The sequence below is a fragment of the Streptomyces sp. NPDC048361 genome (assembly GCF_040651795.1).
Taxonomy (GTDB): Bacteria; Actinomycetota; Actinomycetes; order Streptomycetales; family Streptomycetaceae; genus Streptomyces.
Map to the genome: position 1 here is coordinate 170,943 of NZ_JBEZKW010000003.1, position 42,034 is coordinate 212,976.

A 42,034-nucleotide genomic window follows, 5' to 3' on the forward strand; every position below is an offset into this window, starting at 1 on the left:
GGTCAACATCCACCTCACGGCGACCGAGTTCGAACTGCTCCGCTTCCTCATGCGCAACCCGCGCCGGGTGCTCAGCAAGGCGCAGATCCTCGACCGCGTGTGGTCCTACGACTTCGGCGGCCAGGCCAACGTGGTCGAGCTCTACATCTCCTACCTGCGGCGGAAGATCGACGCCGGACGCTCGCCGATGATCCACACGCGGCGCGGTGCGGGGTATCTGATCAAGCCCGGGGAGTAGGGGCGAGGTGGGGAGGTTCCGGCGGCCCTGGTCGCTGCGCACCCGGCTCGTCGTGTCGGCGGTGATGCTGCTCGCGGTGGTGGGCGCCGTCATCGGCACCGTGACCGTGCTCGCGATGGGCGCCAACCTTCAGAACCAGCTGGACGCCCAGTTGAAGGGCGCGCTCGTACCCGGACGGATGGGCGGCCACGACGCGCCCGGCCCCGGCTCTTCGTCCGGTTCCGGCTCCCGGGCCGGCTCCGGCTCCCCGTCCGGATCGGCCACCGCCCCCACCAGCACCACCCCCACCGGCCGTATCGACTTCGTCGTCTCCCGGCCGGGCCAGCCGCTGCACTCCGTGGCGGCGGGGCCCGGCACCGACGGGCGGATCACCGGCGCGCAGGCCGTCCGTCCCGAGCGTCAGGGCGAGGCCCGCAGCGCCGCGCTCTCGGCCGCCCAGACCGGGGCCCTGTCCGGCGTGCCCAGGGACGGCCGGGTGCACTCCGTCTCGGTGCCCGGGCTCGGCGACTACCGGGCGGTGTGGGACGGCGACGGCAACTTCGTCATCGGCTTCCCCACCGACGCGGTGGACTCCACCGTGCGCACCCTGATCATCGTCGTGATTTGTGTGACCGCCGCGGGCCTGGCCGCCGCCGCGATCGCCGGCACCGCCATCGTCGGAGTGGCCCTGCGCCCGCTGCGGCGGGTCGCCTCGACCGCCACCCGGGTCTCCGAACTGCCCCTGCACAGCGGCGAGGTGACGCTGTACGAGCGCGTGCCGGGCCCCGAGGCCGACGCGCGGACCGAGGTCGGACAGGTGGGCGCCGCACTCAACCGCATGCTCGACCACGTGCACGAGGCGCTCAGCGCGCGGCAGGAGAGCGAGACGCGGGTACGGCAGTTCGTCGCCGACGCCAGCCACGAACTGAGGACCCCGCTCGCCTCCATCCGCGGCTACGCAGAGCTGACCCGGCGCGGCCGCGAGGACATCGGGCCCGACACCCGGCACTCGCTCGGCCGCATCGAGTCGGAGGCGGCCCGCATGACAGGCCTCGTCGAGGATCTGCTGCTGCTCGCCCGCCTCGATGCCGGACGCCCGCTCTCGTACGAGAGCACCGATCTGTCCTCGCTCGTCGTGGACGTCGTCGACGACGCGCACGCCGCCGGCCAGGACCACGCCTGGCTGCTCGAACTGCCCGCCGAGCCCGTCGCGGTGCGCGGCGACCACGAGCGGCTCCAGCAGGTGTTCGTCAATCTGCTCGCCAACGCGCGTACGCACACCCCGCCCGGCACCACGGTGACCGCCCGGGTCGAGCCGCGCGGGTCCTGGGTCCTCGTCGAGATCGAGGACACCGGACCCGGCATCCCGGCCGAGCTGCTCCCGCATGTCTTCGAACGGTTCGCACGCGGTGACGCGTCCCGCTCCCGCAACGCGGGCTCCACCGGGCTCGGGCTCGCCATCGTGCAGGCCGTCGTCGCGGCGCACGGCGGCCGGGTGAGCGTGCGCAGCACCCCCGGCAGGACGGTGTTCGCCGTCCTCCTGCCGGCCGTCGACTCCGCCACGGCCGTTGCGGCGGGTGCGGGGGGTGCGGCACGGGGTACGCCAGGGGGCGGCGCCCCCTCGACTGCGCCGCCGGCTACGACGGTGGGCATCCCCTCGACTGCGCCGCCGGCTACGACGGCGCGCATCCCCTCAACGGCGCCGCCGGCTACGACGGCGGGCGCCCCCGTGACCGCGCCGCCGGCTCCCGCGGTCACCGCCACGGCGGCTCACAGGCCCGGCACAGCCTGACCACACAGGTGTGACAGCGGGGCTCGCGAGGGTCGTCGTATGCGAACCGACCCTTCTGCCACCACGAGCGCCACGACCGCGCCGCATGCGGTGAGCCCGGCGCATCCGATGGCTCTTCCGGCCCGCCGTCACCTGCCCGTACGGCCGGCCGGGGTCCCCGTCCTCGACGTGACGGTCCCCGTCTTCAACGAGGAGCAGGACCTGGAGCGTTGCGTGCGGAGGCTGCACGCGCACCTCGCGGACACCTTCCCGTACGGCTTCCGGATCACGGTCGCCGACAACGCGAGTACCGACTCGACTCCCCTGATAGCAGCGAGACTTGAGCGCGAGATTCCCGAGGTGCGGGCCTTCCGACTTGAGGAGAAGGGGCGTGGACGGGCGCTGCGCACGGTGTGGTCGGCGTCCGACGCACCGGTGCTCGCCTATATGGACGTGGACCTCTCGACCGACCTCAACGCGCTGCTTCCGCTGGTCGCACCGCTCATCTCCGGCCACTCGGACCTGGCCATCGGCTCCCGGCTCGCCCGCTCCTCACGCGTGGTGCGCGGCGCCAAGCGGGAGTTCATCTCGCGTACGTACAACCTGATCCTGCGCGGCTCGCTCTCGGCGCGGTTCTCGGACGCCCAGTGCGGGTTCAAGGCGATCCGGCGCGATGTCGCCCAGCGGCTGCTGCCGATGGTCGAGGACACCGGCTGGTTCTTCGACACCGAGATGCTGGTCCTCGCCGAACGGGCCGGGCTGCGGATCCACGAGGTGCCGGTGGACTGGGTCGACGACCCCGCGAGCACCGTGCACATCGTCAGCACCGCCAGGGACGACCTGCTGGGTGTGTGGCGGGTGGGGCGGGCGCTCGCGGTGGGGGCGCTGCCGCTCGACCGGCTCTCCCGGCCGTTCGGCGACGACCCCCGGGACCGCCGGCTCCCCGGGGTGCCCGGCGGCCTCGCCCGCCAGCTCGTCGGGTTCTGCGCGGTGGGCGCGCTCTCCACCCTCCTCTACCTCGTCCTGTACGCACTCTCCCGCACGGAGGCCGGACCCCAACTAGCCAACGCGGCGGCCCTGTTGGTGTCGACGGTCGCCAACACCGCGGCCAACCGGCGGCTCACCTTCGGCGTGCGCGGCCGGGACCGCGCCGTACGCCACCAGGCGCAGGGCCTCGCGGTGTTCGCCATCGGGCTCGCGCTGACCAGCGGTTCGCTCGCGGCCCTCGGCGCCGCCCACGCCGACACCACGCACTCCACCGAGGTGGCCGTCCTGGTGGCGGCGAACCTCGCGGCGACCGTCCTGCGCTTCCTGCTCTTCCGCGCCTGGGTCTTCCCCGACCGCGCGGGGGCCCGCGCCGATGGGACCCCGCGGCCGGGCGCGGACCCGGCCCCCGCCCACCGCACCCAGCCGCCCGGCGCGGACTCGGCCGCAGCCCCCGCCGATCGCACCCAGCCGCCGCCCGAAGCCGACCCGGCCGCGGCCCACGCCGACCGCACCCCGTTCCACCCCGCCGAACCGAAGGGCGACGCACGATGACCACCCTCACCCCCCAGGCCGATCCGGGCGCGGGGGCCGCGCGTGCCGGGCAGCGCCGGTCCGCGCCGGCCCGGCTGTGGCGCGGCCGGCCCGAGGACCCCGCCTGGGCCCGGCCCGCGCTGTGTGCGCTGCTCGCCGTCGCCTTCGGCGCCTACCTGTGGAACCTGAGCGCCTCCGGATACGCCAACTCCTTCTACTCCGCGGCCGTTCAGGCGGGCAGCCAGAGCTGGAAGGCGTTCTTCTTCGGCTCGCTCGACGCCGCCAACGCGATCACCGTGGACAAGCCCCCGGCCGCGCTGTGGCCGATGGCCCTGTCCGTACGCCTCTTCGGCCTCGGCTCCTGGCAGATCCTGCTGCCCGAGGTCCTGATGGGGGTGGGCACGGTCGCCGTCCTGTACGCGGCGGTGCGGCGCCGGTTCAGCCCGGCCGCAGGGCTGATCGCGGGGGCGGTACTCGCCGTGACCCCGGTCGCGGCGCTGATGTTCCGCTTCAACAACCCCGACGCGCTGCTCGCGCTCCTGATGACGGTCACCGTGTACTGCGTGCTGCGCGCCCTGGAGGACGCCCGGACCAAGTGGCTGGTGTGGGCCGGGGTCGCGATCGGTCTCGCGTTCCTGACCAAAACCCTCCAGGCCTTCCTGATCCTGCCGCCCCTGGCCCTGCTGTACGCGGTATGTGCGCCCACGTCCGTACGCCGTCGACTCGGCCAACTCGCCCTCACCACAGGTGTGTTGCTGGTGTCGGGCGGCTGGTGGGTGGCGGCCGTGGAGCTGTGGCCCAAGTCGTCCCGCCCGTACATCGGCGGCTCACAGCACAACTCGTTTCTTGAACTCACCTTCGGCTACAACGGCCTCGGCCGCCTCAGCGGCGACGAGACGGGCAGCGTCGGCGGCGGAGGCGCCCGGCCCGGCGGGATGACCGCCGGTATGGAACTCCCGGCGGGCTTCCGCCGGGGCGGCGCCGGAGGCGGTGGCGGCGGCTGGGGCGCGACCGGCATCGGCCGCATGGTCAACTCGGAGATCGGCGCCCAGATCTCCTGGCTGCTCCCCGCGGCCCTGCTCCTGCTGGTCGCGGGGCTCGTCGTCACCTGGAGGGCCAAGCGCACCGACACCGCGCGGGCCGCGTTCCTCGCCTGGGGCGGGGCGCTCCTGATGACCGCCGCGATCTTCAGCTTCATGGCGGGGATCTTCCACCAGTACTACACGGTGGCCCTCGCCCCCTACATCGCGGCGCTCGTCGGCATGGGGGTGACCGTGCTGTGGGAGGAACGGTCGCGGATCTGGGCGGCGCTCGCGCTCGCGGTGACGGTCGCGGTCACGGTCGTCTGGTCGTACGTGCTGCTCGCGCGCACCCCGGAGTACGTGCCCTGGCTGCGCTGGGCGGTGCTGGTGGGCGGCCTCGCCGCGGCGCTCGGCCTCGCGCTCGCGGGCCGGCTCAACCGAAGGCTGGCGCTCGGGGTCGCGGCGGCCGGCCTCGTGACCTCCCTCGCGGGTCCCGCCGCGTACACGCTGAGCACGCTCGCCACCGGGCACACCGGCTCGATCGTCACGGCGGGCCCCGCGGGGGCGAGCATGGGCGGTGGCCCCGGGGGCCCTGGGGGCCTCGGGGGAGGTGGTGGACGCGGCGGCATGCGGTTCGGCGGCGGCCCAGGCCAGGGGGCGGGCCCCGGCGGACAGGGCAGGCCGGCCGGCACCACGGGGCAGCCACCCATTGCGCCCACTGCGCCCACCACGCCCGGTCTGACCGGCCAGACCGGCAGAGGTGGCCTGACCGGCCAAGGGGAAGGCGGTATGGGCGGCGGCGCCATGGGCGGCCTGCTCGACGGCGCCAAGGTGAGCACGCAGGCCCAGGCACTCCTGAAGAAGAACGCCGACCGGTACACCTGGGCCGCCGCCGCGATCGGCTCCCAGAACGCGGCGAGCTACCAACTCGCCACCCGGAAGCCGGTGATGGCGATCGGCGGCTTCAACGGCAGCGACCCGTCGCCGACCCTGGCCCAGTTCAAGGCGTACGTGGCCAACGGGAAGATCCACTACTTCATCGCGAGTGGCGGCGGCATGATGGGCGGCGGCGGAGGGGGCGGTAGCCAGGCCAGTGGCAGTTCCATCAGCAGCTGGGTGGAGAAGTCGTTCAAGAAGGTGACGGTCGGCACCGCCACCTTCTACGACCTGACCTCACCGGTGAGCTGAGCCGAGCTGAGCTGAGCCGCGGGACCGAGCCGAGCCCCTGAGCCGAGCGGGGTGCCGATCGGGGTGCCGGCCGGGGTGCGCTGACGGCGGGTCTCACCTGCGGATCAGCAGATCCGCTACGACGGGGCGGTGGTCCGAGGCGAGTGTCTCGGCCACCGCCGCGCCGCGTACCGACACCGTGCCCCTCTGGACCGCCACGTAGTCGATGCGGCGGTTCGGCACATCGGCGGGAAAGCTGTCGGCGCCCGGCTCCGCGTCCGTCAACTCCCGCCACAGCGGCGCGAGTTCGAGAGCGGACGGTACGGCGTTGAAGTCGCCGAGCAGGATGGTGCGGGCGCCCCGGTCGGCGTTCATGATGCGGCGGGTGTCGGCGACCTGCGCCACTCGCACCGCGGGGTCACCCCGGTAGTCGAGGTGGGTGACGTACACGTGGACCGGCACGCCCCGCACCCTGAGCCGCACCTCGCCGAAGCCGGGCGCGAGGGCGGGGACCGGGTTCGGCACCTGCGTGGAGAGCCGCGTGATCTTGTGGTTCTCGGCGCCGAGGATCGCGTACCGGGAGAGCACCGCCACGCCGAACTCCCGTCGCGGGCCGCCGGGTTGGGCGGGGCCCAGGCTGTATATCGGCGCGAACGAGACCTGCATGCCGAGCCGCGCCGCCAGCTCCGCCGCCACGTCCCGGTCCTGGCTGCGCGCGCCCCAGTGCACGTCGACCTCTTCGAGCCCGATCAAGTCGGCGTGCAGCGCGCGCACCGCCGCGGCCTGGCGGTCCAGGTCGAAGACGTCGTCCATGCCGGCGCCCGCGTGGATGTTGTACGTCGCCACGCGCAGCGGCACCGGGCGCCGCCCGGCCCCCGGGTCGGCCTGCGCCGCCGGGGCGAGCGTGAGCCCCAACAAACTTGTTGCGAGGGCCAGTTGGGTCGTACGACCGTGGAGCTTGGTCAACCTCGCCATGGTGAGCCTCGCCATGGTCAACCTCGCCATGAAAGTCCCCTTCGCCAAGAAAGTCCCCTTCACGCGGTGTCTTTCCGCGCCGCTCACCGTAATGGACTTTACGGTGTAGAAGAACAGCCTTACGGTGTAGAGCAGAACCATCGACATACGCCGTACAGGAAAATCAGGGGGCACCGTGACAGCGACGACAGCCGAGCCATCCACCACACCCACCGGGCAGCACCCGCAGCGCTGGCTCATCCTCGGCGTCATCTGCCTGGCCCAGCTCACCGTCCTGCTCGACAACACCGTCCTCAACGTCGCCATCCCCTCCCTCACGACCTCGCTCGGCGCGGCCACCGCCGACATCCAGTGGATGATCAACGCGTACTCGCTGGTCCAGTCGGGGCTGCTGCTCACCGCGGGCAGCGCGGCCGACCGCTACGGACGCAAGAAGATGCTCGCAGCGGGGCTCGCGCTCTTCGGTATCGGCTCGCTGGCCGCCGGCCTCGCGCAGAACGCGGGGCAGCTGATCGCGGCCCGCGCGGGCATGGGCATCGGCGGGGCGCTGCTCATGACCACCACGCTCGCCGTCGTCGTGCAGGTCTTCGACGCCGAGTCCCGGGTGAGGGCCATCGGTATCTGGGCGACGATCAGCTCGCTCGGCTTCGCCGCGGGCCCGCTCATCGGCGGCGTCGTGCTCGACCACTTCTGGTGGGGCGCGATCTTCCTGGTCAACATCCCGGTCGCGGTCCTCGGCCTGGTCGCCGTGGTCACCCTCGTACCGGAGTCGAAGAACCCCTTGGGTGACCGGCCGGACCTGCTCGGGGCGCTGCTTTCCACGGTCGGTATGACCGGGGTGGTCTACGCGATCATCTCCGGGCCGGGCCACGGCTGGTTCTCCGTCCAGGTGCTGGTCTCGGCGGGCGTCGGCGTGGTCTTCCTCGCGGCGTTCGCGCGCTGGGAGCTGACCGTCGAGCATCCGATGCTGGACATGCACTTCTTCCGCAACCAGAGGTTCGTCGGCGCGGTCGCCGGGTCGATCCTGGTCGCCTTCGGCATGGGCGGCTCGCTCTTCCTGCTCACGCAGCACCTCCAATTCGTCCTCGGATACGGGCCGTTGGAGGCGGGGCTGCGCACGGCGCCGCTCGCGGTCAGCGTCATCGTGCTCAACATGACGGGCGTCGGCGCCAAACTGGTGGCGAAGGCCGGCACCCCGCGGGCCATCGCGATCGGCATGAGCGCCACCGCGGCCGGGCTCGCCGCGATCGCGCTGCTCGGCGGGCACAGCTACGGCGGCACGCTGCTCGGCCTCGTCGTGATGGGCACGGGCATCGCGCTGTCCATGCCGGCCATGGCCAACGCGATCATGAGCGCGATCCCGCCGGAGAAGGCGGGCGTGGGCGCGGGAGTGAACGGCACGCTGGGCGAGTTCGGCAACGGGCTCGGCGTCGCGGTCCTCGGCGCCGTCCTCAACGCGCGGTTCGCCGCGCTGGTCCCGGTCGCGGCGGCCTCGCTGCCCGCGGCCCTCGCGGCGGCACCCGACACCGCCGAGCGGGGCCGGATCGCCGACGCGTTCGCCTCGGGCCTTGAGACGAGTCAGCTGGTCGGCGCGGGCGCGGTGCTCGCGGGCGGGCTGCTCGCGGCGGTCCTGCTCCACCGGGCAGAACGATCCGCGCCCGCGCCCGCGCCCGCCGGGGCGGCTCCCGCGGCATAGCATCGTCGGGGGTGGGAGCCCCGAATTCCGGACATGACCCCAGGGACGCGACCCGACGGGCCGGCGGAATCAAGGACCGAGGAGGGCAGCGATGGTGTCGGCGGCGGACCGTACGAAGGACGCGGCGCGTACCAGCGTGTGGCTCGGGGGCAAGGCGGCCCCGCGGGGGCGGCGTGCGGAGCCGGGCGAGGGCGGGCCTGCGCTCGACCGGGACCGGATCACCGCCGAGGCCGTACGGCTGCTCGACGCCGAGGGCGCCGTGAAGTTCTCCATGCGGCGCCTCGCTACGGAGCTCGGGGTCACCGCGATGTCCCTGTACTGGTACGTCGACAACAAGGACGACCTCCTCGAACTCGCCCTCGACGCGGTGTTCGCGGAGATCCAACTGCCCGACATGGAGGACGAGTCGGCGGACTGGCGCGATCAGCTCCGCACGGTCGTGGTGGGCTACCGCGCCGTCTTCGTCCGCCATCCCTGGGCGTCGGGGCTGATCGGCCGCTACCTCAACATCGGCCCGCACTCGATGGCGTTCTCACGCACGGCCCAGCACATCCTGTCCCGCACGGGGCTGCCCGCGCACGGGCAGATGGGCGGGCTCGCGGCGGTGTTCCAGTTCGTGTACGGGTTCGGCACGATCGAGGGCACGTTCGTACGGCGGTGTGCGGATGCGGGGCTTACGCAGGACGAGTTCTTCGCGGAGGCGATGGGGGCGTTGGCCTCTCAGCCGGAGTACCGGGACCAGTTCGCGGATGCGGCGTCGCTCATGGCTGCGCGGGGTGGGGAGACGGTGCAGGACATGCGGCAGCGCGACTTCGACTTCGCGCTGTCGATCCTGATAGCGGGCATCGAGGCGCTGAGCACCCCATAACCCCCCGGGGCTCCGCCCCGGACCCCGTTTCGCGCCTTAAGGGCGCTCGTCCTCAAACGCCGGACGGGCCGGCTGTGCCGGTGCCGCCCGGCACCGGCACAGCCAGGGGCGCGGGGAACTGCGCGGGACGTGCCCATGGTCCGCAGACGCAAGCGGGGTTGCCCGGCGGCCCGGGGTCACGCCGTGGGGAGGGTGGCGCCCTGGACCGTTTGGATGTCCAGTTCGACCCGCAGCGTCGTGCCGATCGCCGAGATCCCCGCCTGCACCACCTGGTTGTAGTTCATCGCGAAGTCCTCCCGCCGCAGCTCCGCCGTCGCCCGGTACGCCGCCCGCACCCCGCCCCACGGGTCGGGACCCGTACCGAGGTACGACAGGTCGAGGTCGACCTCGCGGACCACTCCGTGCAGCGAGAGCTCACCCCGTACCGTCCAGCGGTCCGGCCCGGCCGGGGCCAGGTCCGTGCTGCGGTAGGTGATCTGCGGGAAGCGCTCGACGTCCAGGAAGTCCGCGGACTTCAAATGGCCGTCCCGCATCGCGTTGCCCGTGTCGATGGACGCCGCCCCGATGACCGCCTCGACCCGCGACTTCTCCAGGTCCTCCGCGATCTCGATGCGTCCGCCGAACTCCCCGAACCGCCCGTGCACGCTGGAGATCCCGAGGTGCTGGGCGACCGCGCCGACCGACGAATGTGCCGGGTCGATCGTCCAGGGCCCCGGCGGCGGCAGCTCCACGCCGCCCTGCCGGGCCAGTACCACCGTGCCGACCGCGGCCCGCCCGCTCGCCGTGACCAGCGCCGTGGAGGCGGCCGGCGCGTAACCGACGGCCGTCACGATCACCGTGTACGGGCCGGGCGTGAGGGCCACGTCCGCCGACACCGAACCGTCCTCCGCCGCGCCGACGCGCAGCACCTGCGCGCCCGTCATGTCGGTCATCGTCACCACGGCGTGCGAGATCGCCCAGCCGTCGCGCGTGCGTACCTGTGCCCGCAGTCCCATCCCGTTTTCTCTCCTCAAGTGCAACTCACGTGCAAAAGGCCATGTGTGAAAGGCCGGGCCCCGGGGGCGGGACGGCCGGCCGTCCCCTGCCCGCCGCCCCTTCCCCGGGGCCCATTTCCACGCCGGGCGCGCTCCCGCCTCCGCTCGAAGCGGGGCCGCGCCCGGGGGTCTGTGAACTACTCGTCCGGACCGTTCGGCCCGAACTACTCGCCGGGGTGGGCGAGTTCGATGTCGTGGCCGTCGACACCGCGGCCGGCCACGGTCAGCGAGCCGGCCACCGGCGGGTAGCCGGTCGCGATGACCGTGTACTCGCCGGAGTTCAGGTCGGCGAAGGCGTACGCGCCGTCGTCGCCCGTCGTCGCGCCGGCGACCACGTTGCCCGCCGCGTCGAGCAGGGTGACCCGGGCGTCGGCCAGCGGACGCCGGTCGGCGCCGCCGCGTACCGTGCCCTGGACCAGCGCGCCGGCCTGGAGCGCGGCCTCGATGCGGGTCACACCGTGCCCGGAGATCTCCACCGGCAGCGCCAGCGGGCGGAAGCCGTCCGCGTTGACCGCCACGGTGACCTGGCCGGGAACGAGCTCGCCGAAGGTGAAGTCACCCGTCGTACCGGACTTCCCGGTGGCGAGCAGGTCGCCCCGCACATCGGTCACGATCACCATCGCGCCCTCGACGGGCGCCCCGGTCTCCGCCGCCTTCACCGCGCCGACCAGGCCGCTGGTGCCGGACAGGAGGATGTCGTACGCGAGCGCATCTGCGCCCACGACGATGGTGGAGGCCTGCGGCTGGAAGCCGTCGGCCGCGGCGATCAGGACGTAACTGCCGGCGCCCGGAGCCGCGAGCAGGTATCCGCCGTCGGGGCCCGCCACCGCGCGGCCCAACTGGCTGCCGCCGAGCGAGATCAGCGTGACGGCGGCGGAGGCGACGGGCGCCCCCTCGGCGCCGCGGACCGTGCCGCGCACCGGGGTGCCGTCGAGGACGGGAGCGGTGAGGGTGTCGGCCACCGGGGCCTGGACCGCCGCCTGGGGGGAAACCTGGGCAGGGGCCTGGGCGGGCGCCGCAGCGACGGCGGGCGCCTCCTGCGACTGCGGCTCGGCGCCGCCCACCGCACGGGTACGCAACGGGATCTCCTTGATGAACAGCGTGATCAGGAACGCGAGCAGCGCGCACGGCGCCGCGTACAGGAACACATCGCCGACACCGTGTCCGTACGCGCTCTCGATGACGGTACGGATCGGCGCGGGCAGCGTCGCCAGGTCCGGGATGGCCCCGGAGCCGCCGCTGCCGCTCTTGGCCGCCGCGGCGCCCTGCGGGCCGAGCGCGGTGAGGCCGTCGGTGACGTAGTGGGTGACCCGGTTGGCCATGACCGCGCCGAGCGCCGAAACGCCGACCGCACCACCGAGGGAGCGGAAGAAGACGACGACGGAGGAGGCCGAGCCGAGGTCGGCGGGGGAGACCTGGTTCTGCGTGCACAGGACCAGGTTCTGCATCATCATGCCGATGCCGAGGCCCATGAGCGCCATGTAGATGGCGAGGTGCCAGTACGGCGTGTCGTAGCGCATCGTGCCGAGCAGACCGAGGCCCGCCGTCACCAGCACACCGCCGCTGACCAGCCACGCCTTCCACTTGCCCGTCTTGGTGATCACCTGTCCCGAGACGGTGGACGCGATGAAGAGTCCGCCGATCATCGGGATCGTCATGACACCGGACATCGTCGGCGTCTTGCCGCGCGCCAACTGGAAGTACTGCGAGAAGAAGACCGTGCCCGCGAACATCGCGACACCCACGAAGAGCGAGGCGAGCGAGGCGAGGGTGATGGTGCGGTTGCGGAAGAGGCGCAGCGGGATGATCGGCTCGCTGGCCTTCGACTCGACGAGCACGAACAGCGCTCCGAGCACGATCGAGCCGCCGACCATCGCGTACGTCTGTCCCGAGATCCAGTCGTACTTGTTGCCCGCGAAGGTCACCCAGACCAGGAGCAGCGAGACCGCGGCGCTGATCAGGACGGCGCCGGTCCAGTCGACCTTGACGTCCCGCTTCACTACGGGGAGCTTCAGGGTCTTCTGGAGCACGATGAGCGCGATGACCGCGAACGGCACGCCGACGTAGAAGCACCAGCGCCAGCCGAGCCAGCTGGTGTCGGTGATCAGACCGCCGAGCAGCGGTCCGCCGACCGTCGCGACCGCGAACGTGGCTCCGAGGTAGCCGCTGTAACGGCCGCGCTCACGCGGCGAGATCATGGCGGCCATGATGATCTGGGCGAGCGCGGAGAGACCGCCGACGCCGATGCCCTGGAACACGCGGCAGGCGATGAGCATGCCCGAGCTCTGGGACAGACCGGCCACGATCGAGCCGGACACGTAAATGACCAGGGCTATCTGGACCAGCAGCTTCTTGCTGAACAGGTCCGAGAGCTTGCCCCACAGCGGGGTGGTCGCGGTCATCGCGAGCAGCGAGGCCGTCACGACCCAGGTGTACGCGGACTGGCCGCCGCCCAGGTCGCTGATGATGTGCGGCAGCGCGTTGGAGACGATCGTCGAGGACAGGATCGCGACGAACATGCCGAGGAGCAGTCCGGACAGCGCCTCCATGATCTGCCGGTGAGTCATCGGCGCGCCACTCTCGGAGGGCGCGTGCCCTCCGTGCTTGGCGTGGCCGCCCCGCACACCGGCTGGTGTGGTCGTAGCCATGAAATTCCTTGTCTTGTACGTCTGTTGGCGGGTGTACGGGTCTGTCGCCGAGCTCGTCGCCCGGCGGCACCGGGTGTTGCTAAGCGGGGGTACGGGTCGGTGGGCGGGTCTCGGGAACCCGGGTGTGGGGTGCCCTGCAGTCCCCGAAGGATTCGCGCAGACGGGCCAGCATCGCGTTGAGCTGCCCGACCTCGTCGTCGGTCCAGTCGCCCAGGGTGTGCGCGAACATCTCCGTGGTGCGCAGCCCGAGATCGTCGACCATGGCCCGGCCCGCGGGGGTGAGCCGCAGGATGCGCGAGCGCTTGTCGGCGGGGTCGGCGGACCGTTCGATCCAGCCTCGCTGGGCGACGTGCGCCACGTGACGACTCGTCACCGACATGTCCACCGCGAGGAGTTCGGCGAGCCTGCTGATCCGGATCTCGCCGTGGCGCTCCAGGAGGGTCAGCACGGCGGCCGAGCCGGCGGGGCACTCGGACGGCAGAATCCGCGCGAGCCCGCGCTTGACGGCGCCGATCGCACTGAGCTGTCGCCCCAGCTCCTCATAGAGGCTCTGCGCGGCCATGGACACCTCCCGAAATCTTGTTGCTTCGGGCAACCATAAGATTGTTGGTTGCCGAAGGCAAACTAAATGACGGGGTTGGCGGCAAAGGAAAAGCAAAGCATTCGCAAGTGAAAACCCAAGGTGCAGGTCGGGGGCTTGCGGAGGCGGGTGTGGGGTGATCGGGGAGAGAGGGTGAGGGGGTGGTGACGGGGGTGGTGAGGGGGTGGTGACGGGGGTGGTGAGGGGGGTGGTGACGGGGGTGTGGGCGCGCGCGCCGCGAGGCCGCCGGAGCCGCCCCGCGGGCGCGTTCGCGCGGGGGCGGGGGTTGGGCCCGACCCTCAACTTCGCTAGGGTCCTGCCCCATGGCACACAACCCCCACGCACCCCAGGGTCCCGAGGGCAACTACGACCCCGCGGGCTCCACGCAGATGTTCCGCGCCTTCGTCGACGAGGGCGCGCCCCAGAGCCGCCAGCCGGCCACCCCGGCGGCGCCGCCCGCGGGCCCGCGGGTCGGTCTCATCGTCGGCGTGGTGGCCGTGATCGTGATCCTCGCGGCGGTGGGGTGGCTGGCGCTGGGCTGACGCCACGGCATCGCATCCGCGGGCGACCGGTTCCCGTGAACCCCGCCGAGCACACGCGGGCCTCCGCGCCCCTTGACTGCCCGGTGCCGACCGGCAGGCACATCTTCAGCCCGTCGTGGAGGTCCACCCGGGGCGCGGGCTACTGCCAAGTGGCCGTTATCGAGCGGGTTTCCACTCGCATCCCGAGCGGCACGCGCCACGCCTCCACACACACCCCGTACGTCCGCGACACCACCGCCCCCGCCGCGATCGGGGCCGGCAGCGCCTGGCGGGAAGTGATGGTCGCCCAGTCCACCCCGAGCAGCCCGATGATGTGCGTCGCGAACACGGCACTGCCCGATGTCACCGCCGTACCCCCGGTGTTGTGGAACCGGACCGTGACGTTCTCGCACCACCGGTGATCCCCCGCCGAGCGGCTCGGCGCCCCCACGCTGAGTACCGCGGGCCCTGCGGGCGGTGTGGGCGGCGCGGGCCTGCCCGGGGTGGAGGGCGTACCGGGTGGGGTGCTGGGCGCGCCTCCTGGCGCATGGCCGGTGGATGGTGAACCGCCGGGAGAAGAGGGGGCGTTACCGCGATTCTCCGCGGGGATGCCCTCTCCTGGCCCCGCCGTGTCGGACGGCGTACCGGATGAGCCGGTCGTGCCGGAGGTGTCGGGCGTACCGGAGGGGCCGTATGCGCCCGGTGCGCTCGGTCCGCTCGATGGGGCGGACGGAGCGGACCGACCCGCCGTACCCGGAACATCGGACATACCCGATGCCGGACGCGTACCCGAGCCCGCATCCCCCGCTCCGTCCAGCGGAACGAGCGCCACCTTTCCGCTGGGAGGCACCGCGTGGCCAGGGCCCGAGGGGCCGGTGCCGGCCGCGCCCACCGCCACGTACCCCGTTCCGGAGCCGCCGCCCGTGCACGCCGCAAGCGTGCCGCCCAGGCCCAGGCCCAGGCCCAGTACCACCGTCGCCGAGACGCCGATCAGCACAGCACGTCGTCGCATCGCGCCAGTGTGGCTGACGATGCGTCAATTAACTAGAGCGCGCGCCCCTGGTTGAGAGGCGCGCGAGATGCGTCGGCCGGATACGCGAGGTGAGTCGGTCGGAGACGCGAGGCGGGTCAGTCGGATACGCGAGGCGGGTCAGTCGGAGATCAGGCCCTCGCGGAGCTGGGCGAGCGTGCGCGTCAGGAGGCGTGAGACGTGCATCTGCGAGATGCCGACCTCCTCGCCGATCTGCGACTGCGTCATGTTCGCGAAGAAGCGGAGCATGATGATCTGCCGCTCCCTGGGCGGGAGTTTGGCCAGCAGCGGCTTCAGCGACTCGCGGTACTCGACGCCTTCGAGCGCCGTGTCCTCGTAGCCGAGCCGGTCCGCGAGCGAACCCTCGCCGCCGTCGTCCTCGGTGGTGGGCGAGTCGAGCGAGGAGGCGGTGTAGGCGTTGCCGACCGCGAGCCCGTCGACCACGTCCTCCTCGGACACGCCGAGAACCGCGGCCAGTTCGGGCACGGTGGGCGAGCGGTCGAGCTTCTGGGCGAGCTCGTCGCTCGCCTTGGTGAGGGCGAGCCGCAGCTCCTGGAGGCGGCGCGGCACCCGCACCGACCACGACGTGTCGCGGAAGAACCGCTTGATCTCACCGACGACCGTGGGCATCGCGAACGTGGGGAATTCCACGCCCCGTTCGCAGTCGAACCGGTCGATCGCCTTGATCAGGCCGATCGTGCCGACCTGGACGATGTCCTCCATCGGCTCGTTGCGGCTGCGGAACCTGGCCGCCGCGTACCGCACGAGCGGCAGGTTGAGCTCGATGAGGGTGTCGCGTACGTAGGTCCGCTCCGGACTGTCGGTGTCCAGCGTGGCCAGGCGCAGGAACAGGGAGCGGGACAGCGTGCGGGTGTCGATGGCTGCGGTGTTTGCGGCGTGTCGGTGCACGGCGGGTGCCGGTGCGCTCTTGGTGAGCGTGAGCACCTTCGAGCTGCCCAGTTCTACGGACATGCCAACCCCCTGGAAGTTGCGGCGGTCGCGGACGGTCGCGTTGGGCCACGACCATCGGAGGAAGCAGCCTCCACCTGAATACCGGACGGGGGGCTGCGGCAAACGCGGTTTCAGCAGAATGTCACATGTCGGCAACACGCTGTAGTGACATGTCGACAAGGCGCTTGGGAGTACCCGCAGGATGCAGGGGGTGCGGCACTTTCCTGGCGAAAATTTTTCCCTGGAGGTGTCAGGGACCCGGATCACTCGATCCGGTCACGCCTCGATTCGATTTGCGGATCGCAGTCGGGCGAAGCTCCTGGCCAAAAGCCTTGACACGTGCATCTGTGAGACGCCCAGTTCCTGACTGATCTGGGACTGCGTCAGGTTGCTGTAGTAGCGGAGCATGAGGATCCGCTGTTCGCGTTCGGGCAGCTGCACAAGGAGATGGCGGACCAGGTCGCGGTGTTCGACGCCGGCGAGCGCGGGGTCCTCGTAACCGAGCCGGTCGAGCAGGCCGGGCAACCCGTCGCCCTCCTGGGCGGCCTCCAGGGAGGTCGCGTGGTAGGAGCGGCCCGCCTCGATGCAGGCGAGCACCTCGTCCTCGCCGATCCTGAGCCGCTCGGCGATCTCGCCCGTCGTCGGCGAGCGGCCGTGCAGGGTCGTCAGGTCCTCGGTGGCGCCGTTCACCTGCACCCACAGCTCGTGCAGCCGGCGCGGTACGTGCACGGTGCGGACGTTGTCGCGGAAGTACCGCTTGATCTCGCCGACGACGGTGGGCATCGCGAAGGTGGGGAACTGCACGCCGCGGTCCGGGTCGAACCGGTCGATCGCGTTGATCAGCCCGATCGTGCCGACCTGGACGACGTCCTCCATGGGCTCGTTGCGCGAGCGGAACCTGGCGGCCGCGTACCGCACCAGCGGCAGGTTCGCCTCGATCAGCGCCCCGCGTACGCGGCCGTGCTCGGGCGTACCCGGTTCGAGGTTCTTCAGCTGGCCGAACAGCACCTGGGTGAGGGCACGGGTGTCGGCGCCCCTGGTGGAGGCGGTTCTGACGGGTCCTCTGGGGCCCTCCGAGTCCTGGGCGGGCACGTCGGGGGCGTCCTGGGGCTCGTTCTGGGGCGGCACTTGAGGCGTAGTACTGGCCGGCACGGTCACGCCACCCCTTAGTCCTTGGTTTGGGATCTCGATCCTCGGTCAACTCATCCGTCAAAAGCGGTCATAGCATCACAAGACATGTCCACTGTGTGCAAGCACCGTATAACCACGTGTTGAGGGCAAGTTGGGGCAGATGGCCCCGCCTGGAGGGTGATGGCCCAGTCCCCGCAGGGGCACCGCGGGGCCGGGGGTGACACCGGGCGGCGGCGGGGTGATGTCCCGGTCCTGGCGCCACGGCAGCCCCCGCCGTTCTCCAGCCCGCTGTGCCGAACGGGTGGCCGTGTCCTTGCTCCGCGCATGGTCCCCGCCCGGGCGGAAACCCGGGTGCGGGTGGCGTACGACCGCCCTACGCTGCGATCGCGCTGAGCAGATGGCGGGTGTGATGGGTGTGACGGGTATGACCAGCGAGCTGTTCGCGCTTTGTTTCCGCACGCCCGAGCCGTCGCGCCTCGCCGGGTTCTGGGCCGGGCTGCTCGACCGGGAGGCGGTCGGCGGCCCCGGCGGCGCCGTCACGGTCCGGCCCCCCGACGGCGCGGGGTTCCGCCTGCGATTCCTGCCGGCCGGTCACGAGCCGAAGACCGGCCAGAACCGCGCCCACTTCGACCTTACGAGCGAGTCGCCGGAGCAGCAGCGCCGGACGGTGGACAGGGCGCTCGCGGCGGGTGCGCGCCACATCGACGTCGGTCAACTCCCGGAAGAGGGCCACGTGGTGCTCGCCGACCCGGACGGCAACGAGTTCTGCGTCATCGCGGCCGGCAACCGCTTCCTCGCCGACACCGGCTTCGTCGGAGCCCTGGCGTGCGACGGCACGCGGGAGGTCGGTTACTTCTGGAGCGAGGCGCTGGGGTGGCCGCTGGTGTGGGACCAGGATCAGGAGACCGCGATCCAGTCGCCGGAAGGCGGCACGAAGATCACCTGGGGCGGTCCACCGGTGGCGCCGAAGTCGGGCCCGAACCGGCTGTACTTGGAGCTCGCGCTCCCCGCAGGGGCCGATGCGGCCGCCGCGGACAGGGAGATCGAACGTCTCGTCTCGCTCGGTGCGACGCGCACGGGCTGGGGCGAGGACGAGGGCGAGGGCGACGGCGACGGCGCGGGGAACGGCGAAGGTGGCGGTGCGGCCGAGAGCGAGGGCGGACGGGCCCTGCTGCTCGACCCCGACGGCAACGAGTTCTCCGTACGCGTGCCCCGGTAGCGGGCTCGCCGCGAGAACCGCGGGGCCGACAACCGCGCGGCCGATTACCGCGGGCCGACGTGAGAACGCCGCCGTCGGATCAGACGTCGGATCAGACGATCAGAACGGGTAGTCGGCGATCACCCAGGTGGCGAACTCGCGCCACTGGCCGGCCGCCGCCTGGTGCGCGGGGTGCTCGATGTAGCGCTTGAGGGCGTCCGCGTCCGCCACGGCGGAGTTGATGGCGAAGTCGTACGCGATGGGCCGGTCGGTGATGTTCCAGGCGCACTCCCAGAACTCGATCTCGGGAACGAGCCCGTCGAGCTCCTGGAAGGCCTTCACACCGGCGACCACACGCTCGTCGTCGCGCTCCACGCCTTCGTTGAGCTTGAACAGGACCAGGTGGCGGATCATGACTCTCTCCTATGACATGACTCAGGGCATACGGCACGGCTCGCGCCGTACGGAACCAGGTATGTGGCCTGCGGCGGCCATGACGGCCATGACGGACCGCAACGGAACACGAGGGACTGCAACGGACCGCGAGGGACCGCAACGGACCACACCGGCCCAGGGGCTCCGCCGGCTCAGCGAATCAGGTTCGTCATGAACTCGCCGACACCCTTGGCCGCGCTCGATATGCCCTCGAACCCGGTCTGGACCATTCCGGCGGCCTGCACGGGCGACGTGATGATCGTGTAAAGCACGAAGACCACGGCTATGTAGAGCAGGACCTTCTTGATGTCCACTGTGCCCGACCCCTCCCCGGCGCCGCCCCTGTGCGGTCGGGTGAGTCTAACTGCAGCTCCGCCCGTACTCACCCGGCCTTTAAGGACCAAGGACCCCGCGATCGAGGCCCTTTGCCCGACGGTACGGACGTGACGGGAGGGCAGGATGGTTCTTGAGCCCACCACATCTGGCAGGAATGCGGTGGGCGAGGAACAGGACCTCACTGCGGGGTCCGCGCCGCAAGCTTCCCCCCTGACTGCGGCGCGGGCTTGCAGGTCCTGTTCTCATCGGGGGGAGCGGCTTGTCCCCCCGATGCCGCTCCCCCCGCCCGAACGTCGAAGCCCCGGTCGCCCAGCGGCCGGGGCTTCCTCGCGTCGGGTGCCGTACGCCGACGAAGAGGATTGCGTGCCGTACGCCGGCGAAGAGGCTCGGGGGCCGTTCCCGACGCACGCAAAACACCCCCCTGACTGCGTTTCCGCAGATCAGGAGGGTGTGAAAGCGGTAGCGGAGGGATTTGAACCCTCACCGCACGCCAGCGTTCCTGGAACGCGGCATCACCATGACCGTGCAGCGCATCAGCGAGGCGTCCAGCGGCATTCACGCAGCCGTGTACGCCACGTTCCTGGCCGTGCTCTCCACACACGGCCGGTGCGGTTGCCTCACCGACGCCCACACAGACCGCCTGTTCGCCGCCGCTCAGACCGTGGGCGAATCGGGCCGGCACTGTGCGGACGCGTGGGCCAACGCCCGCGCCGCACTGGGGATGTAGCCATGTCCGAGGACGAAAAGACTCCGGCCCGGCAGATCATCACCGACTACGCACAGAGCCACTTCCGGTACTTCCGTACGCCTGACGGAACCGTCTACGCCCAGAAGAACGGCCACCCTGTCGCCCGACCTATCCGCTCAGGGCACGACCGGGAGCCACCGCCAGGAACTCATGGTGGGGTTGTTCAAGGACGGGTGCGGCGTATTCAACGGAGCCGCTCTCAAGGAGGCATTGGACTTGATCGAAGCACTCGCACTGTCCGAAGACACCCAGCCCGTGCACATCCGCGTTGCCCCGGGCTTTGACGGGGCGACGCGGCTGGACTTGGGTCGCAGCGACGGACAGTCGGTCCGCATCCACCCCACCGGGTGGGAGATCACCGTTCCCGACCCGCGTGAGGTGTGCTGGCGGCGCACCCAGCTCACCGGCGAACTGCCCCTGCCGGTGAAAGACACAAATGGCAGGGGCATCGACCTGTTGATGCGGCTCTGCAACTTCGCCCTGGCCACCGTGCTCTACCTCCGCAAACTCGGCACCCAAGACCTGCTTGCCCAGCTCTTCGGGGTCAACGGCAGCACCCTCACCAGGGCCGTTCACCAAATCCAGCCCCTTCTGGCCGAGCACGGCAACACCATTCCACCCTCGACAGCCGGGTTCCGCACACCCGCTGACGTCACCGCGTTCCTCTCGAACAGCGGTCCCACAAAGATCAAATCAACACGTTGATTCTCTGCCAGCCCTAAGGCGAAACCGGCCAGGGCAGGGAGGTCTGGTGCGCCCGCGGCCCCTGTCATGGCGGCCTTGGGCTGCGGGCGCGCCCCCAGCACATCGGGCGTGCCTTGACTCCTGGATGGCTTACGTCACCGGCGTGTCGCACCGCTACCGCAGCGGCACCAGGCCCCGGGACCCAAGTGCCCGACATGCACGTCGCACCGGGCTGTGCGCCGGCGCGCCCATCCTTGGGGACCGCGGCGTCGCGGAAGGGCAGCATGGGGGCTGGCCGTAAACGCTGGCCCGACGGGTAGCCGTGGCGAGTGCGGCTATTGCGCGCGTGCGGGCGCGGGCTGGCCTGCCTTCAGTCGCGCCGAGCGTGCGAAGGGGAGGGCTGGGCTGTCGGTGTCCGGCTGGTCCTGTTGTGTCTCATGGAGCACGGTGGTGGCAAGGTGGCGTAGGGCATCAGCGTGTTCGGTGAGAACGCGGCGGGTGTGGGAGTCGTCTGGGTCGGTGAGCAGCAGGCGGGCGGCGGTGTTGATGGCCCGCAGCCGTGGCTTTTGGGCGTCGCGATGGTAGGCGGGGAGGCACCGCCATGCGGTGTTGGCGATGGTGACGAGCCGCCAGGTGGGCGATACGGAAGGTTCCACCTCGTAGAAGCGCAGGGCGTGGCGGCTGACAAGCCAGTACGACAGGGCCAGTGATGTACCGGCAAGGGCGTCGAACGCCAGCCACAGGTACGGGAGTCGGCGGTGCCCGGTCAAGGCGTCGGCCAGCCACGCGAGGCCGGCGCCGCCCGCGCCGAAAAGAGTCAGGGCGGCCATAGTGAAGAGCAGCACCGCAGGAAGGAGGCCAATACAATTATCGCTCTCCAGCCGGGTCAGTCCTTTCCAGTGGGGAGCGAGATACCTGGCGTACCGCACTGTTCTGGGGGCGGGTTCGATGACGGCGATACGTCTCGCCCAGCTTACAGCCATAGCGATTTCACTCCAGAAGTCCTGGGTTTGCACATATTGGACGTTTGAAGGAACGAGCGAAGCGGGCTTACGGCCCTGTCATGGAAATGGAATAACGTTTTTGCATGGGATGTTACGTCGAATAGCAGGGGCGCAATAGAGGCGCGCAAGGGGGCGCCTCACGCATTACGCGCACGGGGGCGGAGCCAACCCCGCTAGGCTGCGGCGTGAAATAACGTTTCTTTATGAGACTTATGCGACTCAACGTCGAATTGGGGGAACTGTCCAGGCGCATTAATGCTTAGATGATGGAGCTTTCGGTCGGCCCCGGGCAGCGCGCCCAAGCCTGGCTGGCCTACGGCGGTGGCTAGCCATATGGGCGCGTACCGTCGGGCCAGCCACCATGCACGAACCTACTGCGGACCTGGCGAGGCCATTTGCCAATGGTTGAGGATCCCGTCCCAGTTGTAAGCGGCGGTCGGGGCATCGGTTGGAACATACGGCTCGTAGTATTCCTGCGTCCAGGCCCCTGGGTGGCCTGCTAGAGGCGGGGGCGGTACGGCACCGACGCCAGAGGACGGGTACCTGCAGTGCTCGGATGAGTTCTCGTCGTATCCAGAATCATCCGCCGGTGCGGCCTGGCCCCGGGAGCGGCGGTGACGGCCCGACTCCCGGGCCTGTTGCTCGCTCATCCGTCCCTCGGCGGACAGCTGCTGCACGCGGGACACCAACTGCACCAGCTCCAGCCCAAACTGACTCGCCAGAACGGTCAGGTCGAGACCCTGCTGCCAGCTGTTGACCAGCAGTGCATCCAGTGCGGCCGTCCACTGCTGTCCACCCGCCGCCGGATAGGCGGACGCGGGCGGCCTGACAGGCGGCGTCGTTGGATAATCGTACGGCTCCTGCGCAACCGCAGGCTGCGGTTGATTCTGAGAGGGCTGACCCTGTGCCGGTGCGGCCTGAACGGCCTGCCCCTGAGCAGGCGGAACCCGACCATAAGCCTGCCCTTGCGGACTCGGCCCCGCCGACGGCGGGGCATAGGTCTGTCCCGCGGCCGGCGGTTCGAATGCGTCATACGCCTCTGGAACAGGTTCGTCCTGCTGGCGCGGCGGGGGAACGAGAAGCGAATCGGCAACGCTCCGCGCGTTGTCCTTACCCACGGAGCGCCGGGCCTGCCGCACCTCCCGTTCATGCAGCCCGAGCAGTCCCGCCACCACCCCGTCACTGCCCACAGTGACGGCGAACGCTGCCAGCGTCTGGCTCCGGTTGGCCTGCGCTTCATCCAGCGACACCTGAGTTTCCCGCACATGATCGTCGCTCATACAAAATGCCCTCGCAAGCACCGCATGGCGTTCCCACAATTGCCTAGGTTCCATACCGCACTTAACGCCCTAGAGCCTGTTCGGCTCCGCTCCGATCCGATCGCCACTCGATTGGCCCCTCCGGTCGCCGCGAAGGTGGGTACGCATTCTGCCCGGGCCCCCGAATGGTCCAATCCTTCTGCAGAGAAGCGTCGTTGAACTGAAGTGCCTCAAATTAAAACGCCTCTGCTGCGACGCCTGGGAACCTGGATGATGTACTCCGCCAGCCACGGTGGCACCGCCGCTCTCCCGCCTGCCGTATACCTCGAACAATCTGGACGAGTGGTCAAACTGGAATACGCTGGCGAACCCCTTATCGCCCTGCTTGCCGCGCTGGACCACATCAGGGACAGCGCCCACCCCCGCCCCAAATTCGGGCCAGACGTGGAGGCACGTCGAGCCCATGCCGGCGTACCGGCCCAGAAAGCACGCGTCTAATCGCCCGAGTAAGGCTCCGGCTGTGGGCCGCCCATGCTGGGCCGTGGCGTCGCCGCCGACAGATCCCGCACACCATCCCGGAGAAGCGTGACCAGGCCAGCCACCGCCTGCGCAGGGGCTCGGACGGAGGCCGCCCGTCCGCATTCGACCGCGAGATGTACAAGAAGAGGAACCGCGTCGAATGCCGGACCGGCTTGTTAAGGGCTGGCAGAGAATCAACGTGTTGATTTGATCTTTGTGGGGCCGCTGTTCGAGAGGAACGCGGTGACGTCAGCGGGTGTGCGGAACCCGGCTGTCGAGGGTGGAATGGTGTAGCCGTGCTCGGCCAGAAGGGGCTGGATTTGGTGAACGGCCCTGGTGAGGGTGCTGCCGTTGACCCCCGAAGAGCTGGGCAAGCAGGTCTTGGGTGCCGAGTTTGCGGAGGTAGAGCACGGTGGCCAGGACTCTGTCGGTGGCGGTGAGCTTGTCCTTCGCCCCGGCGCCGCGAGTTCGGACGCGCTCTCCTCCTCGTTGCTGTAGCCGTTTTTGCTCACGTAACTCATCGAGTGTCGGGGCGAGTTGGCCGAGGAGTTCGTCCAGTTCCGGTTCGGGCATGCCGGTCAGCTCCGGATGTCGCAGATGCCAGGTGCGGTGCTGCGGGGACGGATCGCCGGCCAGCCGCGGGTTCTTGGCGGTGTCGCGGGGTCGTGGATGGAGGGTGTAGTTCCAGTCGCCGTGGAAGCGGTGCCGGTGCATGGGCAGGGCGTCAATGTCGCTGTCGGTGACCTTGATGCCTGTGTCGTAGGTGCCATGGTCGAGTTCGGCGTGGACTTTCAGCCCGGTGCGGGTGGTGGTCGCCGCGATGCTGTTCACGATGACGTCGTGGCTGGTCAGCGGGCGGCCGCGCCAGTTCATGGAGGTGTGGGAGAACAGCCGGTGCTCGATCTTGTTCCACTTCGAGGTGCCCGGCGGCATGTGGCAGACCGTTATGTCCAGGCCGGTCTCGGTGGCCAGGGCTGCGAGGTGAGTCTTCCAGGCGCGGGTGCGGTAACCGTTGGATCCGCCCGCGTCCGCAGTGATCAGCAGACGGGCGGCGGCCGGGTAGTCGTGCCGGCCTCGGGCCTGCCACCAGCGTCGGATGGAGGCGACAGCGAACGCGGAGGTGTCGTGGTCAGTGCCGACGCTGACCCAACCTGTGTTCGCGGCGATGTCATAGATCCCGTACGGGATCGCCTTGCCCGGTCCCTGCCGGCCCAGGAAGTCGTGCGCCTTGACCAGTACCGGCTCGCCCTCGGGCCGCCACTGACGCCCGGCGTTCTTGTAGTCGCCGACGAGTTCCTTCTTCTTCGTGTCCACGCTGATCACCGGCCGGCCGACGCCCATGTGCTGTCTGGCCTGCTCGTTGATGTAGTGGAACTGGGCGTCACGGTCCGGGTGCTGCTTGCCCTCGATGGTCTTGGAGCCGGCCTGGAGGCTGAAGCCCTCCTGGCGCAGCAGGTCTCCGACCGTGTCCGCGCTCACCCTGTGCCCCTGGTGGGTGAGTTCGGCCGCAAGGTTCCTGGTCGACTTCACCGTCCAGCGCAGCGGCGACATCGGATCGCCCCGCTCGTCTGGTTCCACCAGCGCCAGCAGCGCGGGGGCCGCAGCCCTGGATCAAGCTCCACGGCCTTCTTCCGTCCACCGCCTGGCTTCCGCACCCGGCCCAACGGGCCTTCGCCGGCCTCCAACTCGTCCACACCCTTGCGGACCGTCGTCTCGCTTGCCTGGGCCGCCCTTGCGACCGCGCGGACACCACCGTCCCAGAACCCGGGCCTCGGCCCCCATCAGCAGCCGCCGCTGCCGCTCGTCCAGATGCGGGAACAACACCCGGAACCTCACAGCGAGTTGACGGCAAACATCGTCCGGGATGCCCATACCAGACCAACGAGCCGAATCACGCGACGCAACACGTTGATTCTCTGCGAGCCCTTACGAGTTGGTGCGTGATAGCGGTGAGGTGTGTTGGCCTTGCTGACGGCGGTCTTCAGATGGTGGCGGTGCGGTCGGAGACGAGGCCGGCGATGGCGCGGTAGGTGTCGGGCAGGCGGTCGCGTCGGTGGGTCCAGTGGGTCAGTTGTTCCAGCGTTTGTGGTCGGCGAGGGCGTGTTCGACGGTGATGCGGTCGGATGAGTGGTCGTGGCGGTCGCGTTCCCACTGTTCGACTCTGCCGGGCAGTGCTCCTGGGCGCGGTTTTCTGGGTGGTGTGATCGCTTGTCCGCGGTGGTCGCGGCTGAGGCCGAGGTAGCCGTTGCCCAGGGGGACTTCGACGTTCGGGGAATTGCTGGAAGCAGATGTCGATGCCTTCGTTGCGGGCAGCCGTGGCGTCGTGCATACGTCCAGGCCGCAGGGCATCAGCCCATCATGTGCGGCCTCGCCAGTCAGCAATGACGGTGGCCTTCATGGTGTTCTGCTTCTTTTTGCCGGAGACGAACGCGCGTCGGCCGCCGCGGCTGGGCGGTGGCCTGCGGACCTGGATCTCGGTGGCGTCCAGCCGCAGCTCGATGCCCTCGGCCTGGGCGTAGGCGAACACGTCTGTGAGCGTCCGAAGACGCAGGCCGGGGTGGTCGGGGACCGCGTACCCCCGTTCGGCCAGGAGCGTGCGTACTTCTGCGATCGCTCGGGTGACGGTGGAACGGTCGACACCGAACAGCAGCCCCAGCACTGAGTGCGGCAGGTCGTGCCGCAGATGGATCAGCGTGGCCACAAGTCGGTCGACGAACACCAGTCGATGGCTGGCGCCGGCACCCGCAGCCCGCCTGGCCCCGCCCCGCGCAGCATGACGGCGGCCCTCGATGCTGTGAGCGAGTCATTGCAGGGCAATGGCGCCGCCTCACGCCCCAACTGAGACGGAAACTGAGACGGACCAGCACGAAGGGCCCGGTTCAGATGAACCGGGCCCTTCGTCTACCTGCGGTAGCGGAGGGATTTGAACCCTCGGTGAGTTTCCCCACACTCGCTTTCGAGGCGAGCTCCTTCGGCCGCTCGGACACGCTACCGAGAGAGAGCTTAGCCCAAGGTGGGCCGTGGTTTGAAATCGGTTCGGGGAGAGCTGGATCACCGCTGCCGGAAGAACGCCGTGAGCTGCGCCGAACACTCCTCTTCCAGGACTCCGCGGACGACCTCGGGGCGGTGGTTGAGCCGTTGGTCGCGTACGAGGTCCCACAGGGAGCCGGCCGCGCCGGCCTTGTCGTCGCGGGCGCCGTACACGACCCGGTCGAGCCGGGACTGCACGATGGCGCCCGCGCACATCACGCACGGCTCCAGGGTGACGACGAGCGTGCAGCCGGTCAGCCGCCACTCGCCCCACTTGAGGGCCGCGCGCCGGATGGCGAGGACTTCGGCGTGCGCGGTCGGATCGCCCGCCGCCTCGCGTTCGTTGTGGCCCGCCGCGAGGAACGTGCCGTCCGGGGCGAGCACGACCGCGCCGACCGGCACGTCGCCGGCCGACTCGGCCCGGGCCGCCCCGGCCAGGGCGGAGCGCATCGGCTCCGCCCACCGTTCGCGTACGGGATCGTGCGGGTCGGGCACTAGCGGACGGCCTCCAGGACCTCGGCCGCGCCCAGCGCGTCCGCGATCGTCACGAGGGCGTCGCCGTCGAGTGCCAGGAGGCGGCGCTCGCTCACTCCGAGGTCGGCGAGGATCGCGCTCTCGCCGAGCGGTCCTGCCGGGGCGGCGCCGTCCGACGAACCGTCAGGGCCGTCCGGTCCGTCCACGGCGTCCGCCACGTCGTCCGGTTCGGCCGCTTCGTCTTCGTATCCGTCCTCCGTGCCGTCGAGGTCAAGGGTGTCCAGCTCGTCCTCCTCGTCGTCCTGGTCGTGGCCGAGCAGTTCGTCGGTGAGCATGGCCCCGTACGAGGAGCGGGCGGCGACGGCGGCGTTGGAGACGAAGACACGAGGGTCCTCCTCGCCGTCGACGCGGACGACGCCGAACCAGGCGTCCTCCTGCTCGATGAAGACGAGCACCGTGTCGTCGGCCCCGTCCGCTGCTGCTTCCCTGGCCAGGTCGGCCAGGTCGGACAGCGTCTCCACATCGTCGAGCTCTGTGTCGCTCGCTTCCCACCCGTCTTCGGTGCGCGCGAGCAGTGCGGCGAAGTACACCGTGACTCTCCCACTGGTCATAGACATGCCGGTTGGGGGTCCCCCCGGCTGTGGCTTCCTTCGGAATCGTGGCAGAAAACACCGCGGTTGCGAGAGTTCTTCCGCGGTTGGGTTTTCCCGGTCGCCGTGATCACGGGTTCCGACACGTCGTGATCACGGGTTCCGGCCACCCCGCCCGGGGCTCCCGGTGGCCGTGGTTCACGGGGCCGTCGAAGCACCGGTATCGCGGGTCACCAGCGGAAGGTTCGCATGCGCATGGCCTGGCGCATACGGGCCGCGCGGGCGCGCCGGGGCTGGACCCGGTCGCGCAGGGCCTTCGCCTCGTGCAGTTCGCGCAGGAAGTGGGCGCGTCGCCGCCTGCGCTCCGCGTCGCTCTCCGGTTGTGGCTGACGCTCACGTCGTTGCTGGGGGTCGTGCTCGTCCGGCATTGGGTCACACCGCCCGGGTTCGGTTCCTGCCTCTCCACCTTCCCCCCGTTCGGTCGATTGACGCCAGCTCGGACCGAGGACGGATGGGACGCGGTGCCCTTGTGCCCCGGCTACTGTGGACGTCATGCGGATCCATGTCGTCGACCACCCTCTCGTGGCGCACAAGCTCACCACGCTGCGCGACAAGCGCACCGACTCCCCGACCTTCCGGCGGCTCGCCGACGAGCTGGTCACCCTGCTCGCCTACGAGGCCACCCGGGACGTGCGCACCGAGCAGGTGGACATCGAGACGCCGGTGACGCCGACGACGGGCGTGAAGCTCTCGTACCCGCGCCCCCTGGTCGTGCCGATCCTGCGCGCAGGCCTCGGCATGCTCGACGGCATGGTGCGGCTGCTGCCCACCGCCGAGGTGGGATTCCTCGGGATGATCCGCAACGAGGAGACCCTGGAGGCCTCCACGTACGCGAGCCGGATGCCCGAGGACCTCTCCGGCCGTCAGGTGTACGTGCTCGACCCGATGCTGGCGACCGGCGGCACGCTCGTCGCGGCCATCCGCGAGCTGATCAAGCGCGGCGCCGACGACGTGACGGCCGTGGTGCTGCTCGCCGCGCCCGAGGGCGTCGAGGTCATGGAACGCGAGCTCGCGGGCACGCCGGTGACGGTCGTGACCGCCTCGGTCGACGAGCGCCTCAACGAGCACGGCTACATCGTGCCGGGTCTGGGCGACGCGGGCGACCGGATGTACGGGACCGCCGACTAGCGGGTACGAGTCCACCGATCGGCGAACTCGGGCGGGGCCGGTGCGGCCCCGGCTCGGCGAGCGCCCCGCGCGGGGCGCTCTCCGCAGCGGGCCGCTCTCAGCACTTCCCGGAGGGCGCGGGTGCGGGCTTGGCCAGGGCGGCCAGGGCCGTGTCCGCGTCCTTCTGCGTGTTCAGCGCCGCGAACGTGGTGCCGATGATCAGGTCGACGTCCTGCGTCTCACGCGTGTCGGTCTTCTGCGCCGCGCCCTTGAGCTGCGTACCGAGTACGGAGAACGGGCCGCGGGTCGCCGTGGGCGCGCCGAGCAGCACCCCGTTGCCGGGGACCTTCTTGTCGTACTCCTCGGGCGCGTTGCCGACCTTGCCGATCGCGAAGCCGCGCTTCTTCAGCTCGTCGGCGACCGACTTGGCGAGGCCGCCGCGCGGGGTCGCGTTGTAGACGTTGACGGTGATCTGGCCGGGCTTCGGCAGGGCCTGCGGTGCGGCGACCGGTTTGCCCGACGCGACGGGCGCGGGGCAGCCCTTCTTGTGGGCGGCGGCCTTGGTCTTGCCGCCGCCGCCGAACACGTCGATGAGCTGGACTGTTCCCCAGCCGATCAGGCCGAGGGCCACGATCGCGCCGACCAGCGCGAGGACCAGCCGGCCGCGCTTGCGGGGGCGGCGCATCCGCGGGTACGCGTCACCCTTGATGCGGTACTTTCCGCCCATGCCGGGGGGAGTGAGCATGCTCATAGGCGCAGGGTAGTGCCGACCCGTGGCGATGCCTACTAAATGATCAACGCTCGGCGCGCGTGTGCGCCCGTATGCGCCGCAAAGGGTCCGAAAGGCTCATCCGGCTGTCGGAGTCAGTCCATTTCGAGTACGCGTGCATGCAGAACCTGGCGCTGCTGGAGCGCCGCCCGTACTGCCCGGTGCAGCCCGTCCTCCAGGTAGAGGTCGCCCTGCCACTTCACGACGTGCGCGAACAGGTCGCCGTAGAACGTGGAGTCCTCGGCGAGGAGGGTCTCCAGGTCGAGCTGGCCCTTGGTGGTCACGAGCTGATCGAGCCGGACCGGGCGCGGCGCGACGTCCGCCCACTGCCGGGTGCTTTCCCGGCCGTGGTCGGGGTAGGGCCGCCCGCTTCCGATGCGCTTGAAGATCACACGGAAAGCCTACCGGGCGAGCGGCTCCGGGCGCAGCCATGGTGGACGAGTGCAATCCTGGGCAAAACGCAGGAAACCCGACGCAGGGGGCCCGTCATGACCGACAGCGACCGGACGGCGGCCGCGCCCGCGCCCACCGGCGACGAGCAGCCGGACGAAACCGGAGCGCGGGATACCGCCCCGGCGCCCACCCCGTCACCCGCGCCCCCCGCCACCCCGGACGCGCCGGTGCCGTCGGCCTCCGGAGCGGATGGGGCCCCCGCATCGCCCGCCTCCGGAGCGGATGGGGCCCCCGCGTCGCCCGCCTTTGGAGCGGATGGGGCCGCCGCGTCGCCGCAGGCTTCCCCGCTGCCACCGCAGGCTTCCCCGCTGCTGCCGGAGGGCGTCGACGCCGAAGCCGTTGCCGCGATCGCCGCCGGGTACGGCTTCACGGGCCCCGCCCTCGAACTGGGCGCACTGCTCTGGAACGGGGCGTGTCTGCCGGACGTGCCCATCCGCATCCCCCTCGCTATGCTCAACCGGCACGGTCTGGTCGCCGGTGCCACCGGCACCGGCAAGACCAAGACCCTCCAGCTGATCGCCGAGCAGCTCTCCGCCAACGGCGTGCCGGTGTTCCTCGCCGACGTGAAGGGCGACGTGTCGGGGATCTCCGCGCCGGGCGAGCCCGGCGGCCGGGTCGCCGAGCGGTCCGCGCAGGTCGGCCAGGAGTGGCGAGCGGCCGGGTTCCCCTGCGAGTTCTACGGCCTCGGCGGCATCGGCCCCGGCATCCCGCTGCGCGCGACGGTCACCAGTTTCGGCCCCGTACTCCTGTCGAAGGTGCTGCAGCTCAACCAGACGCAAGAGCAGTCGCTCGGCCTGATCTTCCATTACGCCGACTCCAAGGGCCTGGAGCTGTACGACCTGAAGGACCTCAGGGCGGTGGTGGGGTTCCTGGTTTCCGACATCGGGAAGGCGGAGCTGAAGGGGATCGGTGGCCTGTCCACGGCGACCGCCGGGGTGATCCTTCGGGCCCTGACGGCGTTCGAGCAGCAGGGGGCGCAATCCTTCTTCGGGGAACCGGAGTTCGACACGAGCGAACTGTTGCGTCTCGCGCCGGACGGGAGCGGCCGGGGCCTGGTGTCGGTCCTCGAACTCCCCGCCGTCCAGGACAAACCCCAGCTCTTCTCCACCTTCCTGATGTGGCTCCTGGCCGACCTCTTCCAGAAGCTTCCCGAGGTAGGGGACGTGGACCGGCCCAAACTCGTCTTCTTCTTCGACGAGGCGCATCTGCTCTTCACCGGGGCGTCGAAGGCGTTCCTGCAGTCGATCACGCAGACGGTGCGGCTGATCCGCTCCAAGGGCGTCGGCATCTTCTTCGTGACCCAGACCCCGAAAGACGTACCCGGCGATGTCCTCGCCCAGCTCGGCAACCGCGTCCAGCACGCGCTCAGGGCGTTCACGCCGGACGACGCGAAGGCGCTGAAGGCGACGGTACAGACGTTCCCCAAGTCGCCCTACGACCTGGAGGAGCTCCTGACCGGGCTCGGCACGGGCGAGGCCGTCATCACCGTCCTGAGCGAGAACGGCGCACCGACCCCGGTCGCGGCGACGCGGTTGCGGGCGCCGCAGTCCCTGATGCGTCCGATCGACGCGGACGCACTCGACACGGCGGTCAAGTCCTCGCCCCTGTACGGGCGTTACGCGGAGCCGGTGGACCGCGAGTCGGCGTTCGAGAAGCTGACGGAGGCAGAACGGGCGAGAGAGGCGGAGGCGGTGACGGCCGCCCTGAACCCGCCACCCCCCGCACGGGGCTCCGCCCCCGCCCGCCCCGCGAAACAGGATGAGTCGCTGGCGGAGCAGGTGGTCGGGAGCGGGATCTTCCGCTCGCTGGCGCGGTCTGTGGGGACGCAGCTGGGGCGGGAGATCTCGCGGTCGATCTTCGGAACCCGGAGGAGGTAGGGGGCGGCGCGACCCCCGGTACGCGTGGCGGGCCTCCCCGCGCAGTTCCCCGCGCCCCCTTCAGGCGTGAACGGGGGGCGCGACCCAGGGGGCCACCCGGCGCCCGCCCCCCACACCGCCGCGCTACACCGCCCCTGCCCCGCCCACCCCCCTGTTCGAAGGGCCTCACGCTTTCGCATGACAGGCGCACCCGTCCCGAATGTCCCTGACCCACAGGGGTAGTTCGGGTCGGACGACCGTCGACACGTGTGCACCATGAGGGGCGACCGCAGTGAGCCAGCCTTTTGTCCTGCCGGACTTCTATCTGCCGTATCCGGCCCGGCTCAACCCCCATCTGGAGTCCGCGAGGACCCATTCCCGTGCCTGGGCCCGGCAGATGGGCATGCTGGAGGGCTCCGGCGTCTGGGAGCTCGCCGACCTCGACGCGCACGACTACGCCCTGCTCTGCTCGTACACGCACCCGGACTGCGACGCGGAGCAGCTCGCGCTGGTGACCGACTGGTACGTGTGGGTGTTCTTCTTCGACGACCACTTCCTCGACATGTTCAAGCGGACCCTGGACCGCAAGGGCGGCAAGGCCTATCTCGACCGGTTGCCCGCGTTCATGCCGATGGACCTCGCCGACGGGTTCCCCGAGCCGACCAACCCGGTCGAGGCGGGCCTCGCCGACCTGTGGGCGCGGACCGTGCCGTCGATGACGGCCGACTGGCGCGAGCGCTTCGCCGTCAGCACCCGCAACCTGCTCAACGAGTCGCTGTGGGAACTCGCCAACATCAACGAGGGCCGGGTCGCCAACCCCGTCGAGTACATCGAGATGCGTCGCAAGGTGGGCGGGGCGCCGTGGTCGGCGGGGCTCATCGAGTACGCCGCCGACGCCGAACTCCCCGCGTCCGTCGCGCACACCCGCCCGCTGCGGGTCCTCACCGACGCCTTCGCCGACGCCGTGCACCTGCGCAACGACCTCTTCTCCTACCAGCGCGAGGTGGAGGACGAGGGCGAACTGAGCAATGGCGTCCTGGTACTTGAGACCTTCCTCGGCTGTACGACACAGGAGGCCGCCGAGGCCGTCAACGATCTGCTGACCTCTCGGCTCCAGCAGTTCGAGAACACCGCGCTCACCGAAGTGCCGGGCCTGTGCGGCGAGAAGGGCCTCACACCGGACCAGAGCGCGGCCGTCGCGGCGTACGTCAAGGGGCTCCAGGACTGGCAGTCTGGCGGCCACGAGTGGCACATGCGCTCCAGCCGCTACATGAACGAGCACGCCGCCCTCGGGCCTGCCCCCGGCGAAGGCCTCACCGGCGTGCTCGGCACCTCGGCGCTGGACGTCACCACCCTGTTCGGCCGCCCCGCCGAGGCCCGCAGGCGCACCTTCACGTACGTACCCGGGCAGAAGGTCGGCCCGTCGCTGCTGCCCGACTTCGATGTGCCCTACCCCCTCACGGTGAGCCCGCACATGGCCGGCGCACGGGAACAGTCCATCGCGTGGGCGGACCGCATGGGCCTGCTCGACGACATCTGGGACGCGGAGAAACTGGCGGGCTACGAGTTCGCGCTGTGCGCGGCCGGCCTCGACCCCGACGCGACCCCGGAGGAGCTGGAACTCAGCACCGAGTGGCTGACGTGGGGAACGTACGGGGACGACTACTACCCGATGGTGTACGGCCGCCCGCGCGACCTGGCCGGCGCCCGGGCAGCCACCGAGGGGCTCCGCGCGTGCATGCCGGTCGACCGGCCGCAGGACGGCGCCCTGACGGCCCGCACCCCCATGGAGCGCGCCCTGGCCGACCTGTGGGAGCGCACCGCGGGCCCGATGCCACCGGGGGCGCGCGCCGCGTTCCGCCGCTCGGTCGACGTCATGCTGGAGAGCTGGCTCTGGGAGCTCCACAACCAGGCCCAGCACCGCATCCCCGACCCCGTCGACTACATCGAGATGCGCCGCCTCACCTTCGGATCCGACCTCACGATGAGCCTGGCGCGCCTTCGGCACGCCGACCGGCTTCCGGCGGGGATCCACGAGAGCGGGCCGCTGCGCGACCTGGAGAACGCCGCCGCCGACTACGCCAGTCTGCTCAACGACGTCTTCTCGTACCAGAAGGAGATCGAGTACGAGGGGGAGCTGCACAACGGCGTCCTCGTCGTGCAGAACTTCTTCGACTGCGACTACCCGACCGCCCTGCGCATCGTGGACGACCTGATGCGCTCGCGGCTGCGGCAGTTCCAGCACGCCATCGACAACGAACTCCCGTTGCTGTGCGACGACTTCGAGCTCGATGAGCAGGGCCGGGCGGCCCTGGCCACTTACGTGGCCGAACTCCAGGACTGGATCGCGGGCATCCTGAACTGGCACATCGCGGCGCGGCGCTACAGCGACGCGGACCTTCCGGCCTCCCTGCCGCACGGCAGCTCACCCCACGACGCCGTGCCCCGCGACCCCTCACCCGCGGTGCCTGCGCCCCACGATGCCCCGCCCTCCGTGCCCTCGCCGTACGACGGCGGCCCGCAGGGTGCGACCGGGGAGGCCCCGTGGTGGATGCGGCCCACAGGGGCGGGCACCTCCGCGGACCGGGTCCGGTTGCCGGCGGCCGTGGGGGAGGCAGTCGGAGCGGCGGTGGAGCAGACGACGGCGGCGGTGAAGACGGCGGCCATGGTGGTCCCGCAGCCGCCGAGCGGCCGGGCGCTCACCCGTCCCGCTCCCAGGGTGGCGGGGGGCCACGCCTCGTGATCCTCTGATGGTGCGGGGCAGCTGCGTGCGGGGCAGCTGCGTGCGGAGCAGATGTGCGCGGAGCAGACGCGTGCGGGGCTGCTGTGCGCGCCCGGCCCCACCCGGCACGAGGAGGCGCGTATGGGGTACGACCACGGTGCGCCCTCCGCCGCCACCTCGGCCACCTCCGCCGCGTCCGGCACGCTGAGCGGCACGTACCGCAAGCGGCTCCTGTGGACCATCGGCATCAGCGCGTCGATCACCCTCATCCAGGTGGTCGGCGCGCTGCTTTCGGGGAGCCTCGCGCTGCTCGCCGACGCCGCGCACAGCCTCACCGACGCGGTCGGGGTCGCCCTCGCACTCGGCGCGATCACGCTCGCGCAGCGCGCCCCCACCCCGCGCCGTACCTTCGGCTTCTACCGGGTGGAGATCTTCTCGGCGGTCCTGAACGCCCTGCTGCTCGCCGCGATCTTCGTCTGGGTGCTGTGGTCCGCGATCCGCCGCTTCAGTGAGCCCGTCGAGGTCAAGGGCGGCCTGATGTTCGCGGTCGCGGTGGGCGGACTCGTCGCGAACCTGGTGGGCCTGTGGCTCCTGAAGGACGCCAAGGACAAGAGCCTCAACCTGCGCGGCGCCTACCTGGAGGTCCTGGGCGACGCCCTCGGCTCGGTCGCGGTGATCGTCGGCGGTCTCGTCATCCTGCTCACCGGCTGGCAGGCCGCGGACCCGATCGCCTCCCTCGTGATCGGCCTGCTGATCGTGCCGCGAACGTATGGGCTGCTGCGCGATGCCCTGCACGTCCTGATGGAGGCGACCCCGCAGGACATGGACCTCGCCGAGGTACGCCGCCACCTCCTCGCCGAGCCGGGTGTGGTCGACGTACACGATCTGCACGGCTGGACGGTCACCTCGGGGATGCCCGTGCTCACCGCCCATGTGGTGGTGCGGGAGGCCGCCCTGGACGGGGGGTACGGTGCGCTGCTCACCCGGCTCCAGAGCTGTGTGGGGGACCACTTCGACGTGGCCCACTCCACGATCCAGCTGGAACCCGAGGGCCACAGCGAAGCCGCGGGCTCCCTCCACCACTGACCCGGCCCACCCCGGCTGTCACAGATCGCGACGCTGTCCCGTCCCCTGACCATGAACGCCGACAACGTCAGTGATGCGAACGAGAACGAAGCGGTCGAGCCCATGGACCAAGCTGCCGCGAAAGGCACCGACGAGAGGGGCCCGCTGGAGATCGCCGTGGCCGGCGGCACCGGCACGCTGGGCCGCCATGTCGTCGAGGAGCTCCGGGCGCGCGGGCACCGGGTGCGGGTGCTGAGCCGCAGGTCGGCGGAGTATCCGGTCGACCTGTCCACGGGCGAGGGCCTGGCCGCGGCGCTCGCGGGCTGCGACGTGGTGGTCGACGCGGCCAACTCGACCTCCCCGCGCACCATGCGCGCCACCCTCGTGGACGGCACGCGCCGCCTCCTCGACGCGGAGCGCGCGGCGGGCGTGGGCCACCACGTGTGCGTGTCGATCGTGGGCTGCGACCGGGTGCCGATGCCGTACTACAAGGTTAAGACGGACCAGGAGGGCCTGGTGGCGGCGGGCCGGGTGCCGTGGACGATCGTGCGGGCCACCCAGTTCCACGAGCTGGCCGCGAGCGTGTTCGCCGCCTCCGCCCGCGCCCGCTTCCTGCCGGCTTCGGCGGGCGTGCCGCTTCAGCCGATCGCCGCCGCCGAAGCCGCCCGCGCCGTCGCGGACGCCGCCGCCTGCGCACCCCGCGACGGCCGCATCGAGGTGGCGGGCCCGGACCGTACCGACCTGCGTTCCCTCGCCGCGACCTGGCGCACGGGCACGGGGCGCAGAGCCGTACTCCTGCCCGTCCCGCTCCCGGGCCGCCTCGGCCGGGTTCTGCGCGCCGGCCACCTCACCGAGGCCGCCCCCGACGTCCGGGGGACCACCGGGTTCGCACGGTGGCTGGCGGAACAGCGGCGCGACGCGTGATCCGGCGCGGCATGGGGCCCGGCGCGACATGTCGTCCGGCGTGACATGTGGTCCGGCGTGATGTCTGGTCCGGTGCCTGCCGGACTGGTTGGGGCTGCCGGACCCGCCGGACCTGCCGGACCTGCCGGGCTTGTCGAACCTGCCGGAGCTGTCGGGCCTGCCCTCCCGTGGCGGATCCGCGGTCAGCCCGGCGGTGGCCGAAGCTGCGCCTCCGTCGGGCACCGCAGCGCGCCCAACACCCGGGATACGTAGACATGGTGGGTCACCACGTACACCGGGGTCGCGCCGTCCCGGCACTCCACCACTTGTGACCCGGGCGCGGGGCTGGGGCCGGGGTCGGTCCAATAGGGCGGCCGGACGCGTACGGCCGTGAGCGTGCGGGGCACGGGGCGCCGGGCGATACGGCCGGCCGGGTCGGGGGTGGCGGCGAGCAGCCCCGGGCCCGCCACCAGATACCCGAACCCCTCGTGGCTGTACGGGACGTCGCCGAGGACGCGGCCCGGGAAGCACTCGTCGGCCAGCGGGGCCAGGGGGGCCACCCGGATGGTGTCGGTGGTGCGGCGATGGCGACGCCGGGTCAGCCAGGCGGCCCCGGCGAGGACCGGCACCGCCCCGACCGCCGTGAGCAGCAGGGCGGTCGGCACGCCGCCCGTGCCCCAGGGCGTGGCGAAGGCGAAGCAGCAGATCAGGAGCACCGAGGCCAGCGGCACGGTGAGCCGCCAGGGCTCGTGCCCGGCAGGCTCCGCGGTGCGCCGCCGGGCGCCGCACTGCGCGGTGCGCAGGCACGCCCCGCCGACGGAGAGCAGGACGAGCGCCGCGGCGAACGGCAGCCGGTAGCCGCCCCGCGGGTCCGCCGCGGTGTACTGGCGCAGGCCCTGGTGGTCTACGTACCTGATCTCCCCACGCCAGTACGTGAGGTGGAGCGCCGAGCCGGGCCGTACCGCGGCGAACACCGGGGTGCGGCCTTCCATCTTGACGCGAGACGGCGGCCTGACGGCAGGCGGTTTCTGTACGTGGCCGAGTCCCAGCCAGTAGTCCGTCGAGCGGTGTTTGTGGTCGGCCGTGACGGAGGTCACCGTGGCCCGTACGGTGCGTCTGCACTCCGTCGAGACCTGGGCGGTCCGGCAGTCGGCGGCCGCGCTGAACGCCCGCTCCGTGTCGAGCGTGCGGGGCACGGTGACGAGCAGCAGCCAGGCGGCGGCGAGCACGAGGGCGGCGCCGATCACCGCGGGGGCGAACACGGCACGGATCGCGTCCGGGGTGAACGCGGCGCGGAACGCCGCGGAAGCGGGCGCGGCGCGGTACGCGGCGGACGCGAAGGGGGCGGACGGCGTGCCGGGGCGGGCAGCGGCTGCCTTCATCGCTCGTCACGCGGGGTCGTGTGCCGCTCGGCGGGGGATGACGGGATCATCATCCGGTCATTCTGGAGGTTGAAACGGATCAAGTGCCGCGCGGAGGGCGGTGGTTCAGACCACTGCGGAACGCGCGGTCCTGGCCGGCGGAATCGGCACGGAGGCGTCCGGAGGCGTCCGTTGCTGCCCGCGGCGTGGTCGGTACGCGCGTGTCGACGCTCCGCGCTCCGGGGAGCAATTCACCCATAGGTGTCACGAGTGCGGAACATGAGCCAGTGGCATGTGCGTTTCGGCACGGCGTGCCGTGGGTGTGGTGGGTGGCATGGGTGTGGTGGGGGTCGGACAACGGCGTGGCTCGGGCATCCGCCTGGCTCGGGTCGGGGCAACCGAGTCGGTCGGGCCCCTGCTGTTCGGGGGCGCCCGGTGCGAGAATTCGGTCCACCGAGCCGGCCGACAACTGGGCGCGGACCACCGTCACATGCACGCTTCATGTGCATTCCCCACATGCACACCATCGAGGTGCCCCCGGACTGCGTACGAGGGGCCGCGAGCGGGCATATGCCTATCCGGCGCTCCCGAGTGAAGGTGATGGGGCCATGTCCGCGGACATGAAGGTGCTACTGGTCGACGACCATGAGGACAACCTGTTCGCCATGGAGAGCATTCTCGCGCCGCTCGGCTACCCGCTGGAGCTCGCGACCAGCGGGGACGCGGCGCTCAAGGCCGCGTTGCACGGAGGGATAGCGCTGGCCGTCCTCGACGTGGTGATGCCGGGCGTCAGCGGGCTCGACGTGGCCCGCTATCTGAGCCGCCTGACCCAGACCCAGCTGATCCCCGTCATCCTGGTGACCGGCATGGGTCACGACGGCGTGACCGCCGACGAGGCGCTGCGGCTGGGGGTCGCCGACTATCTGATCAAGCCGCTCGACCCGTGGGCCCTGCGTATCAAGGTCCAGTACCTGTACCGCGCGAGCGCGCTCCTCGCGGGCGCCGCGCTCCATCAGCGAGGGCCCCGCACCCACCCGGTGGACTCCGCTCAACTGCCGTCCCGCAGAAGGCAGTTACGCCCGCCGGACACGGTGCGAGTCCCGCGGAACCCCGAGGGTACCCAGAGCTGAACGCGGCGTCGGCCCACACCGGCTCCCCAAGTGGACCCGCCCCACCGGGTGTTGCCTGTTGACCGGATTCGACCGACTCCGCCCGGCGCCAGGCCCCGCCGGCCGTCGACGCGGCATGATGGTGGGCGCACCCTGAGCGGCGCCGCCTCGAACCCTGGGGCGCTGCTGTGCTCCGGCGCCAGGAAGCAGTCGACCGGTCCGCGTGCTCTTGTGCCACTTCTGCAAGGATCGTGGGGTTTCCTCATGCGTGCCGACGCAACCGGGTTCGGCCTGTGGGAACGCGTGGTGGCCGCGGCCACCGTGCTCGAATTGTTCGGGGAGATCGACATCGAGGCCCTGACGGCCCTCGGTCCCGCCGTGCAGAGTTGATCGACCGGGAAGCACCGGAGGTGGTGGTCGACCTGCGGCCGGTCACCTTCCTCGATCCGGGTGGACTGCGCCTGCTGGCCGCCGTCCAGGACGTTGTGGCCGCGCGGGGCGGGACACTGCGCTTGGTCCGCGGGGCGCCCGGCGTGATGCGGCTGTTCCGGTTCGCCGGCCTCGAATCCGCCTTCGTCCTCCTGGACCGGATCCCGCCCGGCCTGGCCGACGGCGGCCACGCCCCGGACCCCGCACCCCCAGCCACCCGCCCCACCCTGACGCTCCCCGAACCGTGAAACCGGCAGGCACCCGCCCTGAGGGACCGGAGCGGCGTGCGGCGCACTGCGCGCCAGGTACCGCAACGGCCGGGTCGTACGGCGAGCACGCCGGGGCCCCCGCGTGACGACCGTCTTCCCGGAGATCATCGGCACTTGTCGGACAGAACGAACCCGGTGCCGTCGTGGTGGCCGTTACGCCTGCTTCACCGCGCGTCGGCCCTTTGCGGCCGTCGGCTGATCGTCCGGTGTCAGGCGGTTGATGCGGTACACATCCGGCACGCAGAGGTTCAGGACGGTGGCGGCAACAACCAGTCCCGCACAGGTCAACAGCACTGCCTGGCTGCTCCACGAATGGGCCGCAAGAGCGGTGATGAGGTAGCCCAGGGGGATGGCGAGGCGCTCCCCGACGCCGTTCAGGGCGCTCATGCGGCCCTGTTCCGCCTGAGGCACATGCTGTTGGAACGCCGACGCCCAGGCGACGATCGCGACATCGAGCCCGACCCCTGCCAGTACGGCGGCCAGCAGGACGAGCGGAAGCGGCACGGTGCAGGCCATGGCGGCCAAGGGGAGCGCGATACCACCGGCCGCGACGACGGCGACCGTGAGCAGCCGGTACGGCTTCCAGCGCAGGCAGACGAGGGTCCCCACCAGCAGACCACACGTGAAGGACGCCTGGATCAGGCCCCAACCGCGGGCTCCGCCGTACTGCTCCGCGGCCACCAGCGGGCCGAGCAGCTGGAAACCCGCCAGCCACGCAGCGACCACGACCGTTCCGGCCGCCGTATAGGTCCACAACCAGGTACGCGACCAGAAGGCCGTCCAGCCCGCCCTCAGCTCACCCCGCACACCGGCAGGTGCAACGAGCGGGGCATCGAGACGCAGACCGAGAAGCAGGACGGCCGCCGCGGCGAACGTGAACGCATCCCAAGCCAGTGCCCATGCCGCGCCGCCGACAGCGACGATGACACCGCCGACGACCGGCCCGAGCACCTTGACCGCGTTGTTCGGCAGCCTGAGCAACGCATTGGCCTGCTGCAGATGCTGCTCCGGAACGATCTGCGCCACAGCGCCCTGCGCGGCCGGCACGATGAACGACGCCGCCGTCCCCGAGACGAAACCGCATGCAGCGATCGACACGGTGGTCGCATGTCCGGTCGCAACGGTGACGGCCAGCGCACCCTGCGCGCCGGCCGCCAGCAGATTCCCCACGAAGAGGAGCCGGCTGCGGGACCAGCGGTCCGCGAACAAGCCGCCCGCGAGCAGGAACACGATCGTGGGGACGGTGTTCGTGGCAAGCACCACACCGAGAGACCCCGCTCCACCACCCTGCTCAATGACGGCGTAGGCCAGGGCGAGAGGGGCCATGGCAGACCCTGTGGCAGAGATGAGATTGGCCGAAACGAAGCGCCGGAAACGCGCGATCTGGAACAGCGTACGGATTGGTTTCGGTGACTCATCGGCGATTGTCATGCTCTCCCCAGGGCTCGGCGCAGCGAGCACCCTAGTGCAGAAGCCCGCAGCGCCGAACGTCAGTCATCGGGGTCGGCCGCCCCCCTCACCTGCTGGAAGACCATGCACCAGGCGTCCGCCGACAGTGAGTTCGGCCACGAGCCTGCGCCGGCAGCACGCAGGGGTGGGTCTGGGTGGGTCTGCCCAGTAGGGCTTGTCTGTCCGGCGGATCCAGCGTGCTGTTCGAGAACTGCGTCCGGCGAGGAGGTTGTAGGGGCCGACCGCAGGTCACCAAGCCCGTTTCGTGACTGTTTCCACGGCTCCGTTGATGACGTACACCCACCCCTCGTCGTGGGACTTGTGGTCCCGCCACTCGGTAAATGCCTGTGCGACCTGGTCGGCCTTCTTCTTCGTCTCCGCGTCCACGTCGGGGGCTTCCAGGTGCGGGTTGTAGTCGGTGAGGACGATTGCCTCCACGTCCCCACCTGGGCAGTCACGGACCTCCGCGTCCTTGACGTGGCCTTTGAAGCCGACGGGTCCTGATGTCTCCAGGTAGGAGCGGAATTCGGTGAGCACTGGCTTCCAAACGCCGGCCCCGCCGGACTTGCTCTCGTCGCAGGTTCCTGGCTCGGCAGCGGTGGCTGCCTTGGGGTGGTCGGCATCTTTTTCTCCGCAGGCGGCCAGGACCAGAAGGCATGCGAGAGCCAGGCCGGGCAGAGCGGCCCTTCGGCCAGGCGGCGTTGTCAGCATCGTTGTCCAATCCAAAGTGAGGTGCCCCGGACAGGATCTGCCCGGGGCACCGCGTGTGGGACGCGCCTTCACGACGCACGGCACGCCGCCGCCACCGTGCTCATGCTGCTCTGGGTCCCGGACCGCGTCATCGATCAGATCATGGGATGGGAGCCCGGGACGTCTGCCCGGATGCGCGCGCTGCCTGCACGTTTCTGACGCCATGCTGAAGGACGTGGCGCAGAAGATCGCGGAGGCCAGCTGGCCCCGCGGCGAAGGGCCGTGTGGACGAAGACCAGGACAACGGGAGCTGAGGAACGACGAAGGGCCCCGCAGCGAACTGCGGGGCCCTTCGACGTATTGCCCGGTGAGAGCAATGGCGGAGG

The 42,034-nt window shown here is 70.8% G+C and carries 36 protein-coding genes, 1 tRNA gene and 6 pseudogenes (1 of these 43 running past the window's edge); 22 read left to right on the plus strand and 21 right to left on the minus strand.

All coding sequences use genetic code 11. The annotated features are described in order from the left end of the window. The 4 genes from AB0D31_RS03135 to AB0D31_RS03150 all read left to right on the plus strand — a co-directional run. Nucleotides 1-238, plus strand: the final stretch of a protein-coding gene (locus AB0D31_RS03135; RefSeq protein WP_344371109.1) for a response regulator transcription factor. Its footprint begins 503 nt before the window's first position; 238 of the gene's 741 nt are visible here — the last part of the coding sequence; its start codon lies beyond the left edge, outside the window; the stop codon is at nt 236-238. Nucleotides 239-302: 64 nt separating this feature from the next. Then, nucleotides 303-2,009 (plus strand): HAMP domain-containing sensor histidine kinase, encoded by a 1,707-nt coding sequence (locus AB0D31_RS03140; RefSeq protein WP_362716282.1) that lies wholly within the window; start codon nt 303-305, stop codon nt 2,007-2,009. A gap of 108 nt (nt 2,010-2,117) precedes the next feature. Next, on the plus strand, nt 2,118-3,527 hold the full coding sequence (locus tag AB0D31_RS03145; RefSeq protein ID WP_362716285.1) for a bifunctional glycosyltransferase family 2/GtrA family protein: 1,410 nt from the start codon (nt 2,118-2,120) through the stop codon (nt 3,525-3,527). Beyond that, on the plus strand, nt 3,524-5,716 hold the full coding sequence (locus AB0D31_RS03150; protein WP_362716195.1) for a glycosyltransferase family 39 protein: 2,193 nt from the start codon (nt 3,524-3,526) through the stop codon (nt 5,714-5,716). Before AB0D31_RS03145 ends, AB0D31_RS03150 begins: the two co-directional genes overlap by 4 nt. A gap of 93 nt (nt 5,717-5,809) precedes the next feature. Here the strand turns inward: AB0D31_RS03150 and AB0D31_RS03155 are convergent, their stop codons facing one another. Then, complete coding sequence (locus AB0D31_RS03155; protein ID WP_362716288.1) at nt 5,810-6,670, minus strand: endonuclease/exonuclease/phosphatase family protein; 861 nt, start codon at nt 6,668-6,670, stop codon at nt 5,810-5,812. Between the two features lie 175 nt (nt 6,671-6,845). Between AB0D31_RS03155 and AB0D31_RS03160 the strand changes: the two genes are divergently transcribed. Next, complete coding sequence (locus AB0D31_RS03160; protein ID WP_362716198.1) at nt 6,846-8,366, plus strand: MFS transporter; 1,521 nt, start codon at nt 6,846-6,848, stop codon at nt 8,364-8,366. A 91-nt stretch (nt 8,367-8,457) separates the two neighbouring features. After that, entirely contained in the window at nt 8,458-9,234 is a 777-nt protein-coding gene (locus AB0D31_RS03165; protein ID WP_362716201.1) for a TetR/AcrR family transcriptional regulator C-terminal domain-containing protein, read from the plus strand. Between the two features lie 176 nt (nt 9,235-9,410). On the opposite strand, the gene AB0D31_RS03170 is transcribed toward AB0D31_RS03165, so the two are convergent. The 3 genes from AB0D31_RS03170 to AB0D31_RS03180 form a co-directional block, all read right to left on the minus strand. Next, complete coding sequence (locus tag AB0D31_RS03170; RefSeq protein WP_362716203.1) at nt 9,411-10,229, minus strand: YceI family protein; 819 nt, start codon at nt 10,227-10,229, stop codon at nt 9,411-9,413. Between the two features lie 203 nt (nt 10,230-10,432). Continuing rightward, the gene (locus AB0D31_RS03175) at nt 10,433-12,916 is read right to left on the minus strand and encodes an MFS transporter (protein ID WP_362716206.1); all 2,484 of its coding nucleotides are present in this window, start codon (nt 12,914-12,916) and stop codon (nt 10,433-10,435) included. A 79-nt stretch (nt 12,917-12,995) separates the two neighbouring features. Further along, on the minus strand, nt 12,996-13,478 hold the full coding sequence (locus AB0D31_RS03180; protein WP_362716209.1) for a MarR family winged helix-turn-helix transcriptional regulator: 483 nt from the start codon (nt 13,476-13,478) through the stop codon (nt 12,996-12,998). A 341-nt stretch (nt 13,479-13,819) separates the two neighbouring features. Here AB0D31_RS03180 and AB0D31_RS03185 point away from each other — a divergent pair, with 341 nt between their 5' ends. Together AB0D31_RS03185 and AB0D31_RS03190 are read left to right on the plus strand one after the other, a co-directional pair. Next, nucleotides 13,820-14,038, plus strand: coding sequence for a hypothetical protein (locus AB0D31_RS03185; protein WP_362716212.1), 219 nt, complete (start codon nt 13,820-13,822; stop codon nt 14,036-14,038). A gap of 149 nt (nt 14,039-14,187) precedes the next feature. Next, nucleotides 14,188-14,439 (plus strand): hypothetical protein, encoded by a 252-nt coding sequence (locus AB0D31_RS03190; RefSeq protein ID WP_362716215.1) that lies wholly within the window; start codon nt 14,188-14,190, stop codon nt 14,437-14,439. 728 nt (nt 14,440-15,167) lie between these two features. Here the strand turns inward: AB0D31_RS03190 and AB0D31_RS03195 are convergent. Together AB0D31_RS03195 and AB0D31_RS03200 are read right to left on the minus strand one after the other, a co-directional pair. Next, nucleotides 15,168-16,019 carry an RNA polymerase sigma factor SigF gene (locus AB0D31_RS03195; RefSeq protein WP_362716217.1) on the minus strand — a complete coding sequence of 284 codons (852 nt, stop codon included), beginning with the start codon at nt 16,017-16,019 and terminating at the stop codon, nt 15,168-15,170. 255 nt (nt 16,020-16,274) lie between these two features. Further along, nucleotides 16,275-17,150 (minus strand): RNA polymerase sigma factor SigF, encoded by an 876-nt coding sequence (locus tag AB0D31_RS03200; RefSeq protein ID WP_362716219.1) that lies wholly within the window; start codon nt 17,148-17,150, stop codon nt 16,275-16,277. 403 nt (nt 17,151-17,553) lie between these two features. Here AB0D31_RS03200 and AB0D31_RS03205 point away from each other — a divergent pair, with 403 nt between their 5' ends. Beyond that, nucleotides 17,554-18,348: a VOC family protein gene (locus tag AB0D31_RS03205; protein ID WP_362716222.1), complete on the plus strand. Its 795-nt coding sequence runs from the start codon at nt 17,554-17,556 to the stop codon at nt 18,346-18,348. A 99-nt stretch (nt 18,349-18,447) separates the two neighbouring features. Here the strand turns inward: AB0D31_RS03205 and AB0D31_RS03210 are convergent, their stop codons facing one another. Both AB0D31_RS03210 and AB0D31_RS03215 read right to left on the minus strand, forming a co-directional pair. Next, complete coding sequence (locus tag AB0D31_RS03210; protein ID WP_328311620.1) at nt 18,448-18,741, minus strand: Dabb family protein; 294 nt, start codon at nt 18,739-18,741, stop codon at nt 18,448-18,450. A 173-nt stretch (nt 18,742-18,914) separates the two neighbouring features. Then, nucleotides 18,915-19,076, minus strand: coding sequence for a hypothetical protein (locus AB0D31_RS03215; protein ID WP_167158291.1), 162 nt, complete (start codon nt 19,074-19,076; stop codon nt 18,915-18,917). 539 nt (nt 19,077-19,615) lie between these two features. Between AB0D31_RS03215 and AB0D31_RS03220 the strand changes: the two genes are divergently transcribed. The 3 genes and pseudogenes from AB0D31_RS03220 to AB0D31_RS03230 all read left to right on the plus strand — a co-directional run. Beyond that, nucleotides 19,616-19,825: a hypothetical protein gene (locus AB0D31_RS03220; RefSeq protein ID WP_362716226.1), complete on the plus strand. Its 210-nt coding sequence runs from the start codon at nt 19,616-19,618 to the stop codon at nt 19,823-19,825. A gap of 2 nt (nt 19,826-19,827) precedes the next feature. Further along, a pseudogene (locus tag AB0D31_RS03225) lies at nt 19,828-20,326 on the plus strand (ATP-binding protein); the annotation flags it as partial. Then, nucleotides 20,327-20,551, plus strand: a pseudogene (locus AB0D31_RS03230) (transposase family protein); the annotation flags it as partial. A gap of 314 nt (nt 20,552-20,865) precedes the next feature. On the opposite strand, the gene AB0D31_RS03235 reads toward AB0D31_RS03230, so the two are convergent. Both AB0D31_RS03235 and AB0D31_RS03240 read right to left on the minus strand, forming a co-directional pair. Next, the gene (locus AB0D31_RS03235; protein WP_362716229.1) at nt 20,866-21,546 is read right to left on the minus strand and encodes a hypothetical protein; all 681 of its coding nucleotides are present in this window, start codon (nt 21,544-21,546) and stop codon (nt 20,866-20,868) included. 359 nt (nt 21,547-21,905) lie between these two features. Beyond that, a complete protein-coding gene (locus AB0D31_RS03240; RefSeq protein ID WP_362716232.1) occupies nt 21,906-22,814 on the minus strand; it encodes a hypothetical protein in 909 nt (302 codons plus the stop codon). A gap of 527 nt (nt 22,815-23,341) precedes the next feature. On the opposite strand from AB0D31_RS03240, the pseudogene AB0D31_RS03245 reads away from it, so the two are divergent. Beyond that, nucleotides 23,342-23,473: pseudogene (locus AB0D31_RS03245) on the plus strand (IS5/IS1182 family transposase); the annotation flags it as partial. A gap of 33 nt (nt 23,474-23,506) precedes the next feature. Here the strand turns inward: AB0D31_RS03245 and AB0D31_RS03250 are convergent. The 6 genes and pseudogenes from AB0D31_RS03250 to AB0D31_RS03275 all read right to left on the minus strand — a co-directional run bounded on the left by AB0D31_RS03250 (nt 23,507) and on the right by AB0D31_RS03275 (nt 27,834). Then, nucleotides 23,507-25,184 (minus strand): annotated as a pseudogene (locus tag AB0D31_RS03250) (ISAzo13 family transposase). 109 nt (nt 25,185-25,293) lie between these two features. Further along, nucleotides 25,294-26,119, minus strand: a pseudogene (locus AB0D31_RS03255) (transposase family protein). Between the two features lie 101 nt (nt 26,120-26,220). Further along, nucleotides 26,221-26,305, minus strand: a tRNA-Ser gene (locus AB0D31_RS03260). Between the two features lie 58 nt (nt 26,306-26,363). Then, nucleotides 26,364-26,792: a tRNA adenosine(34) deaminase TadA gene (tadA, locus tag AB0D31_RS03265; RefSeq protein WP_362716290.1), complete on the minus strand. Its 429-nt coding sequence runs from the start codon at nt 26,790-26,792 to the stop codon at nt 26,364-26,366. Between the two features lie 44 nt (nt 26,793-26,836). Continuing rightward, complete coding sequence (locus tag AB0D31_RS03270; protein ID WP_362716235.1) at nt 26,837-27,427, minus strand: hypothetical protein; 591 nt, start codon at nt 27,425-27,427, stop codon at nt 26,837-26,839. A gap of 209 nt (nt 27,428-27,636) precedes the next feature. Further along, nucleotides 27,637-27,834, minus strand: a complete 198-nt coding sequence (locus tag AB0D31_RS03275) for a hypothetical protein (RefSeq protein WP_362716237.1) — start codon at nt 27,832-27,834, stop codon at nt 27,637-27,639. Between the two features lie 124 nt (nt 27,835-27,958). On the opposite strand from AB0D31_RS03275, the gene upp reads away from it, so the two are divergent. Next, nucleotides 27,959-28,594 carry a uracil phosphoribosyltransferase gene (gene upp, locus AB0D31_RS03280; protein ID WP_267058439.1) on the plus strand — a complete coding sequence of 212 codons (636 nt, stop codon included), beginning with the start codon at nt 27,959-27,961 and terminating at the stop codon, nt 28,592-28,594. Between the two features lie 97 nt (nt 28,595-28,691). On the opposite strand, the gene AB0D31_RS03285 is transcribed toward upp, so the two are convergent. Both AB0D31_RS03285 and AB0D31_RS03290 read right to left on the minus strand, forming a co-directional pair. Beyond that, nucleotides 28,692-29,324, minus strand: a complete 633-nt coding sequence (locus tag AB0D31_RS03285) for a LytR C-terminal domain-containing protein (protein WP_362716239.1) — start codon at nt 29,322-29,324, stop codon at nt 28,692-28,694. Nucleotides 29,325-29,437: 113 nt separating this feature from the next. Further along, on the minus strand, nt 29,438-29,734 hold the full coding sequence (locus AB0D31_RS03290; protein ID WP_053725882.1) for a type II toxin-antitoxin system VapB family antitoxin: 297 nt from the start codon (nt 29,732-29,734) through the stop codon (nt 29,438-29,440). A gap of 96 nt (nt 29,735-29,830) precedes the next feature. Here AB0D31_RS03290 and AB0D31_RS03295 point away from each other — a divergent pair, with 96 nt between their 5' ends. The 4 genes from AB0D31_RS03295 to AB0D31_RS03310 all read left to right on the plus strand — a co-directional run bounded on the left by AB0D31_RS03295 (nt 29,831) and on the right by AB0D31_RS03310 (nt 36,362). Beyond that, complete coding sequence (locus AB0D31_RS03295) at nt 29,831-31,672, plus strand: helicase HerA-like domain-containing protein (RefSeq protein WP_362716241.1); 1,842 nt, start codon at nt 29,831-29,833, stop codon at nt 31,670-31,672. A gap of 271 nt (nt 31,673-31,943) precedes the next feature. Continuing rightward, nucleotides 31,944-34,394, plus strand: a complete 2,451-nt coding sequence (locus tag AB0D31_RS03300; RefSeq protein ID WP_362716243.1) for a terpene synthase family protein — start codon at nt 31,944-31,946, stop codon at nt 34,392-34,394. A gap of 120 nt (nt 34,395-34,514) precedes the next feature. Beyond that, complete coding sequence (locus AB0D31_RS03305) at nt 34,515-35,459, plus strand: cation diffusion facilitator family transporter (protein WP_362716246.1); 945 nt, start codon at nt 34,515-34,517, stop codon at nt 35,457-35,459. Between the two features lie 51 nt (nt 35,460-35,510). Next, the gene (locus AB0D31_RS03310) at nt 35,511-36,362 is read left to right on the plus strand and encodes an NAD(P)H-binding protein (protein WP_362716249.1); all 852 of its coding nucleotides are present in this window, start codon (nt 35,511-35,513) and stop codon (nt 36,360-36,362) included. A 182-nt stretch (nt 36,363-36,544) separates the two neighbouring features. Here AB0D31_RS03310 and AB0D31_RS03315 read toward each other — a convergent pair whose 3' ends face one another. Then, nucleotides 36,545-37,723, minus strand: a complete 1,179-nt coding sequence (locus AB0D31_RS03315; protein ID WP_362716251.1) for a hypothetical protein — start codon at nt 37,721-37,723, stop codon at nt 36,545-36,547. 587 nt (nt 37,724-38,310) lie between these two features. On the opposite strand from AB0D31_RS03315, the gene AB0D31_RS03320 reads away from it, so the two are divergent. The 3 genes from AB0D31_RS03320 to AB0D31_RS03330 all read left to right on the plus strand — a co-directional run bounded on the left by AB0D31_RS03320 (nt 38,311) and on the right by AB0D31_RS03330 (nt 39,488). Beyond that, the gene (locus AB0D31_RS03320) at nt 38,311-38,832 is read left to right on the plus strand and encodes a response regulator (RefSeq protein WP_362716254.1); all 522 of its coding nucleotides are present in this window, start codon (nt 38,311-38,313) and stop codon (nt 38,830-38,832) included. Between the two features lie 243 nt (nt 38,833-39,075). Continuing rightward, nucleotides 39,076-39,201, plus strand: coding sequence for a hypothetical protein (locus AB0D31_RS03325; protein WP_362716256.1), 126 nt, complete (start codon nt 39,076-39,078; stop codon nt 39,199-39,201). After that, complete coding sequence (locus AB0D31_RS03330; protein WP_362716259.1) at nt 39,198-39,488, plus strand: STAS domain-containing protein; 291 nt, start codon at nt 39,198-39,200, stop codon at nt 39,486-39,488. The genes AB0D31_RS03325 and AB0D31_RS03330 overlap by 4 nt, the downstream gene beginning before the upstream one ends. Nucleotides 39,489-39,662: 174 nt before the next feature. Here AB0D31_RS03330 and AB0D31_RS03335 read toward each other — a convergent pair whose 3' ends face one another. After that, nucleotides 39,663-40,940, minus strand: coding sequence for an MFS transporter (locus tag AB0D31_RS03335; protein WP_362716261.1), 1,278 nt, complete (start codon nt 40,938-40,940; stop codon nt 39,663-39,665). A 267-nt stretch (nt 40,941-41,207) separates the two neighbouring features. Then, on the minus strand, nt 41,208-41,495 hold the full coding sequence (locus tag AB0D31_RS03340; RefSeq protein WP_362716264.1) for a hypothetical protein: 288 nt from the start codon (nt 41,493-41,495) through the stop codon (nt 41,208-41,210). Between the two features lie 231 nt (nt 41,496-41,726). Between AB0D31_RS03340 and AB0D31_RS03345 the strand changes: the two are divergent. Then, nucleotides 41,727-41,962 (plus strand): annotated as a pseudogene (locus tag AB0D31_RS03345) (site-specific integrase); the annotation flags it as partial. Nucleotides 41,963-42,034: the final 72 nt, after the last annotated feature.

What these genes read in the sequence shown, in the direction of transcription:
- AB0D31_RS03320 (WP_362716254.1), top strand. Translation starts at nt 38,311, where the DNA reads ATGTCCGCGGACATGAAGGTGCTACTGGTCGACGACCATGAGGACAAC.
- AB0D31_RS03145 (WP_362716285.1), top strand. Translation starts at nt 2,118, where the DNA reads ATGGCTCTTCCGGCCCGCCGTCACCTGCCCGTACGGCCGGCCGGGGTC.
- AB0D31_RS03305 (WP_362716246.1), top strand. Translation starts at nt 34,515, where the DNA reads ATGGGGTACGACCACGGTGCGCCCTCCGCCGCCACCTCGGCCACCTCC.
- AB0D31_RS03210 (WP_328311620.1), bottom strand. Translation starts at nt 18,741, where the DNA reads ATGATCCGCCACCTGGTCCTGTTCAAGCTCAACGAAGGCGTGGAGCGC.
- AB0D31_RS03140 (WP_362716282.1), top strand. Translation starts at nt 303, where the DNA reads ATGCTGCTCGCGGTGGTGGGCGCCGTCATCGGCACCGTGACCGTGCTC.
- tadA (WP_362716290.1), bottom strand. Translation starts at nt 26,792, where the DNA reads ATGCGCTCCGCCCTGGCCGGGGCGGCCCGGGCCGAGTCGGCCGGCGAC.
- AB0D31_RS03185 (WP_362716212.1), top strand. Translation starts at nt 13,820, where the DNA reads ATGGCACACAACCCCCACGCACCCCAGGGTCCCGAGGGCAACTACGAC.
- AB0D31_RS03205 (WP_362716222.1), top strand. Translation starts at nt 17,554, where the DNA reads ATGACCAGCGAGCTGTTCGCGCTTTGTTTCCGCACGCCCGAGCCGTCG.
- AB0D31_RS03315 (WP_362716251.1), bottom strand. Translation starts at nt 37,723, where the DNA reads ATGAAGGCAGCCGCTGCCCGCCCCGGCACGCCGTCCGCCCCCTTCGCG.
- AB0D31_RS03170 (WP_362716203.1), bottom strand. Translation starts at nt 10,229, where the DNA reads ATGGGACTGCGGGCACAGGTACGCACGCGCGACGGCTGGGCGATCTCG.
- AB0D31_RS03240 (WP_362716232.1), bottom strand. Translation starts at nt 22,814, where the DNA reads ATGAGCGACGATCATGTGCGGGAAACTCAGGTGTCGCTGGATGAAGCG.
- AB0D31_RS03155 (WP_362716288.1), bottom strand. Translation starts at nt 6,670, where the DNA reads ATGGCGAGGTTGACCAAGCTCCACGGTCGTACGACCCAACTGGCCCTC.
- AB0D31_RS03270 (WP_362716235.1), bottom strand. Translation starts at nt 27,427, where the DNA reads ATGACCAGTGGGAGAGTCACGGTGTACTTCGCCGCACTGCTCGCGCGC.
- AB0D31_RS03195 (WP_362716217.1), bottom strand. Translation starts at nt 16,019, where the DNA reads ATGTCCGTAGAACTGGGCAGCTCGAAGGTGCTCACGCTCACCAAGAGC.
- AB0D31_RS03175 (WP_362716206.1), bottom strand. Translation starts at nt 12,916, where the DNA reads ATGGCTACGACCACACCAGCCGGTGTGCGGGGCGGCCACGCCAAGCAC.
- AB0D31_RS03295 (WP_362716241.1), top strand. Translation starts at nt 29,831, where the DNA reads ATGACCGACAGCGACCGGACGGCGGCCGCGCCCGCGCCCACCGGCGAC.
- AB0D31_RS03335 (WP_362716261.1), bottom strand. Translation starts at nt 40,940, where the DNA reads ATGACAATCGCCGATGAGTCACCGAAACCAATCCGTACGCTGTTCCAG.
- upp (WP_267058439.1), top strand. Translation starts at nt 27,959, where the DNA reads ATGCGGATCCATGTCGTCGACCACCCTCTCGTGGCGCACAAGCTCACC.
- AB0D31_RS03325 (WP_362716256.1), top strand. Translation starts at nt 39,076, where the DNA reads ATGCGTGCCGACGCAACCGGGTTCGGCCTGTGGGAACGCGTGGTGGCC.
- AB0D31_RS03150 (WP_362716195.1), top strand. Translation starts at nt 3,524, where the DNA reads ATGACCACCCTCACCCCCCAGGCCGATCCGGGCGCGGGGGCCGCGCGT.
- AB0D31_RS03285 (WP_362716239.1), bottom strand. Translation starts at nt 29,324, where the DNA reads ATGAGCATGCTCACTCCCCCCGGCATGGGCGGAAAGTACCGCATCAAG.
- AB0D31_RS03275 (WP_362716237.1), bottom strand. Translation starts at nt 27,834, where the DNA reads ATGCCGGACGAGCACGACCCCCAGCAACGACGTGAGCGTCAGCCACAA.
- AB0D31_RS03180 (WP_362716209.1), bottom strand. Translation starts at nt 13,478, where the DNA reads ATGGCCGCGCAGAGCCTCTATGAGGAGCTGGGGCGACAGCTCAGTGCG.
- AB0D31_RS03165 (WP_362716201.1), top strand. Translation starts at nt 8,458, where the DNA reads ATGGTGTCGGCGGCGGACCGTACGAAGGACGCGGCGCGTACCAGCGTG.
- AB0D31_RS03310 (WP_362716249.1), top strand. Translation starts at nt 35,511, where the DNA reads ATGAACGCCGACAACGTCAGTGATGCGAACGAGAACGAAGCGGTCGAG.
- AB0D31_RS03220 (WP_362716226.1), top strand. Translation starts at nt 19,616, where the DNA reads ATGACCGTGCAGCGCATCAGCGAGGCGTCCAGCGGCATTCACGCAGCC.